This window comes from Pseudoalteromonas sp. 78C3 (assembly GCF_002836695.1).
Classification (GTDB): Bacteria; Pseudomonadota; Gammaproteobacteria; order Enterobacterales; family Alteromonadaceae; genus Pseudoalteromonas; species Pseudoalteromonas arctica.
The window spans coordinates 1-52,671 of sequence record NZ_PJAV01000123.1 but is presented as its reverse complement, the minus strand read 5'-3'; the positions used below and the strand labels follow the sequence as shown (position 1 = coordinate 52,671).

The following is a 52,671-nucleotide window of genomic DNA, read 5'->3' as shown; positions in this document are numbered from 1 at the left end:
TGAGCTTAGTGATTGGCTGGTGGGCGTTTAAAAAGGCAGTTCAGTTAAAAAGTTGAAGGGTATTAAAAGTGATTGCATATAAAAAATTAGACATACTCTATCTTGACGGTATTGCAGGTCTACTTGCTGGTTTAACTTTGTTTAGTTTTCAATCTTGGTTCTACGAAATTTATTCTTTACCTTTACATGCACTTCAATTTATTACAGTGGCTAATATACTTTATGGTATATGCGCACTTTTATTAGCATTTAAAAGAACAAGAAGCCTATTAGCCATTAAAGTATTAGCTATAGCTAACTGCTTTTGGGTAATAGTTTGTATTTTCTTTATTTTTGAATATGTTAATTCTGCAAGTTGGGTGGGTATTAGTCTATTAATTTTTGAGTCAATTTTTGTAGGCTATCTCGCTTATTTTGAGTGGATAAATAGCGCTAGCTTAATTTATGGGCCTACTTATAAACAACGTGTAAAAAATACCTACTTTTAAAATAATTACCTTCTCAAATATTACCTTTCATAAAACCTAACCTCAAACTGCATTCAGTGTAAATTACAGCGTTGTTTTTAAATGTATTTTTTAAAGTTAATTCAAATTTTAAGGGATGTTTTTTGGCACGTAAGTTGATACAACTCCTAATAAACTTTAAAAAGGAATTACCATGACTGCTGAATACTTTATGGTACTAGGGTTACTCGGTGTCGCATTTTTTGCTGTTGCAGGGGCATTGCTTGGGTATGAAAAAAACATTAGTGGCTTTGGCGTAGTAGTGGTGGCAACCGTTACAGCATTAGGGGGCGGTACCCTCAGAGATATACTTTTAAACAAACCGGTATTTTGGATTGCTACCCCGGAGTATTTATATTCAACCTATGGGGCCGTTATAGCAACAATTGCATTTATTCGATATTTACCGCGCGTTAATAATTACTACTTTTTATTAGTAGACGCTGTTGGTATGGCGTTATTTAATATTATGGGGATAGAAAAAGCACTCATTAATGGCTCTGGCATGGTGGTCGCAATTACCATGGGCATTACTACAGGTATATTTGGTGGTTTAATACGCGACGTAATTTGCCGTGAGGTGCCAACTGTGATGCGCAGCGAACCATATGCCTCTGCGTGCTTAGCGGGTGGTGCAGTTTATGCCGCTTTATTTAGCCTTAATGTAGATTACATTTGGTGTATTTTAGGCTCATTTTTCACGACTATTTTTTTAAGATTAGGCTCTTTGCATTGGGGTTGGCATTTAACTATTTTCAGAAAAAAAGACTTCAGAGATCAAAGCGACTAATCTTAGCTACGAGTAGCCCGCGTTTGCATGTGGTATTCGTAAATATCCTCATCCGTTATAGTAAAACCCAGCCGCTTATAAAGTTCTAATGCTGGGTTGTTTTTAAGTACTGTGAGTTTAATCGGTTTTGACTGCGCACTTGTAATAACTTGTTCAATAACCGCTTTCCCATACCCTTTATTTTGATGCAGTGGATGTATTTGTAATTGCATTATCTCAACGTGTTGAGCGTGCGTTTGGTATTTTAAAGCACCAATTGGTACCTCATTTATAACTATAAGATGGGAGCAGTCATATTGATCATCAAGCCTTAAAACATGCTGTTGCTCAGTTATACCAATCCGCAATAATACTTAATCATTTTGCGGGGCTAAACGTGTCGCTACCTGCGTTAAAAAATGCTCATTTAGAACAACTAAATAGCGAATTTTTTGCCTAGCTATCAACACGTTTTTCCAGCCTCAAAATAGATCACTAAATTAAGCGAATTGGTATTAAAAATAACCCGGCACTTTCTAAGTGTTCAACCATAGTCAGTTTTCTGAGGCTTAATAAGTAGTCTCGGTCTGAATATGCTGCCTTTATGAATTTAAAAACCATAGTGCTCCCTTGCAACAGTCCCAATGTTTATATTTGTAGAACGAACCAAAATAAGTACGCAGTATTAAATGTGCAAGCCAAACTAACAAAGGCAATACTACCAATACCCAAGTGCTTTCCACCAAAGCCCGCCAATAATTCCCCATACACTTAAATTAATAACGCTCATTATAAGGCCCATTACCCACCAGTCTTTTAAAGATACATAGCCTGAGCCAAACACTATGGGAGATGTGCCTGTTGCGTAATGCGTTAACGACATCATGAGTGATGAAGCGCCAGCTAACAGTAAACCTAAAAATAAAGGCGGAGCGCCAAGCGCTAAACCTGCGGCGTAAAATGCGGCAAACATAGCAGTGATATGTGCTGTAGTACTGGCAAAAAAGTAATGAGCATAAAAATACACAGCTACCAATATAATGGCTGATACAATCCAGTCAAAACCTAGTTGCGCAATATTGCTCTCAACAAGTGTTGAAAACCACGTTACCAAACCTAGTTTATTTAAAAAAGTGGCCATCATTACTAATGCTGAAAACCAAACAACGGTATCCCACGCAGACTTTTCTTTAAGTACATCGTCCCAACTTAATACACCAGTCACTAATAAAACCGATAAACCTAAAAAGGCCACTGCGGTTGTGTTAACTGCGTAGTCAGCCCCTAAAATCATTGCAGGCACGCCGGCCCATAAAATAAGCAGCATGGCAAAAACACCCACCATTATTTTTTCGCCGTAACTCATTGGGCCCATTTCAGTTAATTTAGATTCTGCGTAGGTTTTAGCGTCGGGCGTACTTTTAACTTCAGGTGGGTAAATGGCATAAACAACCAAAGGCACAAGGGCAATACATAGCAAACCAGGAACAAGCGCTGCGAGCGCCCACGTACCCCATGTAATACTAATATTTGCACCGGTAGCATCAGCAATCAGCTTTACAATTAGAGGGTTTGGCGCAGTTGCCGTAATAAACATAGCTGATGTAATAGGGTTTATATGGTAGCTCACTAAAGCAAGGTAGTGCCCAATTTTACGAGAGGTGCCTTCCTCAGGGGACGAGCCAAAACTTGTTGCTATCGACTTCATTATTGGGTGAATAATAGCGCCGCCTCGTGCGGTATTACTTGGCGTTACAGGCGCTATAACAAGTTCAGAAAGTGCGAGTGCGTAACCAATACCAATTGTTTTTTTACCAAAAAGAGAAATAAAATTATAGCCAATACGATTTCCCAAACCAGTTTTAGCTAAACCCCGAGAAATAATAATAGCAATACCAATCAACCAAATTAATGAATTAGAAAAGCCACTTAATGCATCTTTAATAGCGCCAGATGGGCTGTCATTAGTTACGCCGGTTAACGCAACAGAAGTAATAGCTAAAATAGCAATGGCGCCGATAGGCATTGCTTTACCAATAATGGCAACTACAGTACCAATAAATAAAGCGAGCAAATGCCATGCGTTTTCGGTAACACCTTGCGGGGGCGGTACAGCAAACCAAAGTAGTAAAACAATGGCTATAGAAATCAGTCCAGAGGTAACTCGAATATCAGTACCCTTCATTAAAAATGTCCCTAAGTTTTAGAAATGCATGCATTCTGTGTATTGAAAAGGCAACGTTATTCTACTTCATTTTATAATAAAAAAAATGACGCACATCATATGGATAGCTATGAATATTAGACTTATTTAATTTTATTAATAAAGAGGTAATAAACTATAAACTAAAGTGATTGATTACATTACCCTATGAGAGCTTACGTTGTGCTTAATCAACTCTTATATTTTTAAGAGTTAGCTTGAATTGTTTTATCGACTAGCAAGGTCTTTGTAAGTCTTAACGAATACTTGGAAATACAATGAACTTAAAATTAACCAACAACGTGATTACTTTTTTATTAGCGAGTAGCTTTTTGTTACTTGGCTTGTCGTTTGCGTTAGGATCAAACCCTAATACGTTAACGGCTACGTTTAGTTTTTACGGCGTTGATTCGCTAATATCTGTATCTGCGTTAGGTTTAATTAGTGGCTCATTTATGATTGCCTTAGCGTTTGCCACCGTGCTCGCTCGCCTTAAACTAATGAAACCTACACCAGCACTTTTACTTGCAGCAATTATAAGTTTAGTTGCATTACTTACCTTGTTTGCCAGTAACCGTTGGATGGCTCAACTTGGCGGCTTTCCAATCATTGGTAGCGGGCAGGGCATAATTAAATACTTCGCAGTAGTGCCTTTGTATTTGTTTTTGTTTTATAAAGACAAACTTACCGACAAACAACACGTACTTTTAAACTTTATACCGGTTGCTATGGTTTTACTATGGATTGGCGGCATGAAGTTTTATGAATTTGAAGCAAAAGGCATTGTAAGTTTAGTAGAAACCTCACCGTTTATGTCGTGGTTATACACGGTATTTAGCGTACAAGGTGCATCTAACGTGATTGGCGGGTTTGATGTATTATTTGCTGTGTTATTGGGCTTAGGGCTGTTTTTAAATAATAAAAAGCTAATTATTGTAAGTGGCTTAGCGTGTTTAAGCGTATTTATGATGACCCAAACATTCTTAATTACCGCAACCGGTGCATTTAGTTCTTCCACTTTACTGGAACGCTTAGGGCAGTTTGTAATTAAAGATCTTTGGTATATAGCCAACCTTGTTGTTATTGCTTTTTTAATGATTTTTAAACCGGCTAAATAAAGAGGACGTCATGATCAGTTGCAACCAATACGACTATATCGAAATTGCCTGTATGCACCGTTTAAGTATTGAGCTTATATTAAAAAATGGTGATGGTGTATGTGGCGTAGCAACTGACACAAAACACAATGCTAATAGAGACGAATGCATAGTTGTTAGCGTAAATAGCGAGTTGCAAATCATTGTGCTCACTACAATTAGTATACTTAAAGCGCGTGAGAAAAACCCATACTTTGACCACGTGAACTTTGATGTAAAGTAAGCACCTCACTCATTCGTTTTATTATAAACACCCCAGCGAGCCTGTATCATTAATATGTTAAGGCTCGCTTATCTCACCAATGCTTTAGCTAATTACGCGCTAAATACATAAAGCCAAAATTCCCTACTACTTTCCTCTGTTTTTTATCGAGTTTTTTCACCGAATATGGCTAAACGCCAGCTATTAAAGCGTATAAAAATGCTAAACCAGTATAAGTAAGCCGCAATAAGCTTTTGTGTAGCGTTTGGTATTCGTACGTATGTTATTTATGGTTGTAAAGGTAGCTACATAAATAAAGCTCTATTTTTGTTTTGTCCAATAGCATTATTAAACACCGTTTTGGTGAAAAATAACAAAGGTATTTTTATAACATTATTAATAACTTGTTTACATTAAGGTCGTTTAGTGGAATTATTGAACACTGTAATATACGCCGTTTTGGAGTGTTATAACCTCCCAAAGTGGTGTTCGATAAGTTGTTATATGCCAAGGGAGTTTTTAAATGGAATTTGAAATTTGGTACTTAGTCGTAGGTATTGCGATGCTACTCAATATAGTTGTTTCTATATTTTTGGTGCGCCGTGATGATTTGGAAACCTTTCAAAAAGGTGCGCAAATATTTATTGTATGGCTCATACCATTTGTAGGGGCGCTAGCTTTATGGATCTTTCATCGGAGTCAAGATGATCCGTTTACTAAGAGTAAAGGTCCAAATATTAGGTCATCACATGATTATACAACTGGCGGTGATTAATATGGCATATAGCAAGCCAAGCCAGCGGGAATTTTACTCGCTGAAAAGCGCTCACAAAACCCCCTGCTTGGGGCGTTATATTTTTTAAGTTTAGAGTTTAATTTAATAAGGAAGTTGTTCATGTCGAATTCAGAACGTTCAAAAATGGCTATCAATTTAGATAAGGTTTACTGTCCAAAGTGCGATGAGAAAATGCCAGCTTTATGTATACCCGAAAATATTCAGCAATTAATGTGGGGTGGCTGGACTTGCCCAAAATGTGATTGCAAAATGGATAAGTTCGGTAAAGAAATAGTTGAGTAAATAAACATATAACAAGTCTAAACTCGCTTCTTAATGAAGCGTTATGTAACTACGTGAGGAGAGATGATGAACAAGGAAACTATAGGGAAATACGTCGCAGTTTTGGGATTATTGCTTTTCTGGGCACCACTTTGGGGAATTGTTGATTCGTATTTAATTATGTCCTCTTCATTTCAAGAGATAACGCTGTTTGGAAATAATGAACCTAAAATATCACAAGAAGAAATGTCATCAACAGCTTTGTCTACAGTAACAGGGTTCATCTTATTTTTAGTTGCACTTTGCTTTTTAACATTTTCCGTTGTGGGCTTAAACTATCGAACTGAGTGGCTTTTTTGGGTACTAATAATATATTCAACATTGTTACTCTTCATGTTCCCTGTTGGTACAGTGCTAGGAGTAACTGTGCTGGCAGCGCTAGTTTTAAACAAGAAAAAATTTGGACTTGACGGTGACGCTATATAACAAAACCATTAACCGGATTAGTACAAGAGCGCCACAAATCGGTTATGGCAGGCGTTAGCTTTCTAAGAAGGTTTCGAGTTGAGAACAATATTTAGCTTTATTTTAGCCTCTTTAGTTGTTGCATTTTTAGCGCCAATGGCAATTGAAATGAAATTTACTATTATTCCTTTTGGTATATTTATTTGTACGTTAATAGTTGTTCTAATTTTGGTTCCAGTAACAGCATTTCCCATTTATAAATTTATCACTAAAAGTTGTGATTATTCGCTAAATACAGTGCTCAAATCTTCAGTTATATCTACTTGCTTAGTTTCTTTTTTTTTGTTTTCCCTTCAGGTTTAGATAGCTCAATTATTAATGGTAAGGTATTGGTCGAAAATGGTTCAATTACGTTAATAGGTTATGGATATAGCTTTTTACAATTGTTTTTATTTTCTATAGTAGGTCTTGTTGCTGGTATTGTATTTTACGTTTCAAAAATAGAGTTAAAAAAAAGCTAAAGAGTTAGGATGAGATTCATTCTAGCTTTTACATAAATAATAAATTAAAGCAGCGGGTTAAGTGAGTTTTATAAAAATGAATCACGCAAAAATCTGAGCAACAATGAAAGAAAGAGTAAAAAGCCAACCACACTAAACTTTCTCGTAATACCTTCCAAAACACCAATTAAAACAACAGCTAACAATTTTTATACTCCACGTGAAATACAGTAAAAGATTGAACCAAAATAGGAACTCAGCTATGGTTTGTTTATCAATAAAAACAAATAAAAAACGAGTTAATCTACAGGCTCGTTATAATTCAAATCTGATAGGTGTTTATGCGTTATATATATTTTTTCTTACTATTATTTTTAAGTGGTTGTGCTTCAGCCCCAAGAGATGCTTTAACTTTTGACCAGGTACAGCTACCTCAACCAAATGAAGAGCTAAGTGTTTTAGTATTCCATAGGTTGCTTACCCCACCAGCAGCATCAGATATGCGTGTAAGTATAAATGATAAAAAAATTGTAGCACTACCAAACAATACTTTCTCTTACATAAAATTACCGGCGGGTAATTATGATTTAAAAATTAGCTGGAGCCCACTCACAGGAGTGTGGAGTAATACAAAACAGCTAATAATTGCACCTAATCAAACTAAATATTTACAATTAAATAGCAGTGTTTATACGGCAATGGGTGTTGAACTTGGTTCGAGTAAACACGATCCATCTAACAAAGAGGCCGCAGAGACCTTGTTAAGAGAATGCTGTAAATATATACAAGCTACTGAACTCTAATAGTTGCTTAAATGGACTTCTAATAGTTAGCTTTTTTGTTCGTACCTAGCTTATTTTAACTAGCTATTTGTCGCCGTTAAATTGAGGCGTTGAGATTTTAGAATTACTTCTTTTAATTAAATCTGGCTGTTAGAGCTATTCTACAGCCTCGTTGTATTACTAAAGGATTATCGTGAAATACTCTAGGATTATACTCTTTTCAGTAGGGTTGTATTTATTGCTAGTTGCTTTATCAACAATAGCAACAAAGATTGTTGGCTTTGATGAGATGACTCAAAGTACCTCATTAGCTTTTACTTATTACGTCCTCGGATTTGTAACCCCTTTAATCGTGTATTGTTACTTAGGCTATAAGCAAACAGTGGGTCCCTATAAACAAGCCTTTTTAGTTTCGGCGGTTTATTGGTTTATTAATCTAAGTGTCGGTGCCTTACTATACATTTTGTTAGAGATATCAATGGAGGCTTTAGTATATTTGGTTTCGGCTTTGCTGCATGTTATTGCTGTTTTATTAGGGACATTACTTGGTATTCAATTACGTCGTAAAATAGTTTAGCGTAAATAAACAAATCGTAAAGCAGAGCAAAAACAGCTGGTTTTTGCTTTTTCACCCTAACCTTAGATAACAACCTTACGGCCTATTTATTGGGCATAAGTAAAAAAGGAATTTGAATTTGCTATTCGATTGGTTTAGCTCTGAAAAACCCAATGTTTATTTAGGGTCGTTAGCTGTGGCTAATAACAGCCATTTTTCTAAAATAGAGTCGTTTTTTTATATAACGGGCGATTCCCTACAAGATCATATGCACAAGAAGCTTGAAGATATTTTTTGTCTTCACAGTATTTCGTCTATTAAAGAGCCTAAAAAATCAGATATTGGTTTAGATGTTGTTATAGTTACTTTGCATGGTGGTGATGCATTCACTATAGATTTTGATACAGCTGTTATTCCGCTATTTTGGCGACCAAAAGTTAAATTAGTGTCGCGCTTGTATAACATTAAACACAACAAGACGATTAAAACGTTCAGCGTTTCTAAATCTGTTACGTGGCGTCAATTTATTGCTAAAAAATTTGGCTTAAGAGGTTTTTTTCGTTGGGGTCCTTTGTATCATAACGAAGACATGGAAATACTGTTGTATAAAGCATGCTACGAGTTATTAAATAAAATGCGGAAGGCTATTTAACCAGTAGCCAATAAGAATAATTAAAATAAGATAAAAATACATTTTGCTCTTGGTGGACATCATTACAAACAAAATTACTAATCATAAAAGGATTTAAGAATGAAAAAATTTATATACGCAGCTGCAGCTATTTTATTGCCTACCATTCTTGGGGTTTTATTTGGTGGCATTATAAGCGAGAAAAGTGGTTTTTTAGAAAGCTTTAAAGCATACGGTTTTATTTGCTTACCTATAGCTGCGATAACCTATTTTGCAGGTTTACGTGCAAATCAAGGTAAAGCTAAGTATGAAGTTAGCAATAAATTAACCAAGAACAAAAAGCAGTTCGCTTTGCTGCCACAATACTTATTTTTACAAATATATTTTGCCTATTTAAGGCAGCACTAGATATAAAAATACAAGGATGCATAATTGAATTATTTAAATTGGTTACAAAATACATACCCAGAGCTAAATGAGATATCAAATGAAACTATTAACTCTCATATCGACAAAGCAAAGTCTGATACAGAGCTTTTTAGGGAATTCATTAAAGTATTAGGTAGCTTATTTTTTATTATCCCGTTCAACTTATACCTTTATATTTCGGGTATTCAGGCATCTAACAGCCCTTTATATTGGTTTTTGGTTGTGGCTTCAATTGCTGTTGGTGGTTTTATCGGGCTTTATTGCGAGCAAAAGGTCATTAAAAAACGTCTTAAAAAAATAATACAGTTAAAGGCGTTTTAAATGACTAATGATGAAGGGCAGTTAGGGTGACCTTATTCTAACCGTTACGGAAATTATCAATTATAGAATGGTAAACAACTTGGCTTTATTAAGCCTGATTCTCTTTAAAATAAAAAGCGGAATATTACGGTCAATAAATGCATGGGTAAATTGATTTTAAGTTGATAGGAACTCAGCTATGGTTTGTTTATCAATAAAAAATAAAAAACGAGTTAATCTACAGGCTAATTATACGTATCTCAGATTATGGAGAATCTTTTGAATCTTAAAATTAAAACATCTAAAGCCGACTATGACGCTTTTTACGCTCACACAGCATCTAAGGTGTTGAAATCCTATACATGGATACCCATGCTTAAAAATGTGTGTCTTTGGTTGGTGCTAACTTTTAGTTTTATGTCCTTCTTTCAGTTTCAGTCTGGCGGAATAGAAAATAAGTTGTTCTTTTCTGTTTTCACATTATCCATTTTATTTTTTATTTACGTCGCTCTCAGTAAATTTATGGAAGTGAAAATTGCACAATGTTTTACACCAAATGAAAATGGAATAATGATTGGTCCTAAAGAGTTTGAAATAAGCGCTGATGGTATAAAAGAAATCCACCAATATGGTTATAACTTTTATGACTGGGATGTTGTAGAGCATATCGAAGAAGTTAATGGTTCAATCTATATATATGTTGATAAAGTACTTGCCATAATTTTCAACCCTGAGTCGTTGAAACCTGATAAATGTAAAGAAGATCTTTTAGCTACGATGAACAAACACGTAACAACACGCCCTGAGGTGGACGACTAGTCAAATTTAGCTATTAATTGCAAATTTTAAAAGTGGTGAGCCTATTTGTTTTTCAACACCTAAATGTAATCCTTATCGATTTAAATACCAGAGTTCTATATAGGCTTACCCTTCACTTTTTACTGCTTATAATACGCTTTAGCCCAAATCAACTATGTAACTACAACGAATAGAAAAACCAGCCACTCTACAAATATTTGCCTTGGAATAGTGGGCAACTAAAACCTAAATATATCCATACCTCTTGACGGCTTCGTCCAATAAACAGCGCAATCTCCGTTTATTTTCACTTCAGCGATATCATTAAACGCGCGCAATTTCCCTTAAAACCAATTCCCGTAAAAACAAATTAATTATGGGAGGACCTGTAGTCAAATAACAATACTTTAGTAAACGCTAGTTCATATTACGTCACGTAATATCTATACAGAACTTTAAGTTAAACATACGTTCGTGCAGCGTTCCTATTTTTATTTGACTCAATTTATTGGACATTCTTTTTATGAAATTAAAGTTATTTATCGCAATTATTTTTAGCACTTCGATGTCGTCTTACGCGACAGAAGCAGTAGATAAAACGGAGTTTTCATTCGAAGACTTAAAAGCCCTAGCAAAAGCTTCAGCCGAAAAGCCCTATGCGCCAACTAAGGTGCCAGCGCCGGAGTTAATCGATAAAATTACGTATGACGAACATTGGAAAATACGCTTTAAAGAAGATGAAACCTTATACCCAAGTGGAAAAAAGGCACCTGTACAATTATTTTACCCTGGCAGATATTTCCCTGAGCCAGTAAGTATTTACATCAGAGACGATAAAAATCAGGTTCAAAACGTACCTTTTAGTAATGACGTTTTTGATATGCCAGCTGATAGCCCAGCTCACGATCTCCCAGAAGGGTTTGGATTTGCAGGCTTTAGAATAATGCGCCCAGATATGAAACCAGATTGGATATCTTTTTTAGGTGCGTCTTATTTTCGTACTGATGGGCCAGAGGGGCAATATGGACTGTCGGCTCGAGGTATCGCGATTAATACGGGTATGAATCAACCAGAAGAGTTTCCGCGCTTTTCTGCATTTTGGATTGGTCCTGCAGAGAAAAAAGGTGAAAGTGTGTCTGTTTGGGCATTGCTTGAAGGGCCTTCTATTACTGGTGCTTATCGATTTGGTTTAAGCAAAGATAACAAAGAAGCCAAAGGCCATATTACCTCTGTAACGGCTAATTTGTATATGCGCGCCGATGTTGAACGCTTAGGTGTAGCACCGCTAACTAGTATGTATTGGTACTCACAAAAAGATAAAACAGAAGCTAAAGACTGGCGCCCTGAAATTCACGATAGCGATGGCTTAGCTATTCACACAGGATCGGGTCAATACGTTTGGCGCCCATTAAATAATCCTCAGTCGGTGTCGACCAATAGCTTTATTGATGAGAACCCAAAAGGGTTTGGTTTAATCCAAAGAGATCGTGACTTTAATAACTACCAAGACGACGGCGTATTTTACAATAAGCGTTCATCAGCGTGGATTAAACCTACTGACGATTGGGGCAAAGGCGCAGTACAGTTAATCGAAATTCCTACAAAAGATGAAACGTTCGACAATATTGTTGCCTACTGGGTGCCCGAAAAAGAGGCGCGCAAAGGCGACGAGTTTACCTTTTCTTATGATATTGAATGGCGTCCACTCGATCCAAAATCAAAAAACCTTGCAAGCGTTGTAAATACTCGCCAAGGCTTAGGCGGGATCCCCGGCCAGCCTATTCCTGAAGGCGTTAACAAAATGGTGATTGATTTTGAAGGTCCAGTATTTAAAGGCTTAGATAACAAAAGTGGTATAAAGCCGATTGTTGAAGCCAGCAACGGTGAAATACTAGAACCTATTGGAGTTTATCCGGTAGTTGGTACAAACCAATGGCGATTAGCGTTTGACTACAAACAAGCTAACAACAATCCGGTGAACATACGCGCGTATTTAGTTGATAAAAATGATGAAGCTATAACTGAAACATGGGTAAGTGATGCAAAGGTAACTATTAAATAAGCTTTAAATAAGCATTAAAGTAAAACGGGTGGCTATATTTTGATTTGCTTCGTAATTATAGCCATCATAATATTTACTTAATCGAGCGTTACGAGTAAATATTAGTTAAAGTCACTGTTTAGCATATTGTTCTTAAATGAACTCAGGCGCTTTTTATCCTTATTGACCTAAAGCATTAAATAATTGTTTAGTTACTTTTTTAATGCTTGGCTTTATGTATGCTTTAATTAAATTTATAATTAAAGCATACAAATTACGTGCATAAAAAGTAATGGATACAAATTTTAGTGGAACTTAATATGACATTTTTAAAAAATGTAAAGCAACAAGCTGCGACTAGAACGCCCTCTGAATTAGAGCGTTTATGGCAGCGAATTGAAAAACATACTAAGCGTAACGCAAACTTTGATATTAAAAAGCAGACCCTGTTTTCTCAATTTCAAGAACAAGTAGAGCACCATGAGCAACTCCAAGCTCAAATGATTGCAGAACAAATTATTCATTTTAGTAAGTTTATCCAACGTAAAAGTTTAACTATTGAACAGCGTAATGAACTTGTGGATTGGATAAATGAAGATTTAGATTATTTGTCAGAACATCCATTCATTGGCGAATTGAATGTTGAGGAAGTGTCTCAAATTTTTCAATCTTACCTAAATAAATATAACCAAGATACGGTTAGTACAATCCCTTCTTCAGAGTTAAATATATTACGTAAGATGTTACAACAAGATTTCCCCGGTTTAGAATTAACAGATGACGAACTGAGAGAAATAACAGCTGAGCCTTCATTGCTTTATAAGCACCTTGACGAGCAAGGTTTTGGTGAGGAGAAAGATGATGAAGCGTTTAGTGCAGATAATATGCACTATGAACAAGATGAAGATTGGGATGACTTTTTTGACCAACACGAACGATTTGATCGCGATGAAATTAAACAACAAAAAAACAACTCAAAATTAGAAAAGTTATTTAAAGGCTCGCAACTAAACAAAATGTATAAACGTTTAGCATCTAAGTTGCATCCAGATAAAGAATCTGATCTTGCAAAAAAAGCAGAAAAACACGAACTAATGCAACAGTTAGTACAAGCTCGAAAAGAGAAAGACGGTTTTACTTTATTACAGCTTTACATAAGCCATTTTGACGACGATGTCGATTTTGATGAAGAAACCAAAGCAAACTTAATACCGTTACTGCAAAATAAAATAATCGAGCTAAATGAACAGCATCGCCAACAAAAAGAAAGTAATGACCAATATACAATTGTGTGGCGTAAGTTTAATGGTCGTAGTAAAGCGCAAATTAAAGATAATTTTGTAAACCATTTAGCGGCGCTAAATAATGAATGTGATGAAATTGCTAAACGTTTAGAGTATTGCACTACGGTTAAATCACTTAAAGAAGAGCTTAACAACCGAATTATGAATAAACGTCATATGCCCATGTCTTTAGAGGCGGCTCTCGAAAACATGTTCAATTTTTGATGAATTAACAGTGACGCCAGCCTAAGTTTTTTCATTAAGTTAGAATGGCTGTCCTGTTTAGCTGTTTCTTTACGCTGCGGCAACTGTATTGTCTTGTTCATAATGTAGAAAAACTGCAAAACGCGATGTATTAAGAAAGATAAGCCCTTAGTTCCTCAATAAAGTCACTCAAACGCCCTTTTATATCCCACGTAAAATACAGTAAAGGATTGAACCAAAATATGAACTCGGCTATGGTTTGTTTATCAATAAAAATAAAAAAACGAGTTAACTTACTGTTTGTTAGCTGTTTTGAGGGATTGTATGTTTTTTTTGAGTAAATTATTTTGTTGGGAGCGAGGCAGGCAAAAGTCAGGCTACGATAAAATGTTGATTTGTGGTGCTACGTGGCCAATTAAATTTGATACATATTTGCTTAAATTTCCACAAGGAAGTGAAATAGCACCACACACAGACAAAGTTGCATCTGGTAAACACTATAGATTGAATATAGTGCTTAAAAAAGCAGATTTGGGTGGTGAGTTTATTTGCAGTAATCCGATATTTGAAACAAAGCGGGTTAAGCTATTCCGCCCTGATGTAAGTGAGCATCAGGTATCAAAAGTTATAAAAGGTAATAGATATTTACTCAGCATTGGGTGGATAAAAGGGAGCTCTAAATGCTAGATTTAAGACCTAATTGTGAATGTTGTGATAAGAATCTACCTGCAGAGTCCAGTGAGGCTTTTATTTGTTCATTTGAATGCACGTTTTGTTCTAGCTGTGCTCAAACGCTGTTAAATAACGTGTGCCCAAACTGCTCAGGTAATTTGGTTCAGCGGCCAATTCGCCCTTTGGCTGCACTAAAAAATTACCCTGCATCGACTAAGCGGGTATTAAACGAAAGTGTTTGTGCGCAAAACACATAAGAACATAAAGTATAGTAATTACATTTTCTGGGTATGGAGATCTGATGAGAAAATCCTTTGAATTTACTGTTAAGTCAATCAAAGTTAAAATAATTAACGCTTGGTTTAGTGGTGCTAAATTATATGTAAATGGTGACTTACGAGATACTGACAAAACTTTGTTCGCTTTTAGGAATAATACTTTACTATCTGCAAATTTAGGTGAGTTGGGTGTTCTTGAAATCAAGCCATTATCGGGTCTAATTACGACTGAAATGGATGCATATTTAGTTAACGATACGAATATTCAACATGTATATAGCTCACATAAACGCCTTAGCTTGAAAGAGCAAAGGGTAGCTCGATAAAGCTGCTTTAAGTAACATGTATTCCTGCGTTTTCCTGCAATTAGTAACAACCTCCAAATGACTTTGAGGAGGTTTAAGCCCCTAAATATACCAAGTTAATCTATTTGGTTTACTCTATTAATTCAAAACTATTCAAAACTATTCAAACTCTTTTACATAAAGCAAAAGCGCGCTGTACATTACGCTCAGTGCTTTAGGAACATCCTCATTAATAACGGCTTCTGCAGGGTGGTGGCTTATACCGCCAGGGCTGCGTATAAATAACATGCCAACGGGGCAAATTGGAGCGATTGCCATTGCATCGTGCCCAGCGCCTGAAGCAAGTGAAGGCGATGCTTGGTTATTGAGTTTACATGCGCTTGAAAACAAATGCTGAATTTGAGTATCACACGCAACGGCATCGGCGGCATGAGTCCATTGCCAATCAAGCGTTAAATTGCGTTTGCTTGCTATAGATTGAGCGCTGCTTTGTATGGCGCTTAGTAAGTTAGCGAGATCGGTGTCGCTTTGTGCACGTGCATCTAGGCTTATGGTTGTTTTACCTGCAATCACGTTTGTAGCACCGGGGCGAGATTGTATTTGCCCTACGGTGGCAACTTCGCCATTACTCGCGTTTTTTGCTAGCTGCTCTATGGCAATAGTAAGTTCGGCGCAGCCTGCTAGTGAATCCTGCCTCAAGTTCATTGGCGTTGTACCCGCATGACCACTTTGCCCTGTTAGGGTAAGCATGGCGCGTTTAGCACCTGCTATAGCCGTTACTACTCCGAGCGCCTGATTAACCGATTCGAGTACAGGGCCTTGTTCAATATGAGTTTCCCAGTAAGCTAGTAATTCGTTTTTGTTTAGTGCGGCCTTTGCGTAGTCGTTAGGGTTTAGGCCAAAGTCGAGCATGGCTTGGCGCATAGTTATGCCGTTTGTGTCTTCAATGTTTAGCCACTGTGGGTCAAATTCGTTGGCGAGGGCTTTTGAGCCAATTAAAGTTGTGGCAAAGCGCGTGCCTTCTTCATCGCAAAAGCCCACTACATCTAAATGAAAGGGCAGGTCGAGCTTTAACTTATGTGCAAGCGCTGCAATTTCTATCCCCAGCAGTACACCTAAAATACCATCAAACGCACCTGCGTTTGGAACTGTGTCGAGGTGCGATCCTATAATTAAACGTTTAGCATGGGGGTTTGATGATTTAAGCCGCCCCCAAAGGTTGCCCACTTCGTCTTGCCACGATTGCATGCCCGCCTCAACCATCCACGATGCGGTAACAGCGTTACACTCTTTGTGCTCTTTTGATAAGTACACGCGGTGAATACCGCCTTGCATTTGCGATAGTGCGCTGAGAGTTTTACAGCGAGATAAAGCGCGTGTTGCATATTCATCAGCAAGTTCTTTATCTAATAAAGGGCTGTGTTGTGGGCTTACAATCGTCATGCTAAATCCTTGTTTATTTATAGTGAGCAAGGGCTGCAATGGCGGCTTCGCCTTTAGAGCCTTTGTAACCGTTGGCATGCAAGCAAGCGTCTAAGCTTGCAAGTGTTTGTAATACGGTATCTTTTCGGGCGTTGTAGCCCATAGTGCCAATACGCCAAATTTTGCCATGCAGTGGCCCAAACGAAGTGCCAATTTCTATTCCAAAATCGGTTAGCATTTGTCCGCGTACGTGATCGGCATTAATGCCCTCGGGTATATAAACACCCAGTACATTGTTCATTTTATGTGTTAAATCGCCAAATACATTTAAGCCGAGCGCTTGAATGCCTGTTAGCATGGCATCGCCATGTAATTTGTGGCGCGCTACGCAGTTATCCACGCCTTCTTCAATGACTATGCGGGCGCATTCTGAGGCGCAATACAGCATGCTGGTGGCTTCGGTATGATGGTTGAGGCGCTCCTCTCCCCAGTAATTCATGATCATACCTAAATCAAAATAGTTAGAGCGCACAAAGGGCTCTGTGCCGTCGATATGATCGGCTGTGCGAATACCTGCTTCTACCTTTTTACGTTTTTGGATCCACTCGGCGCATTTGTCGCTTAGTGTTAATGGCGCAGACCCAGAAGGACCGCCTAAACATTTTTGCAGGCCAACAGAAAGTGCATCGAGTTTCCATTCATCGGCAGGAAGTTCGTTGCCCACAATAGAGGCGGTGGCATCGCAGTAAAATAGTACATCGTGCTTTTGGCAAATATCGCCAATATGCTCAAGAGGTTGGTTCATGGTGGTGGATGTATCGCCTTGTACCATAGCAAGTACATGGGGTTTTACATCAACAATGGCTTTTTCGATTTGTTCTGGCGTAAACACTTCGCCCCACGGTACTTCTATTGTGTGCACCTTTGCGCCAACGCGTTCTGCTATTTCAGCAAGTAGGTGGCCAAAGCGCCCCATAATTGGCACTAGTACTTTATCGCCTGGGCGTAAAATTGAGCATAATACGGCTTCAATACCCGCGCGCGATGTGCCATCTATTAGCATGGTCCATTCGTTTTTAGTTTTAAAAATTTCGCGGTAACGTGCCATGGTTTCGTTCATAAAACCGGTCATTACTGGGTCGTATTGGCCTATAAGTTGCGCCGACATAGCACGTAAAACACGAGGATCTGCATTAATTGGACCTGGTCCCATTAATAAACGCTGTGGTGGGTTTAAGGTTTGAACTTGCGTGTTATTAAACATATTTTAGGCTCCCAGAGTCTGAATGAGCATGCGAATGCCGGTTATCATTAAGACAACGGCAAAAGCGCGTTTTAGTTGTTTTTGATCCAGCTTGCTACCAATTTTTACGCCAATAGGCGCAAATAAAATAGTCAGCGGAATAATAAGAAAAAAGGCAGGGAGGTTAACTAACCCCCACGTACCTAGGGGAGCATCGGTTGGCGTTGTGCCAATACTTAATAAGGTAATAACACCTGGTAGCGCAATCAATAAACCAAAAACGGCCGCAGTTCCTACTGCAACATGGGCGCGTACATTAAATGCGTTTAGCATAGGTACGCCAATAGTACCGCCGCCTATGCCAATCATTACCGACAAACCACCTACAATACTTGCCATAACGCCTTGACCAAATTTACCTGGCAGTTGTTTTACAAGCGCAGGTGCGCCGGCTCTAAATAACATGTTTAAACTGACTAAAATAGCAATGCAGGCAAACATGAGCACTAATGCGTTACCGCGAACGGTATGAGCAATAATACTACCGACTACCGCCATAACTAATATAAACGGTGCCCAGTATTTTATTAGCGCAAGGTCAATATTTCCTTTGCTATGATGCGAGCGAATAGATGAAAGCGAAGTAGGTACTATGGTTGCAAGTGATGTGGCAGTGGCTATCATCATTGCCGACTCTGGGCTTACGCCAAAACCTTGCAGTAAAAAATACAGCACAGGTACGATAACAATACCGCCGCCTACACCAAAAAGTCCTGCTAAAATTCCGGCAAAAATACCGGTTGCAATTAAGGCCGTAACTATTGGCCATTGGTTTATTATTTCTGACATTGTGTTCCTGCTGTAGTTACTGTTGCACGTCCATCTGAACGAGGATCTGTTGCAGCTTCAAGGCTTGTAGGTGTATCTAAAATAGCCCCAGCGTGCCCCATCATTTCGTTATTATTATCAACGCTTACCCAATCGTGGTCACGTTGATTTAATTCATGTTCTATATGAAAAACTAACTCTTTTTCAATTTTTAAATTTGTACTTGTATCGCCCCATGTACGTCCAAGTAACCAACGAGGGTCGCTAATTGCTTGTTTTATTGATTTATTTCGCCATGCGTAGCCTGCAAAAACAGCGGCTTGGGTTTGTGGTTGCCCTTCACCGCCCATTGTTCCGTAAGCAAGTCGACGACCATCGCTAAACTTTGCCATTGCTGGGTTAAGTGTATGAGCCGGCTTTTTATTTGGCGCAAGGGCGTTAATATTGTTACTCGCATCAATATCTTCATTGTTTAAACTAAAGCTTAAACCTCGGTTATTCCACACAAAGCCGCCTTCGCTCATTAATATTCCGCTGCCAAATTCCCAATAAATACTTTGAATAAAGCTGACTAATTGGCCGTTTTTATCTCTGGCTGCCATCCATACAGTATCACCAGGTTCTGCGTTAAATGGCCATTTTTTGGCTTTACTCATATCAATATTGTTAGCAAGTTCGCTTAAGCGATCATCGGTTAGTGCGTTTTTATAATCGTCTCCTAATACTTCAGGGTCAGCCCAAAGGGTAGGGCGATGCGTAAAGCTTTGTTTAGTTGCTTCAACAATTAAGTGTGTCCAGTCGGCATCGGTTTTAGCTAAATGCTTTAACTTATTTACGGCACCAATTATTTGTAGTGAATGCACGCCCTGTGTTGGCGCAGGTAAGTTGTAGCAATTAATACCACTGAGGTTTGCATTTAGCGCAGTAACTACCTCGGCTTTAGTATTTGTAATGTCATCTGCGGTAATTGAGCTGCCTGCTTTTGCTAAGTCGGCGGAAAATGAGTTGGCAAGTGCGCCTTCATAAAATGCGTTTAAACCATGCTTTGCTAGGTACTCAAACGTTGCTGCAAGTTTAGGGTTTTTAAAATGCTGGCCTGCTTGTAAGGGCTTGCCATTGGGTATGTAAAGGTTTTTAAACGCGTCATTGGTATTGTTCGCAGCGGCTAGCTTTTCACAGCCTGCTTGCAAGCTTTTTGTAACTGTAAAGCCCTCGCGCGCAAGCTCAATAGCGGGTGCTAAAATGTTTAACAGTGGTAGTGCTGCGTGCTCATCTAGTTCAAGCGCTTTTTGCCAACCGCGTATTGTACCCGCTTGAGTTAGTGCGCTTAATCCGCCGCGCTCTGGTATTTGCGTGAGCGTGTTATAAGCACTTGTATTACTTGCAGCTCGGCCGCAGGCGTCAATAGCGATGGGCGTTTTTTGGTTTGGGTTATCGATAAGCCAAAAGCTATCGCCACCAATTGAGTTCATATGTGGATATACAACGCTAATAGCGGCGGCAGCCGCTACCATAGCCTCGGTAGCTGTACCGCCTTGTTTTAGTATATTTATACCCGCCTCAGTGGCCGAAAAATGAGACGCGGTAAATGCAATGTTGTGTGTGGTCATGCCGGTGTGTCCTGTTTAAAGTGTTCAGCTAGGTGCTTAACGCAAGCAAGTAAGCTTTTATCGTTACCGTGGGTCATCATTAATGAAAAACCATACGGATGATCATTTGTTAAATTAGCCAGCGGTAAATGCACTTGCGCTGAGCCACTAAGTCCTGCAATTGCCGAAAGCGTAATAATTTGCATGCGTAAGGCGCTTGTGTCGGCGCCTAATTTAGGTGCGGTTGTGGGTGTGGTGGGTAAAAATAAGCAGCTGTGTTTATTTAGGTTTTTAGCGACGATTGCTTGCCACTCGTGCTGTATTTTTAACGCCTCTTGTTCTTCTTGCTCGGTTAAAGCCAGTGCCATTTTAAAACGAGCCGCAATTGCTGGCGCAAACTGGGGAGGTTGCCCCGGCAATTGAAGCCAATCTTTATGCGTTTTTGCGATTGCTCGCCCTTGCAGTACTCTAAAACTATCCGCAAGTTCGCTTAATAAGCTGCTGTTAGGTAGTTCAAATTCTTTATGGTGCTTAAAATTAGGCTTGGTTTTTTCAAGCAATTGTTTAAGTGGGGCTTGTAAAGCAGGGTCAACGAGTTCAAATAACGGCTCGCAAATAACTAAGGTATTAACGTTATTAATAGCTTGATTTGGTAACAGTACATTACCTACATCGCTTAATAGCTCGGCGCTTTGGGTAAGCCAACCTATGGTATCAAAAGGCGGAGCCAACGGTATTAGACCGTCTTTTTCAATCACATTATGGCTTGGCCTTATGCCATATAAACCACAATAGCTGGCGGGTATTCTAATTGAGCCGCCAGTGTCGGTACCTAAGCCAATATCAGCTAAGTTAGTAGCAACGGCTGCTGCCGAACCCATACTCGAACCACCGCAAGCATGCCCTTTTAATTTAGGATTTTGCGCAGCGCCATAATGTATATTATTACCCTCTAAGCTATAAGCCAGTTCGTCTGTGTGGGTAAAGCCTATAAAGTTACAACCAGCGGTCATGAGCTTATTAACCGAGCTTGCCGTATTTTGAGCCGGTTTAGCTGTTTTAAACCAGTGTGGATTGCCAGCGCTGTTACGCTCGCCTTTTACTGCAAATACATCTTTTACGGCTAAGCGATTGTTTGCAAGTAGACCAGACTGGTTTGTTTGCCACAGGGTAGGACCGTGATTGCAAAATATACCTTTGTTGTTTTTTTTATCACTCATTTGCAGCTCATTATTATAAAACTGACCAAGTACTTACTTATTAAGTTAGAGTGATTAAAAAGCGGGCTGGTTATTATTATTATGAATACCAATTTTATTAAAAACATGATCATTCTATCGGATTAAATAACGCACTTACTTCGTTAAAAATTATTCATAGAGAACAACTATATGTCATAATTTTTGCCTTGTTATTGCGCTATTTTCTTCGCGTTATAATAGATCACTATTTAATGCAATTGGTATAACTCCGCTTTTTAATCGGTAGTTTTGATTTTATAGTGCTTAGACTAAGCAAGAGGAATGCCATAAATAAAAAACCTGTCCAATTGGTCAGGTTTTGTTGGGTTGTATGAGGTTTGTAAATGTGGGCTGTAGAAATAGTGACATTAAAATGAGTTAAAACAAACCAATTTGGTGCGAAGGTGCACCAAGTTGGTCTTTATTTATATGGTTTTAAGTGCTAAATAAGGGACGTTTTACTGATGATTAAACCATTAATATCGGCGTAAACCCAATCGTTAGGTTCTATGGTGATGCTAAGCATGGTAACAGCTTGGTTTTTATCACCAAAGCCGCGCTTTAAGGTACTACGCGGTGTAGAGCCTAGCGCCATTACAGGTAAGTTCATCGTGGCGAGTATTTCTATATCTCGGCAACAGCCATTTATTATTACGCCTTCCCAGCCATTATTTAGGGCACGCTCAGCCATAATATCGCCAATAAACGCAAAGCGTTTGCTCGCAAACCCGTTTATAACTAATACTTTACCTTCACCATTTTCATGCAATATATCGGCAGCAAATGAGTTGTCTTCTGGGCAGGTAACGGTAACTACTTTGCCATAAAACGTAGTTTTTTTACCAAAGTGATAAAGGCCACTGTCGGCTACTTGCACGTTATCGCGATGATCGTCAAATAAATCGGGTGTAGTAAAGGGTGTCATGGGTTAAGTCTCACTTTGCTCAGGTATTTTAAGACCAATACCTTTTAAAATTATGTGGGCAATTGATTGCGTAATTTGTGCCACATCGGTTTTGTCGTACTCTAATTTGTTCATTACGAGTAAAACCTCAGCCTGAAAGTCGGCGTAATACTGCGTGGTAGACCAAATAGTAAAGAGCAAATGGTAGGGGTCAACCTTATCCATTTTATCTGCATCCATCCATGCTTGAAGTACATCAACCTTTTGTTTAACCCAAGGGCGGGTATTGGTTCTAAAGTAGCTTTGTAAATAAGGTGCACCGCGCAGTATTTCACTGGCAAATAAGCGAGATTGCATTGGCTGATTTACGGCGAGTATTACTTTGCTTTTAATGTAGTTATAAAGCACGGTAGCTGGATCGTCGTTAATTGTGACGTTATCGAGCCCTAAGTTCCAATTAGCTATTATGCGGTCAATCACAGACTCGTACAGACCATCTTTACTTTTGAAGTAATACAAAATATTAGCTTTTGGCACCTGCGCTTCTTTAGCAACCATGCTCATACTTGCTCCGTCGTAACCTAATTGCGAAAACAATTGCTCGGCGGCATCTAAAATTAGTTTTTGGTTTTTCTCGCGTGTCACTTCTTTTTTATTTGGCTTTATTTGTGTGGTCATTATAGAGTTTGCGTGTTTAACGTATTGATTGATTGTAGCTTTACTGACCAAAAGGTCAATTACTAAAAAAGGGTGAATGTTAAAAACAGGCGAGAGGTTTAAGCTATTAACTTTAATTGTTTAATTAAATAATTACTGTTAGTTTAGTTTCAAATTTACGAGTAGTACTTTTGGATTGGCAAATGGATTTTATAAGCAAAAATAAATATACACTATATGGAGTCGCTGCAATATTACTGTGGAGTTGCTTAGTTGCATTACTACGGGATATTTCTGAGTTGTTTAGCCCCATTGGTGGTGCTGCGGCTATGTATTCTGTAAGTGCGATATTTTTAATTTTGGTTATGGGAGTGCCCAAGTTTAGTGGTTTTTCGAAACGCTACTTGGTAGTAGGTACTTTATTATTTGTATCGTACGAAATTTGCTTGGCGCTTTCTATTGGTATGGCAAATAGTCGTCATCAGGCAATGGAAATGGCGGTTATTAATTATTTATGGCCCACGCTAACAATATTGCTCTCTATTATTATTGGTCGTAAAAAAGTAAGTTACTGGGTTTACCCAAGCATGATTATTGCTTTTTTAGGCGTTGCTTGGTGTATTACGGGCGATCAAGAAATGTCGGTCGATACGCTTGTTACTAACTTTGCTGATAATCCTGCTACTTATTTAATGGCATTAGCTGCAGCGTTTATATGGGCTATTTATTGCGTAGTTACGCAAAAGCTGAGTAATGGTAAAAATGCCATTACGTTATTTTTTACTGTTACGGCAATGAGTTTGTGGGCGCAATATGGTTTTAGTAATGAAGCGCCATTAACGTTTTCACTGGGCTCAAGCATGACGTTATTATTAGCTGGTGTAGTCGTGGGGAGCGGTTATGCACTGTGGAATCAAGCTATTATTGGCGGTAACTTAATGCTGTTGGGTACGCTTTCGTACTTTACACCGGTGTTTTCTACTATTATTTCAGCGCTGTATTTATCTATTACGCTGAGTGCTTCGTTTTGGCAAGGGGTTGTACTGGTAACAGTGGGCTCGCTAATTTGCTACTTTGTAACGCGAGAAAAGCCTAAACAACCTCAAATAGCGTCTGCAACATAATACTAATTTTATTAAAAATAAGCCCTATTATTTTAGGGCTTTTTGTTGCGTGCAAATTATTTTGCATTATTTACCTGCGCTAGTAACTCTATAACTTTTTGTTGACCAAATGTTTGTGCAAATTGCTCGGCTGTTTGACCGGCTTTGTTTTGATGCGCGTTGTCGCAATCAAGTGATACGAGTGTTTTAGCTATACTAAATTCACCTCTAAAAATAGCGGCCATTAGCGCTGTGTTACCACGGTTATCTTCTAAACAGGCATTAGCGCCTAAGTGCAATAGCGTATTAACTGTGTTTTTATTACCGTGATAAGTGGCAATCATTAACGCGGTGTAACCTTTATTGTTGTAGCTGTCGATAGGGATACCAGCATCTACAAATTGCTCTATTACAGCGGTGTCGTTGGTACGTGCTGCGGCAAAGTAATAAGCAAATAAGCTTTGGTATTGAGTTTTTGCAGAATGTTGGCTTTCAACTTGCGTACTGGGTGTTTGTGTACTTGGGGTATTTTGAGCGTAAACGCTACTGGTAAAGCTCAGTAGTAGAGCGACTATAATTAATAAATTACGCATAACAATTGTCTCTTATAAAAAGAGGAAGGGGGTTATCCCTTCCTCATTATTGTGGTTGTTTGTATAGCTGCTTAGTTGGGACTAATTTTTACAACTGATTACTTACAGCTAGTTAATTACAACTAGCTACTTACAAGTTAGCTGCTAGTTGTTTAACCATTTTAATATCGCCGTTTACAGCTTTAGTTAAGCGTGTACCGTACTCACTGTCTGCTTTGTAAAAGTGGCTAAGCATTTTGTGTTTAACACTGCTGTTTTGCACTTTGCCTAAATCGCCTGCTAGGTTATTAATTAGGTTTGTACGTTCTTGTTTGCTAAAACCACGGTATATAACACCTGCTTGCGCGAAGTTTTGCTGCTTTTTAATCGCGGCTTGTTGTACAAAGCCTTTAAGCTCTGTGTTACTTCTACGTGCAATTGGGTTTTCAGCTACGTTTTCTTGGCTTGGCTGGTAGTTCACATTGCTTGTTGTGTTCCCGTAGTTCATTGCACCGTCTTGGTTGTAGTTAACCACTTCAACTTTTGCACGGTTAATTGGCAATTGCTGGTGGTTAGCACCTAGGCGGTACATTTGTGTATCAGCGTAAGAAAACATACGACCTTGTAATAAACGGTCTTCTGATGGCTCAATACCTGGAATAATGTTTGCCGGTGCCATTGCTACTTGTTCTGTAGATTGGAAGAAGTTAGTTGGCATACGGTTTAAGGTCATTGTTCCTACTTTAGTTTCTTTAATGTCTAACCACATTTTTGTTGCATCTAACGGGTTGTAATCAAAGTCATCAAGCTGCGATGGATCAAGCGTTTTAATGTACAGATCCCATTTAGGGAAATTGCCTCTGTTTATTTCAGTGTATAAATCTTGTGTTAAATGCTGAAAGTTTTGGCTTTGTACTTTTGCCACTTCTTTTGCGTCAAGGTTATCAATACCTTGTTGACTTACCCAATGAAACTTAACGTATTTAACATCACCCGATTTATTAATCATTTTGTATGCATGTACACCCCAACCGTCCATTTTACGAAGACTTGCTGGTGTACCGTAGTCGCTGTAAACCCACGTTAGCATTTGTGTAGAACCTGGTTCGTGCGAGAAAAAGTCAAATACACGGTTAGGATCTTGAATGTTATCAACCGGAGATGGTTTTAAAGAGTGAACCATGTCTGGAAATTTAATCGCATCACGAATAAAGAACACAGGTAAGTTATTACCTACTAAATCCCAGTTACCTTGGTCTGTGTAAAACTTAGTTGCAAAGCCACGTGGGTCACGCAGTGTTTCTGGGCTACCTTTTGAGTGAATTACTGATGAAAAGCGAACAAATACGTCTGTTTCTTTACCAGCTTGTGCAAACGGTGCTGCAATTGTTAAATCGTCTAGCTCTTTTGATGCTACAAACACACCGTGTGCGCCAGTACCACGAGCATGCACAACACGCTCAGGAATACGCTCACGTGCAAAGCGTTGCAGTTTTTGAATTAGTTGCACGTCCTCTAGTAATACACTGCCACGTTCGCCCGCAGTAATTGAATTTTGGTTGTCACCAACAGCTGCGCCGTTATCTTTAGTAAGTGTTGTTGCTGCGCTTGCCGGTAATGCTATTGCAAGTGCCAGTGCAGTGAGTGTTAATTTTGTTTTGTTTATTTGAGTATTCATTGTCGACCTCATCTATTTAAAAGTGCCGGCAGTGGTGCAGGCTGTTAATCTGTTAACGATAGTATTGATTTTATTAACTTCGGTAAAACTGATTAATTAGATTGATGTGATTTGTAAAATAGATGAAATAAATTAACAGGAGCACTTTTTACGTTAACGGAATTTTTTTACTACGACCTTGGTCGCAATATGCTTTTATAAAGTTGATTAAATACAAAGGTTTTTAGTTTTATCTGAGTGTATTTTCACCAAGCTGGTGCGTTTTATACTTACAGTGTGTTGACATATTCGTGCAATAAAGGGAATATGCTCAATCGGTGGGCTTATGCTCATTATTGAGTTGCACTAAAAAGCTGCACAATATTAATCGCGCTTAACTCGTTATACTTAAATTAGCTAAACCAAACAGTTTTAATAAGGTGACAAGATGAATACTAACATTGAGCTAGTAATATTTGATTGTGATGGCGTTGTTATTGATAGCGAAATTTTAAGCGCACAAGTACTCATTAATATGCTTGTTGAAAAAGGCGTTGATATTGATCGTGCTTATGTACAGCAACACTTTTTAGGCTGCAACTTTAAAACAGTAAGCCAAAAAATAGCGGATGCATTTAATGTCACTCTTCCTGAAAGCTTTGAAGGTGACTACCGCAAAGCACTGTTAAACGAATTTGAAACAGGGCTAACCACGACTGACGGTATAAAAGACGTACTTAACAATTTAGCTGTGCCTATTTGTATAGCTACTAGCAGCAGCCCAGCACGCACCGCAAAAGCGTTGAGCATAGTGAGTTTAAGTAAGTACTTTAGCGATACGGTTTTTACCAGCAGCGAAGTTAAGCGTGGCAAACCAGCACCCGATTTATTTTTACATGCAGCTAAAAAAATGGGTGTAAAGCCAGAGCATTGTTTAGTGATTGAAGACAGTAAAGCCGGCGTAAATGCAGGAATTGACGCCAACATGCAAGTACTGCATTACAGCGGTGGGCAACATATGCAAGGCTCTGTTAATCATGTGCACAGTGCTTACCCAAATGTTGATCATTTAACGCATTGGCAAGATTTTTTTAGTGCATACCCTGCACTTAAAAAGCAGTAAACACGCAGCTTTTTAAATACACAAAGTTTTAAACGCGATTTGCTCGCCTTACTCACTGACAGGCAAGCAAACGCAAAATATAAATGTAGATGGTTTTGCTTTACTAAAAATAAAACAAAACATGGCAAAACATCATGCGTTTATAAGCCAAATTATAAAAGGCAAAGTATTTAGGTACTATACCAATCTGCTTGAATATGGGGTTTATTTAACGATAAGAAAATTGCACTGTAACTAGGCAAAAATTTTTATATCTAGTTGTTCTAAATATAAAATTTTTAACGACGTTATGGGGTAATTTAACTCGTTAAATTATTCAAATAGTTATGCAGATTGGTATCAAATGCTTTGCTGTTAACAATAGGAAATACCATGGCAACGAGTCCACACACACAAACATTTAAAGATGTAAACGAAGAGCAACTTCCTGTTGCTAATAATAAGCTTCACGGCTGGAAACATTTTGCAGGGCTATATGCTGGCGAACATGTTGCGGCTACTGAATTTGTTATTGGTGCAACGTTTGTTGCATTAGGCGCTTCAACCATCGACATTCTACTGGGTTTATTAATAGGTAACCTGTTAGCAATGTGTTCTTGGTGGCTGATTACTGCACCCATTGCAGTAGAAACCCGCTTAAGTTTATATAACTACTTAAACAAAATTGCTGGTAACTCAATGACCAAGCTCTATAACTGGGCTAACGTGGTTATTTTTAGTGTTATATCGGCCGCGATGATCACGGTATCTTCCACCGCCGTGCGGTTTTTGTTTGATATACCTGCACAACTTGATTGGTATCCAAATAGCTTTTGGTTTGTAGCCATTGTTTTAGCTGTTGGCTCTATTGTTGTGTTTGTTGCGATGTATGGCTTTTCTACGGTTGCTGACTTTTCGAAACTGTGTGCGCCGTGGCTATTTGTTATATTTATTGCAGGTTCGTTCGCGTTATTCCCTGAGCTTTCAAATCACGTATTAGGTTCTACCTCTTTAACTAGCTTTAGCGACTTTATGACCATAGGCGACTCCTCCATATGGACGGGCACCAATGCCGATGGTGAAAAGGGCATAGGCCTATTAGAAGTGATTGGCTTTGCATGGGCTGCTAACTCAATTACTCACTTTGGTTTAATCGACATGGCTATTTTTAGATTTGCTAAACGCAAAAGCTATGGCTTATTTTCTGGTGTGGGCATGTTTTTTGGTCATTACTTAGCGTGGATCTCTGCCGGTATTATGGGCGCAGGTGTTGCGGTATTACTTAAAACAACTATTTCATCACTTGATCCGGGCGATGTTGCATACCATGCATTAGGTTGGACTGGCTTTGTTATTGTAATTATTGCCGGTTGGACTACAGCTAACGCAAACCTTTACCGTGCAGGCCTTGCAGCACAATCTATATTTGTTAATCAATCACGTGAACGCACAACCGCTATTGTAGGTGTTGTAACCGTGATTATTGCGTGTTTCCCGTTTGTATTTTCTCAAATGCTTCCGCTACTTACCTACGCAGGCTTATTAGTTGTGCCAGTAGGCGGCATTGTATTTGCTGAACATGTGTTATTTCCTAAAATTGGCCTAACACGTTACTGGGCTAAATATAAAAACATTACTCGCAGCGTACCGGCTATAGCATCTTGGGCGTTAGCGCTTGTGTTTGGCTTTGGCTTAAACGCAATTGATGTAATGTCGTTTTACTACTTGTTTATTCCTACGTGGATTTTCACCATTGTTATTTACACGCTTTTAGCTAAAAAATACGGCGCCGGTGAAGATTACACACAAGAGATTGCAGCAGAAGAGCAAGAGCAACGTGATATCAAAGAATATCAAGCTGCTGAAGCTAAAGACATTCCAAAGCCAGTAATTGACAGCTCTGTATTTACCAAAGTACTTAATGCGGTTTCTACGGTTTCACTGGTTATTATTTTTATATTTGCCAGCCAGGTGATGTTTTTCAGTGAAACTATGAGTATGTACAGCGCTAATAAATCGCAATTCGAAATAGCCTGTTTTATTTGTACTGTTATTTATTTTGTTACTGCGTACTGGTCGTTAAAACGCCATAAAGTACTCAATACAGCATCGTAATTACTTATCGTAATACAGTATCGTAATTTATATTTTATTTTTGTTTAGTAAGGTCGCACCATGACGCAACATCAACACACTGACGCTCTAGTTACAGGGCTAAACCAACAAAGCTTGGCTCAATTACCAAGCCATGTTGATACACCAACCTACGACCGTAGCGCAGTTAAAGCCGGTATTGTTCATATTGGCGTGGGCGGTTTTCATCGTGCTCATCAAGCGGTATATGTTAACGAGCTTTTAAAAACCCCAGGCTCTGAGCAATGGGGCATATGTGGTGTTGGCCTTTTAGAGGGTAACCGTGGTCTGCGTGATATTTTAAAGCAGCAAGATTACCTTTATACGCTTACTGTTAGACACCCAGACGGTAAAATAGATAACAAAGTAATTGGCTCAATGATCGACTTTTTGTTTGCTCCAGAGGACAAACAAGCGGTAATTAATAAGTTAGCGCACAGCGATACTAAAATTGTGTCGCTTACTATTACCGAAGGTGGTTACAACTTTAACCCTGCAACGGGCGAGTTTGATTACAGTAATCCAGATATTATTAACGACATTAATAACCCGAACGACCCAATTACAGCGTTTGGTTACATTTCTGCTGCGTTAAAACTGCGTAAAGAGCAAGGCTTAGGCGCGTTTACAGTACAGTCGTGCGATAACATTCAGCACAACGGTAACGTAACACGCAAAATGCTTTTAGCCTTTGCTACAGAGCAAGACAAAGACCTAAGTGAGTGGATTGAGCAAAACGTATCGTTTCCAAATGCGATGGTTGACCGTATTACACCGGTATCTAAAAAGAGTGATATTGATTACGTGGTTGATGCATATGGTGTTAGCGACGAGTGGCCAATTACCTGTGAGTCATTTACACAATGGGTAATAGAGGACACATTTAGTGATGCTCGTCCAAATTGGGATGTTGTTGGTGCACAGTTTGTTACTGATGTAACGCCTTATGAAACCATGAAAATACGTTTACTTAATGCAGGGCATTCTGTGCTTGGTTTATTAGGTTCAATCCATGGCTATGGCACTATTGACGAAACGGTATCTGATGAATTATTTGCCACATACCTGCGTGCTTTTATGGATAAAGAAGTAACCCCAAATCTTGAACCACTTGAAGGCATTGACCTTGAAAGCTACAAAGATACGTTAATAGAGCGTTTTGCTAATCCTAATATTAAAGACAGCCTAGCGCGTATCTGTAGTGAAAGCTCAGCTAAACTGCCTAAGTTTTTAATTGCCACAATTAACGAAAACCTAGTACAAGGTCGAGATGTATCACTGGCAACGCTTGTTATTGCTACTTGGTGCTTATACAGCGATAAAGGTTTAAGTGAAAACGGCGAGCAACTTGAAATTCAAGATGCGATGCACAAAGAGCTTAATTCTTACGCGCAAGAGACTCAAACTAGCCCGTCTGCATTTTTAAAGTTAACGAGCTTGTTTGGTAAGCTTGAGCATAACGAAACGTTTACTGCTGAATATAAAAAGTCGATTGCTGCGCTGTATGCACCTAATAGTAAAATTAAAGCCATTATGCAGGCTGTACTTGATCAAAAGAGTAACTAATTATGAGCATTTTAATTAATCATAAATCAGGCGAAAACGTAAGTGTTAGCTGCTTTGGCGAAGTGCTGTGGGATTGTTTTGATTCAGGTAAACGCCTAGGTGGCGCGCCACTTAATATGTGTGTGCGTATTAACTCACTAGGCATTAAAGCCGATATGATCAGCGCTGTTGGCAACGACGAGTTAGGCGCTGAGCTACTAGGCGAAATTACTAGCAAAGGCGTAAGCTGCGAATACATTGCTATTAATAGTGACAAAAAAACTAGTACGGTTGAGGTAACGCTCGACAGTGGTGGCTCAGCAAGTTATGAAATAGTGGCAGACACTGCGTGGGATAATATAGCGCTTACTGATGAGTTACTTAGTAAAGTTAAAAGTAGCGATGTATTTGTATTTGGCAGCCTAATTGGGCGAAGCGAAGCGTCTTTAGCAACATTAAATCAACTAGTTGATGTAGCAAACTTTAAAGTATTTGATGTGAACCTACGTGCACCGCATTACAAGCTAGAAACACTTGTAGATTTAATGAATAAAGCAGACTTTATTAAATTAAACGATGAAGAGCTATACGAAATAGCAAAAGCGATGGGTTGTAAGTTTCATTCGCTTGAACAAAATTTAGCATTTATAGCACAGCAAACAAATACCGATTACTTATGTGTAACCAAAGGTAGCCACGGTGCTTTATTAACAATCAAAGGCGAGAATTTTTATAATTCAGGTTATTTAATTAGCGTAATTGACACTGTTGGCGCAGGGGATTCATTTTTAGGTTCGTTAATTTATCAGCTTTGTAGCAACGACGACGCGCAATATGCCGTTGACTTTGCATGTGCCGTTGGAGCAATGGTCGCCGAAAGTTCTGGCGCAACACCTACTTTAACGCATCAACAAATTAGTGAGTTTATGAACCCACTTTAAAAAACATTGTGTGTGAAAGCGGTTATAACGTAAAAGTTTAACCGCTTTTTTTGTGCCCAAAATAAGACGTGTGTAATAAACATTCAATGTGGAGCGTTAAGTGTGCAGGTTGCGTAAATAGTGGCTTATATCGATTATTGTATTAGCTAAACGTCTTATTGTTTGAGGGTTGAAGCTTTGTTATTGTTCGTCGATTATTCACGGATTGAAAAGGCGGGGCGACACACAATGCGCTCTATAACTAAAATACAAAAAGAGAAACGTGCTTTATGATCATCTTTTTTATCTGCCTCACTATTTTAATACTGGGCTATAAGTTTTACAGCCCATTTGTTGAAAAACAAGCCGGTTTGGATTCAACTGCTGACACACCACAAAAACGCTTTAGCGAAGGTGTTGATTACGTAGCTATTCACCCTGTACGAGCATTTTTAATTCAGTTTTTAAACATTGCTGGCGTAGGTCCAATATTTGGCCCAATTTTAGGCGCTTTATACGGACCAGTTGCACTAGTATGGATTGTACTTGGTAATGTTTTAGGTGGCGCTGTACACGACTTCTTCTCAGGTGTAATGAGTATAAAAGAAGACGGTAAAAGCCTACCAGAAATCGCAGGCCATTATTACAACGTCGTATTTAAAGGCTTTATGCTTGTATTTACTGCCATGCTACTGTTTTTTGTAGGTGTAGTATTTATTATGAGCCCTGCAGGTTTGCTAAGTAACCTTGATTTCTTTGAAGGTACAATACTGGCAAATAATACCTTTTGGGTACTCGCTATTTTAGCGTATTACTTTTTAGCTACCTTGCTACCAATTGATAAAATCATTACTAAGTTTTACCCAATTTTTGGTGCGCTAATGATTGTAATGACAGTGGCAATTGCTATTTCATTACTTATTAATGCGCCGCACTTACCGGTACCAAGTGACTTTTTAGCTTACTTTGAAGCTGACCACGCACATGACTTTTTAGAGCCAAACCCAGATGGATTACCAACATGGCCATTGTTATTTATAACAATTACCTGTGGTGCTATTAGTGGTTTTCACTCTACTCAAGCGCCAATTATTGCGCGTTGTTTAACTAACGAAAAATACGTACGTCCAGTTTATTACGGCGCTATGATGTGTGAAGGTATTGTAGGTTGTGTATGGGCACTTGCTGGTATTGCAGCGTTCCCAGATGGTTACGCGGGCTTAAAAGCGTTGCTTGACCAAGGTGGTCCAGGTTTAGTTGTTAATCATGTAGCTAACAGTTACTTAGGTGTATTTGGCGGTATAATGGCAATTATTGCAGTAGCCGTTTTCCCAATTACTTCTGGTGATACAGCGTTCCGCTCATTACGTTTAACAGTTGTTGATGCGTTTAATATTCCGCAAAGTTTACGTAACCGTTTATTAGTAGCGGTGCCTATACTTACTATTGCGTACTTTATGACGAAACTCGATTTCTCATTAATTTGGCGCTACTTTGCATTTTCAAACATGCTGCTTTCTACAAGCGTATTATGGCTTGCCACTAAGTACTTGTTTGACCGTGGTACATTCCATTGGATTGCGAGTGTTCCTGCTGTTATAGCAACTGCGGTAACGGTTTCTTATATTGGTACTGCCGCAATTGGTCTTAACTTATCAAGTGATTTAGGTAAACCTATTGGTGCTGTAGTAACAGTGATTGGCTTAATTGTTTTAGCTATTGTGCACTCTAAGCATAAAGTTAAACCAACAGCGGTTTAATAATCACATAAGTTATTTCAAGCATTAAAAAAGCGAGCTATTCATAATGAATAGCTCGCTTTGTTTGTGTACTAAATTTAGGTATTACTGAGTTGCAAGTTCAAAGTAACTGTTATCGTCGAGCGTTTTGCTTATCATCATAGCGCCCTCAAGCAAGCTCACTGTTTGAATAGCCGCTTTAGTAGGGTTGAGTTCACCATTAGCTAAATGCGCAGCGCTAAGCCATGTTAAATTTTGATTAAAAAAGCGTTTTACTTCAAGGCGTACTTTATCTGGAAGGCTATCGCTTTCGGCTCCTAGCAAACCACATAAACACATTTTACGATCGGTTACTAATGCACTTCTAAAAAGCTGAGTGTACACATCAATAGGATTTTTACCGCTTGCTTTAAGCTCGTTTGGCTCGCCTAACGCAGCTAAAAAAGAATTAGTATATTGATGAGCAAGCTCAGCACCTAAATCGGCCTTAGTCGGAAAGTGATAGTGCACACTGGCGCTCTTAATTCCAACTTCGCTTGCGAGCTCTCTAAAACTAAAATTACTGTATCCGCCAAGGCGCACCTTGTTTTCAGCTGCTTTTAATAACGCTTCTTTTTTACTCACTTTTAATATTTTCCTATCTGCAGTAATACCAATTTTATTAAAACATGATCATTGTATCGCATTAAACAACTCACTAACTGCGTTAAAAATTATTCATATAGAATAACTAGATGTCATAATTTTCGCCTTGTTGTTATTGCGCTATTTTCTTAGCGCAATAATAGATCACTTATTTAATGCAATTGGTATAGCAAAATTATCGACCAGTAGGTAGTTATTTACAAGCGTTTTTATTTTTAAGCAACCCCCTAATTTTATTATGAATTAAGTTAAATCCTATAAATCAGAAAAATTTAAACGTTGACTTAAATTTAGTTTAATATTATAAATTACCTATCGGTAGGTAGGTTACTGCCATTAATTCACTTTTAAACAATAAAGATAGAGATTGCTATGAAAATTTATGATGTAGAAAACTTTCCAAACCCACTTCGTGTTCGTATCGCTTTAGCTGAAAAAAATGCCACTGCAAATGTTGAGTTTGTACCTGTTGATTTATTAAATGGTGAGCACAGAACAGAAGCCTTCTTAGCTAAAAATCCATTAGCAGGTGTGCCCATATTAGAGCTAGATGACGGCACGTTTATATCAGAAAGTACCGCTATTACTGAGTATATTGATACCGCATTTGAAGGCCCATCTTTAATGGGTGGAACCGCAAAAGAGCGTGCAGTAATTAACATGATGCAAAAGCGCGCAGAATCTATGGTACTTGACGCTGTGGCAACTTACTTTCATCATGCAACTGATGGCTTAGGTCCAGAGCTTGAAACGTATCAAAATGTGGCTTGGGGTGAAAAACAAGGCGAAAAAGCACGCCAAGGGTTTAGCTATTTTAATGATGTACTAGCGCAATCGGTGTTTGTTGCTGGTGAACAATTTAGTATTGCTGATATTACATTGTATGCTGGGCTGGTATTTGCTGGATTTGCACAAATAGCAATCCCGAATGAGTTAACCCATTTAGTTGCATGGCAAGAAAAAGTAGCAAAACGCCCAAGTGTTGCGGCTTAATTAGGTTATTAGTTTAAAATTTAAGTGGAGTTACGGTTAGGAGCCAAATATGAAAATTGCTGCCGATTTTAGTAAACGAGTTGTTGTACATAGCGAAACGCTACCGTGGGTTGCATCGCCAATGGCGGGTGTTGATAGACGAGCACTGGACCGTGTGGGCGACGAAGTTGCTCGCGCAACGACTATTGTTCGTTATGCACCTGGCAGTGAATTTTCGCCGCATGTTCATACAGGCGGTGAAGAGTTTGTTGTGCTTGAAGGGGTATTTCAAGATGAACATGGTGACTTTGTGGCAGGTTCTTATATCCGTAACCCACCGCAATCAAAGCACAAACCGGGGTCTGAAAATGGCTGCGTTATATTTGTAAAGTTATGGCAGTTTCAGCCAGATGATCGAACCCACGTGCGTTTGCAAACAGACTTGATGCAAAGTACGGCGCACCCTAGTTTTAAAAATGTAGCTGTAACTCCTTTGTACAAAGACGACTTTGAAGACGTAAGCTTGTTGCACTTTAAGCCCAACGCCAGCATGGTTATAAACGCAAAAGGTGGAGCAGAACTGCTAGTACTTGAAGGTTCATTTGATGAGCAAGCCGATACCTTTGTAAAAAACAGTTGGTTAAGAGTGCCTATTAATAGCTCCATTAACGTTAAGGCGGGAAGTAATGGCGCAAAAGTATGGCTTAAAACGGGCCATTTAACTGATGTAGAAAACCAGATATCTCGCGTACAAAATGCGTAAATCAGTCGTTTATTTGAGATTATTTATTGATTTAGTTCAGGACTAATTAATTTTAGAAGGTGTACTTTTACCGCTCAGCCTATTTAAGGAGAGCAGTAATGGTACACACAACACATGGTTTATCGATTGGTCTTGAACGTGCAGGAAGAGAGTTTTTTTTAAAACTTAAAGCCGTTGGTACGCTTACTCACGACGACTACAAAATAATTACCCCAATGATAAACTCAGCTCTAGGCGAAGTTAAGCATCCAGTCGTGAACGCCTTAATAGATGGTAGCGAACTTGAAGGTTGGGAACTACGCGCAGCGTGGGATGACTTAAAGTTAGGTGTTAAGCACTCTAAAGAATTTAAAAAAGTAGCTATTTACGGTAATAAAGAGTGGCAAGCTCGAATGGCAAAAATAGGTAACTGGTTCATATCGGGTGAGGTTCAATACTTTGAAAATGCTACCGCAGCCATAGATTGGCTAGACGAATAGCCTGGTTTAAAAACTTAAATTAAAGCACTCTTATAGAGTGCTTTTTTGCTCTATGGGTAACGTTATTAAGTAGTTACATTCGCTTTATTTCAATTGTTAATACTGCTCTATTAAAATACACTCATTATTATTGAGCAAATTACATATTATAAAAACAATGAAACAAGTACTTACCTTTATTACATTCCTGATATTTTCTACATCAATACATGCAAAAGATAACAACATATTCACGCCGGTGAGCGATCTTTTTTTGGCTGTTTCTAACGTTGACCACACGCAAATGCGTGCAGCCGTTGATGATTCATTTTTACTTTTAGAACACGGTGAAGTGTGGACTATTAATGACTTTATAAATGTTGTTAAGCCTTCTGACTTTATAAGAACTAATTATTTTAGTGTTATAAATTCGCGTGTAGTGGGTGATGTTGCATTTATTAATTACTGGAATAAAGCCAATATTAAAAACACCGAAAGAAGTATTGATATTTATTGGTTAGAAAGTGCCGTTGTATCAAAAGTGGGCGACAAATGGTTGTTATCGCAAATGCACTCTACTCGGTTACCCCAAGATGAAATACCAAAAGGTGTCACTTTTATAAAGCAATAGATATAACTCTAACTTAAAGCCCCGTAATATGGGCTTTAATCATTTAAATTACATCAGCCAGCACAGGTAATGCCGGAAATGCCCCTTTAGCTAAACACGCTTTAGAGCCACATTTAAGAGCAAAGTGCAGGGCGCCTTTTACGCTCGCTTTATCATTTAGTTTATCTGCTAGTGGTAAATCACTTCCTAAGTTATTTAAGTAGTATAAAACCCCCGCTATAAATGCATCACCCGCGCTTGTTGTATCTACGGCGTTTATTTTTGGTGCCGATTCGTTAAGTATAAATGCGCTGTGGTAAACCTTGGCAGGCTCTGGTCCATCGGTTAAAAACACCAGTTTTACTCCGGTATTTAATAGCATTTGAATGTATTTTTCACCGTTTGTATCGCTATGCTGGGCTAAAAAATTAAGCTCATCACGCGAGAGTTTTACTATGTCACAATAGGTGTAACAAGCTTTTACATTGCTTGCTATATCGTTTGTGTTTTCCCACAAGCTGTAGCGTAAATTTACATCAAAACTGACGAGCTTATTATTCGCTTTTGCAAGTTTTAGCGCTTTAACCGTTGTGTTGGCAATTGCTGATTCGGTTAATGTGTTTGAACAAAAGTGTAGTGTGCTTATTTCTTGCCAATTTATATGCGCTAAATGCGCCTGGGTTAATAGTACATCGGCTGTATTATGGCGATAAAAGCCAAAACTACGCTCGCCGGTTTCATCAAGGCTTACTATAACCATGGCGGTTTGTGAGCCTGCAATGGTAAATAAATAGTCTGTATTTACATTGTATTGCGCTAATGCATTACTTAATTGATTGGCAAAATGATCGTCCCCTCTACCACCACAAAATGCAGCTTCACCTCCGAGTTTTGCATAGCCAACAGCTACATTGGCAGGTGCGCCACCTGGTATAGGTAAATAGGCCGAGTTATTAGCATCTTGTGGCAGCATATCAATTAATAGCTCGCCTAAGCACAGAAGTTTGGTCATTTGGAATATCCTAAAAAGCCTAGCAAGGCTAGGCTAAAAACGTGAAGGGTGTTATTTATTCATACTTTAAAAGGCGCTACAGTGATTACTCACCGCAGCGTAATACACACATTTAGTTAAAAGCGTATTTTAAAGTTACCGACGTTGTGCGGCCGTTAATAGTACGGGCACGAATAATATTGTTTTCAGGTACTGAGCCTTCTTCTGCTTCAGTGATACCTACTGTATCAAATAGGTTATTCACATTAAGCGCAATATTAAGGTTTTCAGATAAGTCATAGCTTACAAAGCCATTTACCTGTGTGTAGCCGTCAAATTGTAGATCGTTATTATCTTGAGCGTATGCATCGGTAGTACCAATGAAACTTACCCCTGCAGCGCCTTTTTCATAGCTGTAACGTGCCATTAATGAGTAAATTAAATCGGCTTGACGACGTGGCGTATTACCTACCACATCTGGGTTAAGCGCATCTTTTGCTATTTCTGCATCGGTCCAGGTTAAATTACCGCGAAAATCCCATGCATCAATAAAGTAAGTAGATTCTATTTCAATCCCTTTTGCTTCGTATTCACGGTCAAAAAATGTTTGTGATGTTGCTTCAAAATTTTGCTCTTCAGTTTCGGCAAAAAACGCAGTAGCAAACACTGATAATGAATCAAAGCGCTTTTTAACACCAAACTCAAATTGGTTCACTTCATCAACAGCGTCTTCTTTTGCAACAGAGCCGTCGGCGCGTACTTTACCAAATAAAAGACGGTCAGCATTTGCGCGCCCACCTTTACTTATGCGTGCAAACGTAGCAAGGCTTGGATCAATTTGATAATTAGCACCAATTGAATAAGAAGAATAGTTCCAGTCGTAATTTACTGGACTGGCGTTGGCAATATCAATACCTGCAACGTTTTGCTCAGGGATTGATATTTCACCGTCGCGGTTCATATCTACAGTTGATGTTACAGCACCTGCATAGTTACCGCGAGCTTCGCCACTGTCGTAACGGGCACTTGCATCAATGCTTACGTCGCCTAATTTAGTAGAGAATGCAACGTATGGTGCACGCGTGTCGTACTCTGTGTCGTAATCGCGTTGGCAACAGTTTCCCCAGTAAGGTGTGCCATATGCATATAAACCATTTTCTGAAAATTCAGTACCGTCAGCTGCAGTAACATTTAATAATGCTGCATTGTCGCCTTTAAGCTCCATAAGGTATGAATTCCATAACCACGACATAGCAATGTTTTGAGTTGACGCGTAATAACCAAAGGTAATGCTGGTATCATCATCAAACGATTTAGTTAGTTTAAAGTCGTTAACTAGCGAATCGAAGTCGTTCATTGTTACGTCAAACGTATGAATTCGCATAGCGAGGTCGTCGTTAAATGCAGCGCCCGTGTTTGCGTTACTGAGTGTTGCGCCTACACCACCAATACTCTGTGCAATAGATGATGCGCTGCCAACCTCAGCAGGAATAAGCGAGTTAAAGTTGCCGCTTATTGATGATTTACGAAAACGGTTTTCGATACGCCAATCGTTATCTAAATCAAATACAGCTTCAAAACCAACAGAGTCAACCTTTGGATTCATACCATCGCGGATATCGCCGCTACTGATTTGGTTTTCACCATTTAAACGTACTGTTTTAGTAAATAACGCTGAGTGAGGTGTGTCTGATTGTGCATCAAAGCCAGCAATAGAGTCACCATTTGAGTACATTGGCATAGGAAGGTAGCCAACACTCTTATCGTCTAAGTGTTTGTAATAAAGGCGCACGTAACCGTTGTCGAAATCTTTAGTAAGGTTAGCTTTTATTTGGCCACCTTTATTAGACGTGTAACCTGTTTCGCGCGGGCCTTCGCCTTGTCGAACAAAACCACCAACATGAAAACGCACGCTATCGGTTAAGTAAGTGCCGTATTCGAAGTCTGTACGAACGCTGTCGTAATCTAAGCCAAGTGTTGTAGACACACTGCCAGATTCGTTTTCGCCATTTTTAGAGATAAAGTTAATAATGCCACCAGGTGCATTACTTGCTGCAGTAGATGCTGAGCCACCACGAATCGATTCGATAGTTTGCACAGTGTTATCTAATCGCATAAAAATATCTGAATTACCAAAAGCGATATCACCGTATTGCAGTACAGGTAAACCATCTTCTTGTAATTGTAAAAATTTTGCACCGCCCGAAGCAACTGGCAGGCCACGAACAGCAATATTTGCATTGCCTTCGCCACCTGTAGATTCTGCACGAATACCAGGGATTATTCTAAAAGCCTCGGCTGTTGAGCGAGGAGTAGACACCTGAACTTGTTCAAGTGATACGCTACTAACTGATACGCTTGAAGCCATGATTGTTGTTCGACGTGGTACGCCGGTTACAACTATTGTTTCAAGACCTTTGTTTTGTGATGCTTCAGGTGTTGCTTGGTCTGTTTCTTGTGCGTTAACGCCTTGACTTACGGCAAGTGCTAAAGCGCTGATTAAATATAAAGGTGTATTGTGTGTTGTCATGTGAACGCCTCGTTGTGTTGAACCCAGTAGGATTTGTTGTTTTTACTTAATCGATTAAGTAAAAATAACAAATATTTTACAATAAGCCAATCATTTTGTGTTTAATTTGCTCTTTTATTATTCATGTATTGATTTTAAAAGTGTTTTTTTATTGTATTGAGATACAAGTTTATTAAGCTGTTGGGTTACTTTCTTGTAAAGCACTCATTGATGGGTCGCGTAAATAATTGAACAACATAGCTATAAATAAAATCACGGCAAACCCTGTGGCTAAGTAAAAGCCATAGCGCACATGGCCAAAGTAATCGCTGATCATACCCATAAATAAAGGAGCTAAAGCAGCTGATAATGCGGTAAAAAATAATATAACGCCGGCTACGGCTCCATGGCGCTCTGCAGGAAAACACGAGATACCTTTAGAGTTTAAAGTTGGATAAACCATAGACATAAATAAACCTGAAAGAGGTAGTAACCCTACAGCCCAGTCAACGCCACCAATAAGTGTACCCACATAACAAAGCGCAATGCCTAAGCTTAAATAAGCCATAACACCTTGCCAGCTATAACGATTTAGTAACCATACGGCAATAAAACGACCTGCAGCACGTAGTATAAAAAATATAGTAAGTGCATAAGTGGCAAGGAGCGGCCAAGAGCCTGTGTAGTCCTTTAATAGCGTTGGCATCCATACATAAATAGCCACTTCAGTCGCTACATAAAGTGCAATAGCTAAAGAAAAGCCAAGTGCATAAGGGTTTTTTACCATTTTCAGGGTGGTGGCCAAAGAGGCTGGCTTTTCAGTTGTTTTAACTACGTCAGGGTAGTCTGCGCGCCATGCTAATAAAGCAAGAATTAAACACATTACGCCCGCAATAATATACAGGTATGTCCAACTTACGTTTTGCACTAATAAAACACCAACTAGGGCAGGGCCTACAATAGCGCCAATGCCAAAAAAGCCCTCAACCTTGTTCATGGTTTTAGTATGGTCGTCGTTACTATGTGAAATATCGCCAAGCAATGCCAGTGCGCCGGTTTTAAATAAACCAATGGCCAAGCCTATGCAGCAAAGCAATACTAAAAAGAAGGTAAAACTGGTGCTAAATGCAAATAAAAAACAACTCGCAGAAAATATTAATAGACCTAGCATAATGGTTTTTTTACGGCCAAGGCTGTCAGCTAAAAAGCCTAAAAATAACCCACTAAAGGCTATTAATGCCATGGGAGCGTAATGAAATGCACTAGCTTGAGTCATGCTCAAACCGAAATCTTTTATAAGTTCGGGGATTATCATGCCGACTGCGTCAGAGGTCATGGCAAACATAAAAAACATCATGTATGTAAGCCAACGTATTTGTTGCAGTGGGTCGCTGCTTACGTGTGTGTGTGATTTTGTCATGTGTTTATTCCTCGTTAAATTCTCTATTAACACTTCGTAAGTCAGTCAGTTGCTTACTGTAGTATTACGTGAGCCACGAAATTTGTATGTAAAATTATTAAAAATTACTTGTAAATTCTTACTCGCTAGTTAAAGATATATCTTAATCGATTAAGTTTCAACATGGTAATCACATAATGATGAAGAATAAAGTTCAATTGATCACATATGCTGATCGAATCACTGGCCAAAATATAGGCGCGCTAACCACACTTTTAAACGGCCCTTTAAAAGGCGTATTTGGTGGTGTGCACTTATTGCCATTTTACAATCCTATTGATGGCAGCGATGCTGGCTTTGACCCTATTGATCATAGTGAAGTTGATTCTAGAATAGGCACTTGGGAAGACATACAAGTATTAGGTAAAGATCTCGACTTAATGGCTGACCTAATTGTTAACCATGTATCGGCGCAGTCTTTTCAGTTTCAAGATGTATTAGCTAAAGGTAAGGCATCAGAATTTTGGGATTTGTTTTTAACCAAAGAAGATGTTTTTCCCGGTGGTATGAGCGAAGCTGAGCAAAAAGCAATTTACCGCCCGCGTCCTGGCAGTTGCTTTACCTCAATGAAATGTGGTGATGGTAAAACCTATGATTTTTGGACCACATTTACCGACAATCAAATCGATATAAATGTAAAAGTAGAAGCCGGTGTTGCGTATTTAAGTAACGTACTTACTAAATTTTCGGCTAACAATGTAAATATTATTCGTTTAGATGCGGCGGGTTACGCCATTAAGCAAGCGGGTACTAACTGCTTTATGCTTGATGAAACGTTTGGCTACCTAGATAACTTATCTAAGCAGGCAAACGATTTAGGCATGGAAACCATTGCAGAAATTCATAGTCATTATCAAACTCAGGTAGAAGTGGCAAAACGCGTAAATATGGTTTACGACTTTGCGTTACCACCGCTTATTTTACACAGCTTATTTAACAACGATGTAGATGCACTGCTCAAATGGTTACAAATTTCGCCACGTAATTGCTTAACCGTACTTGATACACACGACGGTATTGGCATTATTGACGCAGGTCCAATGGGCGACAAACCAGGGCTATTAAATGCACAGCAGATTGATAACCTAGTAGAAACAATGCACGCCAACAGCAACAACCAAAGCCGCCAAGCTACGGGCGCTGCGGCGAGTAATGTCGACTTATATCAAGTTAACTGTACCTACTACAACGCATTAGGTGCTAAAGACTTTGATTACTTACTGTCGCGTGCAATTCAATTTTTTGCACCAGGTGTACCACAAGTATATTACGGCGGCTTATTTGCTTGCGAAAACGACATGGAATTACTGACAAATACAAATGTAGGCCGTGATATTAACCGCCCATATTTAGATGCAAATATAATCGACAAGGCCTTAAATAAGCCTGTAGTAAAAGGTTTAATTGAATTAATTAAAATTCGCAATTCACACCCTGCATTTGCAGGTGAATTTAGCGCCCAAGGTGAAGGCAGTATGTGTTGTTTATCGTGGCAACTAGATGAGCAAACTATTTCACTTACTGTTGATTTTAAATTACGCCATGCACTTATTACGCAAGTAAACGGTGATGAAGAAACAACGATTAACTTAAATTCATTTTTAGCTTAATGTTAAAAGAGTAATTTACAAACGTCATGTAAAGCAAAAGCCAAGCTACTTAAGCTTGGCTTTTTAACACATAAAACTATTACAAGGTTTGTAAGCTAACTACTCGCACCAATCTCTAATTCGTAACTGACTTCCTGAGTTTTTTCTTCTTTAGAAATAAATAATTCAGCGGCTATAACGCCTTTTTCTTGGCTGTTTTGATGAATAGTGGTGAGGCGAGGTACAAACCGGGCTGCTTCATCAATACCATCAAAGCCCACAATACGCAGTTCTTCACCTATTTTTATGCCTTGTTTTATTGCTTCTCGCATTGTGGCAAGGGCAATTAAATCACTCATACAAATAATAACGTTAGGGCGAGGGGAGGCACTTAAAACCTCTTTAGCAGCAATAATTGCAAAACGCTCGCTACTTTCAGGAATGTTCCAAATGCGATCGTCAGCCACCGTAATATTTGCCTCGCTTAAAGCGCGTTGATAACCACGTAAACGTTGATGCGAAATAGATTGTCCGGTTTCAAATTCGTGATGCTCATACACGCGGCATAATACGTTTTCATCAAGTAACCTAAGCCCTAATATAGCCACTTTATCGCTTTGATTATGTAGTACGTGTTTAGCAATTTCGTAACTTGCTTGCTCGTTATTAATATTTACAGAGGCATTGCGAGCAATATCAAAATCAATTGTCACTACATGTTTAGACACTGTTTTTAACTGCTCAACTAACGCGTTATTACGAGGGCGGCCATAACAAATAAAGCCATCTACAAAGTCGACCACGTTGTTAAGGTTATCGCTATTACCTGAAAACAATAAAACATTAATGCCATTTTTTTCAAGCACCGAGGTCACACCGCGCATAAAGCTACTAGCCACCGGGTCCGACACCATGTATTCCACACTATCGGGCAGCACTAAAGCGACAATATTAAATGTGCCATTACGCAACGATTGCGCGGCCTTATTAGGCCCGTAATAGCCCAAAGTTTTACACGCTGCGAGAATATCGTCTCGGCGTTTAGCCGATAGCTGATCAGGGCGGTTAAACGCATTAGATACTGTCGCGTTAGAAACACCTAACTCTTTAGCAATACTTTTTAGGGTCCAGCGGGTTTGCTTACTCATACCAATTCTTTACTCAATACTCATGTTAATAAACTAACATATTCAGGGCGTTAGCAAAGGGTAAATTTGCAAAATAGTTTTCATTGTTGGTGATTACACTTAAACTAAAAAGCCGAACTGCTTTAAAGCTATGCTAATACAGTGCTATATGATTTAAATAACATTATTAATTTTTGCGACACTTGGCTGATTGACGATTTTTAATTGGGGCGCTAACTTCTTCTATAATTTGTGTCTTCGCTTCTTTTATTAGGACATTATATAGGCTAAATAAGTAATTGCTAAATTAGGCTATGTATATCCACACACAGCCTAATATCACCTACAAGTCTCTTAAAGCTTGCTGAATAGGGGTTTTAAGTAATTTAACTAAAGGCGACAACGTTGCAGTTACACACAATATTAGTGTGGTTAAAAGTGCGATGAATAATGCAAGTAAGTCAAAGCCAAGTAAAGTTGATCCAATCAATTTATAAAAAATAAAACACGTAATGAGAGCCAATATAAAAGCAAAGAGTATTTGTTTGCAGCGATTAAAAACGATAAAACCGTCAGTAGCCCCTATAGCTAACAATACACAAATAGATTGTTTATCTAGCCTAAGTTGCGCGAGTACTTGATACCATAAGCCACTAAAGATCCCTGCAAGAATGATCAGTGTAATTATTAATCCAAACCAAAGTAAATCAGTTGATTGTTGATCAAATTTGGCCAAAATATCTGCTAATGTTGCTGCTTTATGGATATTAATATTTGAGGCTTGTTCGCTTAACCAACGATTAAAGTCACTGTTGTTACTAAGTGCGTCAATGTTGCTTGATAGAATTGAAAAATTTTTTAACACTTCCTCATCATATATATTCAAGGGTAAGTATAAAGTGGGCATAATGCTTTGCCTGCGCCCCCAATGAGGGATATCCTCACTGATCCCAATAATTGTGAGTTGCTGGTTTTCTAAACCGTAACTAATCGTCGTGCCAATGAGTGAACTCAGCTCTTGCGTACTACTTAAATGCTTAGCAAGGGCGTGGTTGATGATCACACCATTTTGCCAATTAGCTAATTGTTTCCCTTGTACATTCACATCAAGTAAATCAAAAAAATGGCTACTTACATAGCTTGTTTTGATATCCATAGCTTCCTTTGCACCTTGCCCAGCAAGCGTATACTGTTGTAATTTTTCAAAAGGGGATGACAAAATTACTGCTTGCGGGTCTACTTGCTGTACCTTATTTAAGGCTTGGCGCCAAGAAATCGCAAAGTGTCCAGAGTCTACACTTACCTGAGCAACAGATAAGTTAATATTGCTGTGTTTATATTTTTGCCACTGAGAGAGAGCAACATTACTCAGCGCATAGGTGGCTGTTAGAGCAACGCTTAATTGAATGACTAAAATTCCTCCGGCTAACGCCTTTTGAAACAACGACACCCGAGTATTTGCCATACGAGTAAACAATGATCCCTTGAGCAAATTTACAAGGGGTATGAGTGAACATAAAATTACGCTCATAGTTATCATTGCGATTGCACTGATAAAACTTACACTATCTACAGACAAGTATTTATCAGTAAATAATAATTGGTAGCTGGTACTGCTAGTTATTAACTGACTAAGCAAGTATAAACTTAATACACTAAGCAAACTTATTACCACGATTTTCAGACATGAAAAAAGGAGCGCAGGTCGAATAAAGTCGTTCGATTGTGCGCCTAACAACTGTAAGGTTTTATACTCATCGGCAAACACAATTGCTTTACTGCTGGAAATTGAAAATAAACTAAATGTTAAAATAAAAAATAGCGTAACAATTAAACCTAATAATAATTGCCATAGTAGTACCATATGCTGATACGACTTAGGGTCAAAATTTATGCCCGAAAAAATAACTAGCGGCAATGGTGATTTACCAAAAGACATACCTTTAACACTTAAATCTATACTCTCCAATTGTTTTTTTGTTTGTTCAGGATCAAAAGACATTTTTGCAGAGAACACGCCATAATATAAAGGTGCAGCTTGTAAAAATCGGTCTACCATTGAGTCATTGGTAAAAGGAGTGGAATAGCGCAAAATATCTTCTGGTAGCCATACATCGACATGATTAACTCCCACATTATTATATTTTTTATTTAAAACACCAAGAATTTGTATACCTCGCTCAAGGCGTTTATAGGAAAGTATTTTTCCTTTAATATTGGCATCACTTTTGAGTGTTTCTCGCCAAAACTTTTCAGTGATCCACGCACCAGACACTTTGTTATTTTTTAGCACGTCAATCGCTAAATTGTCGGCCATATTGGGTGAAAAAATAGCACTTCTGACGTTGCTTAACTTTGCGTTATCAATCGAAAAGTTGAATTCTTTAAACACGAGCCATGATACATCTTCAACCATTGGTAGTGTTTTTAGCTGATCAAGCGCTTGTTTACTAACTGCACTTAAACGGTTATCTTCGCTCAACCTGCCTAGGGTATACAAAGGCTTATTTGTATTGGTCCAGCTTGGGTTTTCATAAAAAAGCATGCTGCCTAAGCGCAACGCGATACTTAAGAGGGCGGCGGTTAAAGCAAATCCAAGTAATAATATAGCCAGTTTTAAATATTGCCCACGCCAACGTCGCCATTGTGTCAACAGCTCAAAGCCTAGATTACTTACCATCATAATCTATCCGCCCATCTAAAATTCTGATCCGGCGCTTGCAGCGTTGTGCAACGCTTTCATCGTGTGTAACGACTATGAGTGTGCTGCCTTTATCACATAGCGTCTGTAATAACGCAATTACTTCATCACCCGTAGCTTGATCAAGGTTTCCCGTCGGTTCATCCGCTAATATCAGCGCAGGTTTATTTACCAGAGCCCTTGCAATGGCAACACGTTGCTGTTGGCCACCCGAAAGCTTATCTGGCGTGGTGGCGTGTTTGTCTAGTAACCCCACATCATTAAGCGCCTCTTTTGCACGGTCAATGTACTCACTAGATTTTATGGCTTTATTAAAGCGCATAGGCTGCACTACATTCTCCAGCACTGTCATACTGGCTATTAAATTAAAGTTTTGAAATATCCAGCCTATGTGGGCATTGCGCACCAAACTCTTTTGTTTACGGGTCAACGCTGTAATGTTTTCACTACGCAGTAAATAGTCACCAGCCGTTGGTTCATCGAGTAAACCAATAATAGATAATAGAGTTGACTTACCACTACCAGAAGGGCCCAAAATGGCGATTGATTCACCATCATTAATTGTTAAATTAATGTCTTCCAATACAGGCTTGGCATTGGCTGAAAATGACTTTGATACTTGCTCTAACGTAATTAACTGCTCCACTGTGCGCTCCTTAGCTGGGGTTGTTGTTTTTATTGTTATACCTATTTTTATTTTTACATCGCTTTTATAATTCAGTTAAATCATTTGGAAGTGTGCTTAATACTAAATCCCCTTCATTTAACCCAGCTAAAATTTCAATATATTGCTCACCCTGTAAGCCTATTGTTACTTCTTTAGCAAAAATTTCTCCCTCTTCGTATATATATACATTTTGTGTTAGTTGGCGAGGGTTTAAATAAATGGGTTTGGCGATACGTAATGCGTTTGCTTTGTCTGCTACTAATACGTTGGCAGCAATAGATAAGTTACTGATTGCAGATGTAGGTACTTGCTGTATAAATGCAGCTTCTAGTTTTATTTGATTCGCCTCAATACTTGGAAACACCCGCACAACTTTTGCGTTATATAAAGTGCCTTTAATTTCAACCTTCACAGGCATGCCTATTTTTATAGTATCAGCTGCGCTTGCGGGGGCGAGTAATTCGGCATAAAGGCTATTTTTATCTGATAGTTTAGCCAGTACCGTTCCTTTACTCACGGCTTGCCCAACATCAATTTCATCAAGCAACTCTGTTAAAATACCACCTTGTGAGGTTTTTATTTCAAGATTTTGTACATCGCTGTATGTGAGGGCGAGCTGTTGTTTTTCAGATTCAAGGGTTAGGTCTAATGCTTTTTCCTCATACTCACGCGCCGTTAAAAAAGCTTTTTCACTGCGTTTTGTTAAATCTAATTTTAAGCGAATTTGTTCAAGCCGCGTTTTAGCTTTTAAAAAATCAAGCTCACTTAGTAGCTGCTGTTTATGTAATACATCTAAAGTGGCAATTTCTTGCTCTGCAAATTTTAGTTCGCTTTGCGCCATAGCAACGTCGTTAGCCAGTTGCGTTGCTTCGCGCTGTAATTTAGCTAGTGCTGATACATGCATTGCTTGTGCTTTTTGCCAGTTTAATTTTGCTATATCGTATTGGCGTAATAACTGCGGGTTAGATAACGTAAGTACAACGGTATTGCTGGCTAAATGACTACCCGGCAGCACATTTAATTGGCTTACATGGCCATCAATTTGTGCCACTAAACTACTTGACACGCGGGGTTTTAACCGACCAAACACGGCAACTTGCTGCTGTACTGCACCTTTTTCTACCGCTGAATATTTGATTTCGTAAGCTTTATCACTAAATAATACCGTCAGCACAAGCCAAATTGTTGCCACTAATAACAATACACCCAAAGCAAACAGTAAAACAGTTCGCGATTTTATTAAGTTAGAATCTTGCTTTGGAATAGTTAACATTTATTGCCCTTTTAGCTACTAAGCACGCATGGCGCTAAAAAATTAAACACTATTGCGGGTTGAATCCTATTAATGGGATCTCAATTAAATACCACGGGATAGTTGCATGCTTTTTCAGAGTAAGTGCAGCACTTTTTCGTCGTTTGATGGCTTTTATTAATGAGTCTGTAAAAGCCCCTCCTTCGGAATATAAGTAACTGCCATCTTTTGCAGTGGGTGTATCAAAGTATAAATACACATAATGTGTGTTTGTAGGTACTTGTATATTTGTAAAAGCGAGAAACTCTTCACGGGTGATATTAACGTTGAGTTGCTCACTGTTTAAGATACTTTTTAAATCAGGGGCGATTTTAATTGCCTCTTCATAGCTGAGCCAATGCTCGCTTTCAATATCAAAAATATAGCCTGTTTGGTAGTATGCATCGCCGCCTGCGTTTAAAAAAAACTGTTCAAAGGTATCAAAGCGCTTGGTAGTGCCGAGTTGCCACTGTTCTACTTTATTGGCTTTATCAGTAAAGCTTTTCATTTCTTCAGTGATCTGTATCTCGGCAAAGCTACTCATATGGGTAAAAAGTAATGCAGAGAAAGCGTGTTTTAGAAGGTGTTTTATCATTTTAATCTCCATTTAAAATGCAAACCCTAAATTGGGTACTTTCTATACTATCTAATGGTTTTTATTTTGTAAATAAAATGTTTGTTTTTTAAAGTTAAACTAGACACTTATCATAAACCTTGCTTTTTTAGTCTAAATAAAAGCCACTCAAACACCCGTAATCCCTTCCAAAATGCCAATTAAAACAACATTAAACTCTTTTTTATATGCTGAGTAAAAGTACAGCAATAGATTGAACCAAAATAGGAACTCAGCTATGGTTTGTTTATTAATAAAAAATAAAAAACGAGTTAATTTATAGGCTCGTTACGTTCACAGAGAGTATGATGAAAAATCTAACTATTGGCTGGTTAATACTACTTCTTCTAATGAGAGGAGTTAAGTTGACTCAGGAACAAATTGTAGACGGGGAGCTAAATGGTCTAACTATAGTTTCATCAGCGATTTATCTTTGTTTAGTAGCCGTTGCCATTTACGGCATAGTGTCTAGAAAGAATATTGGCTACTTTTCTACTTTGAGCATACTAGGCTTGCTTAGTTTTGGTAGCGTGTTCGGCTTAATCTCATTGATACATACCCTGAACTATCCAGATTTCCTCGAGGAGTCTTTGTTCTGGATTATTTTAATTCAGGGTGTTGTTAGTTTTGTATTTTTTTGTGGTTGGGTTAAACACGGCAGGTTTCAAGTTGCCAAAACATAACAACTCGCCGTGAGGTGGGTAACTAGTAAAATTTAGCTATTGAAAACTTTAAAATGGTGCGCCTTTGAGCGGTATTAAATAAAACACGCATCTTAAATTATATATACCACAACATTTAAACGGATTTTTATGACTATAAAAACAAAAATAACCAATCATGTATTGCTCTGCGCTTTATTACTATCACCAGTTATAAATGCTGCACAAGAACCCATTCTACCTACTACACTTGAGCAGTGGCGCAGCATAACAGAGCGCGATATTAACGCGGCTTATAGTATTACTGCACAAAATCACCCCGGTATGTTTGATGTTAATAACCCAACTTTCCCTGATTTATTAAAACAAGCAAAAGCAGAGGCGCTTACATTGTCGGCTCAAGCGAGTGGGCCGCAGGTTCATGTTGCGGCAATTGCTCGTTTTAGTACTGTTTTACAAGATGGCCATGCTGGCGCGTTTTCAAGCGTAGAGAGACCCGCGCGCCGCTGGCCAGGCTTTAGTGCTGTTTGGCGAGGTGATGCGCTAAAAGTGTATTACAGCGAAACCAAAAGTATTAGCAAAGGTGACGTTGTAAGCCAATGTGATGGGCAAAGCACTGATACCTTAATGCGCAAGAGAATATTTAAGTTTCATGGTGAAGTTGCACAACCTGGGCATTGGTGGCAGCAAGGTTGGCGGTTACTAATTGACGAGGGTAATCCATTTTTAACTCCCCTAAAAGAATGCGAATTTGTTAAAGCCAATGGTGATACCTATACACAAGCACTAAATTGGTCAGTAAAGCCTAAGTCAGCAAGTAAGCATTTAGAAAATGCTTATAACGGTGATGAACTCTCCATTGATTTAACGTGGCCTGAAAAAAACATTGGTTGGATTGCTATGCCTAGCTTTTCATCAACCGATAAACAAACTGCTGCCTACAATAAAGTGTTTGAAAAAATACAACAGCAACGTAGCAAGTTACTTACTGCAAAAGCCGTGGTATTAGATTTGCGCCATAACCAAGGTGGCTCATCTTATTGGAGCTCACAAATAGCAAAAGGATTATGGGGCCAAAAAGTAGTAGAGCAAAAAGCAAATAATACTTCTCAAAACACGCAAGTGTGGTGGAGAGCTTCAAAAGATAATACTGACTATGTAGAGTCTTTATTTAGCGTTGTAAAAGATCAACCCGAAGTACTGAAAACTCTTAAAACCGTCGCTGCTGGCATGGCTCTATCACTTGAAAATGATGCCCCGTTTTATGTAGAAGAAAAGACTAATACGCTAAATAACATACCACATACACCTTTAGTGAGTGACTTTAAAACTAAGGTGTTTGTTATAGTGCCGCCGCAATGTGCGAGTGCTTGTTTAGATGCACTTGATAAGTTTAAGCTTTTTGAAAATACAACGTTATTTGGTGCACCAAGTAGTGCTGATTCTATGTATATGGAGGTACGTTTAGCTGATTTACCTTCAGGCTTAGGCAAAGTTATTGTACCTAACAAAGTATACGTAAACAGAGCGCGAGGGGCAGGGGCTTACTACAAGCCAGATATTGCGTATAACGGCATTGATTGGACAACCAATCGGCTGCTTGAGCAGATTAAAAAATACTAGGGTTTGTAAATAATTACCTACTTTAGAATTAAGTAGCTTAGAAGTTGGAATAACATGAAATCAGATAAATTTTTTAAATGGGTATGGAATCTTAATGGGCTGGTTTTATTTAGTGGACTTATAATTGCTATATTGTTTGTTTTTTATCAACTTGCTTCTGTCATTTTTAAAGATCAAATTCTCGTAAAACAAACAACA

51 protein-coding genes are annotated in these 52,671 nt (G+C 38.7%); 31 read left to right on the top strand and 20 right to left on the bottom strand.

Annotation, left to right across the window (positions count from 1 at the left end):
- The first annotated feature begins 68 nt into the window (after positions 1–68).
- Both CXF76_RS05785 and CXF76_RS05780 read left to right on the top strand, forming a co-directional pair.
- Positions 69–488, top strand: a complete 420-nt coding sequence (locus CXF76_RS05785) for a hypothetical protein (protein WP_101163253.1) — start codon at positions 69–71, stop codon at positions 486–488.
- Positions 489–660: 172 nt separating this feature from the next.
- Positions 661–1,296, top strand: a complete 636-nt coding sequence (locus tag CXF76_RS05780) for a trimeric intracellular cation channel family protein (protein ID WP_004334621.1) — start codon at positions 661–663, stop codon at positions 1,294–1,296.
- 2 nt (positions 1,297–1,298) lie between these two features.
- Here the strand turns inward: CXF76_RS05780 and CXF76_RS05775 are convergent, their stop codons facing one another.
- Together CXF76_RS05775 and CXF76_RS05765 are read right to left on the bottom strand one after the other, a co-directional pair.
- Complete coding sequence (locus tag CXF76_RS05775; protein ID WP_101163252.1) at positions 1,299–1,643, bottom strand: GNAT family N-acetyltransferase; 345 nt, start codon at positions 1,641–1,643, stop codon at positions 1,299–1,301.
- 350 nt (positions 1,644–1,993) lie between these two features.
- A complete protein-coding gene (locus CXF76_RS05765) occupies positions 1,994–3,460 on the bottom strand; it encodes a DASS family sodium-coupled anion symporter (RefSeq protein WP_024607227.1) in 1,467 nt (488 codons plus the stop codon).
- A gap of 296 nt (positions 3,461–3,756) precedes the next feature.
- Between CXF76_RS05765 and CXF76_RS05760 the strand changes: the two genes are divergently transcribed.
- The 16 genes from CXF76_RS05760 (at position 3,757) to CXF76_RS05675 (ending at position 15,159) form a co-directional block, all read left to right on the top strand.
- The gene (locus tag CXF76_RS05760; protein WP_101163251.1) at positions 3,757–4,596 is read left to right on the top strand and encodes a DUF417 family protein; all 840 of its coding nucleotides are present in this window, start codon (positions 3,757–3,759) and stop codon (positions 4,594–4,596) included.
- 10 nt (positions 4,597–4,606) lie between these two features.
- Positions 4,607–4,858 carry a Rho-binding antiterminator gene (locus tag CXF76_RS05755; protein ID WP_101163250.1) on the top strand — a complete coding sequence of 84 codons (252 nt, stop codon included), beginning with the start codon at positions 4,607–4,609 and terminating at the stop codon, positions 4,856–4,858.
- A 502-nt stretch (positions 4,859–5,360) separates the two neighbouring features.
- A complete protein-coding gene (locus CXF76_RS05745; protein ID WP_101163249.1) occupies positions 5,361–5,612 on the top strand; it encodes a hypothetical protein in 252 nt (83 codons plus the stop codon).
- Positions 5,613–5,732: 120 nt separating this feature from the next.
- Positions 5,733–5,915 (top strand): hypothetical protein, encoded by a 183-nt coding sequence (locus CXF76_RS05740; RefSeq protein ID WP_101163248.1) that lies wholly within the window; start codon positions 5,733–5,735, stop codon positions 5,913–5,915.
- A 66-nt stretch (positions 5,916–5,981) separates the two neighbouring features.
- Positions 5,982–6,380 carry a hypothetical protein gene (locus tag CXF76_RS05735; protein WP_101163247.1) on the top strand — a complete coding sequence of 133 codons (399 nt, stop codon included), beginning with the start codon at positions 5,982–5,984 and terminating at the stop codon, positions 6,378–6,380.
- Positions 6,381–7,200: 820 nt separating this feature from the next.
- Positions 7,201–7,662, top strand: a complete 462-nt coding sequence (locus tag CXF76_RS05725) for a hypothetical protein (protein WP_024591962.1) — start codon at positions 7,201–7,203, stop codon at positions 7,660–7,662.
- A 172-nt stretch (positions 7,663–7,834) separates the two neighbouring features.
- Positions 7,835–8,218, top strand: coding sequence for a hypothetical protein (locus CXF76_RS05720; RefSeq protein ID WP_232785101.1), 384 nt, complete (start codon positions 7,835–7,837; stop codon positions 8,216–8,218).
- A 118-nt stretch (positions 8,219–8,336) separates the two neighbouring features.
- Positions 8,337–8,849 (top strand): hypothetical protein, encoded by a 513-nt coding sequence (locus tag CXF76_RS05715; protein ID WP_024591960.1) that lies wholly within the window; start codon positions 8,337–8,339, stop codon positions 8,847–8,849.
- A gap of 99 nt (positions 8,850–8,948) precedes the next feature.
- Complete coding sequence (locus CXF76_RS05710; RefSeq protein WP_024591959.1) at positions 8,949–9,236, top strand: hypothetical protein; 288 nt, start codon at positions 8,949–8,951, stop codon at positions 9,234–9,236.
- A gap of 24 nt (positions 9,237–9,260) precedes the next feature.
- A complete protein-coding gene (locus tag CXF76_RS05705) occupies positions 9,261–9,578 on the top strand; it encodes a hypothetical protein (RefSeq protein WP_101163244.1) in 318 nt (105 codons plus the stop codon).
- 501 nt (positions 9,579–10,079) lie between these two features.
- Positions 10,080–10,376: a YcxB family protein gene (locus CXF76_RS20660; RefSeq protein WP_139016245.1), complete on the top strand. Its 297-nt coding sequence runs from the start codon at positions 10,080–10,082 to the stop codon at positions 10,374–10,376.
- Between the two features lie 502 nt (positions 10,377–10,878).
- Positions 10,879–12,417: a glucan biosynthesis protein gene (locus tag CXF76_RS05695; RefSeq protein ID WP_101163243.1), complete on the top strand. Its 1,539-nt coding sequence runs from the start codon at positions 10,879–10,881 to the stop codon at positions 12,415–12,417.
- Positions 12,418–12,716: 299 nt separating this feature from the next.
- Positions 12,717–13,904 (top strand): hypothetical protein, encoded by a 1,188-nt coding sequence (locus CXF76_RS05690; RefSeq protein ID WP_024591955.1) that lies wholly within the window; start codon positions 12,717–12,719, stop codon positions 13,902–13,904.
- A gap of 303 nt (positions 13,905–14,207) precedes the next feature.
- The gene (locus CXF76_RS05685) at positions 14,208–14,570 is read left to right on the top strand and encodes a 2OG-Fe(II) oxygenase (protein ID WP_024591954.1); all 363 of its coding nucleotides are present in this window, start codon (positions 14,208–14,210) and stop codon (positions 14,568–14,570) included.
- A complete protein-coding gene (locus CXF76_RS05680; protein ID WP_081709180.1) occupies positions 14,564–14,812 on the top strand; it encodes a DUF1272 domain-containing protein in 249 nt (82 codons plus the stop codon). Before CXF76_RS05685 ends, CXF76_RS05680 begins: the two co-directional genes overlap by 7 nt.
- A 44-nt stretch (positions 14,813–14,856) precedes the next feature.
- A complete protein-coding gene (locus CXF76_RS05675; protein WP_024591953.1) occupies positions 14,857–15,159 on the top strand; it encodes a hypothetical protein in 303 nt (100 codons plus the stop codon).
- Between the two features lie 138 nt (positions 15,160–15,297).
- Here CXF76_RS05675 and CXF76_RS05670 read toward each other — a convergent pair whose 3' ends face one another.
- From CXF76_RS05670 to CXF76_RS05640, 7 genes are all read right to left on the bottom strand, one after another.
- Positions 15,298–16,581, bottom strand: a complete 1,284-nt coding sequence (locus CXF76_RS05670; RefSeq protein WP_024591952.1) for an allantoate amidohydrolase — start codon at positions 16,579–16,581, stop codon at positions 15,298–15,300.
- 13 nt (positions 16,582–16,594) lie between these two features.
- Positions 16,595–17,824, bottom strand: a complete 1,230-nt coding sequence (locus CXF76_RS05665; RefSeq protein ID WP_024591951.1) for a pyridoxal-phosphate-dependent aminotransferase family protein — start codon at positions 17,822–17,824, stop codon at positions 16,595–16,597.
- Positions 17,825–17,827: 3 nt separating this feature from the next.
- Positions 17,828–18,652, bottom strand: a complete 825-nt coding sequence (locus CXF76_RS05660; RefSeq protein ID WP_024591950.1) for a sulfite exporter TauE/SafE family protein — start codon at positions 18,650–18,652, stop codon at positions 17,828–17,830.
- On the bottom strand, positions 18,640–20,241 hold the full coding sequence (locus tag CXF76_RS05655; RefSeq protein ID WP_101163242.1) for a gamma-glutamyltransferase family protein: 1,602 nt from the start codon (positions 20,239–20,241) through the stop codon (positions 18,640–18,642). The genes CXF76_RS05660 and CXF76_RS05655 overlap by 13 nt, the downstream gene beginning before the upstream one ends.
- The gene (locus tag CXF76_RS05650; protein WP_024591948.1) at positions 20,238–21,440 is read right to left on the bottom strand and encodes an amidase family protein; all 1,203 of its coding nucleotides are present in this window, start codon (positions 21,438–21,440) and stop codon (positions 20,238–20,240) included. The genes CXF76_RS05655 and CXF76_RS05650 overlap by 4 nt, the downstream gene beginning before the upstream one ends.
- A 463-nt stretch (positions 21,441–21,903) precedes the next feature.
- A complete protein-coding gene (locus CXF76_RS05645; protein WP_101163241.1) occupies positions 21,904–22,386 on the bottom strand; it encodes a putative 4-hydroxy-4-methyl-2-oxoglutarate aldolase in 483 nt (160 codons plus the stop codon).
- A gap of 3 nt (positions 22,387–22,389) precedes the next feature.
- Positions 22,390–23,043, bottom strand: coding sequence for a TetR/AcrR family transcriptional regulator (locus CXF76_RS05640; RefSeq protein ID WP_101163240.1), 654 nt, complete (start codon positions 23,041–23,043; stop codon positions 22,390–22,392).
- A 182-nt stretch (positions 23,044–23,225) separates the two neighbouring features.
- Here CXF76_RS05640 and yddG point away from each other — a divergent pair, with 182 nt between their 5' ends.
- The gene (gene yddG / locus CXF76_RS05635) at positions 23,226–24,146 is read left to right on the top strand and encodes an aromatic amino acid DMT transporter YddG (RefSeq protein ID WP_101163239.1); all 921 of its coding nucleotides are present in this window, start codon (positions 23,226–23,228) and stop codon (positions 24,144–24,146) included.
- Positions 24,147–24,202: 56 nt separating this feature from the next.
- On the opposite strand, the gene CXF76_RS05630 is transcribed toward yddG, so the two are convergent.
- Positions 24,203–24,718, bottom strand: coding sequence for an ankyrin repeat domain-containing protein (locus CXF76_RS05630; RefSeq protein ID WP_024591942.1), 516 nt, complete (start codon positions 24,716–24,718; stop codon positions 24,203–24,205).
- 130 nt (positions 24,719–24,848) lie between these two features.
- Positions 24,849–26,375 (bottom strand): catalase, encoded by a 1,527-nt coding sequence (locus tag CXF76_RS05625; RefSeq protein WP_024591941.1) that lies wholly within the window; start codon positions 26,373–26,375, stop codon positions 24,849–24,851.
- Between the two features lie 427 nt (positions 26,376–26,802).
- Here CXF76_RS05625 and CXF76_RS05620 point away from each other — a divergent pair, with 427 nt between their 5' ends.
- The 5 genes from CXF76_RS05620 (at position 26,803) to CXF76_RS05595 (ending at position 33,814) form a co-directional block, all read left to right on the top strand.
- Positions 26,803–27,477: an HAD family hydrolase gene (locus tag CXF76_RS05620; RefSeq protein WP_101163238.1), complete on the top strand. Its 675-nt coding sequence runs from the start codon at positions 26,803–26,805 to the stop codon at positions 27,475–27,477.
- Between the two features lie 372 nt (positions 27,478–27,849).
- Positions 27,850–29,571, top strand: coding sequence for a purine-cytosine permease family protein (locus CXF76_RS05610; RefSeq protein WP_076924269.1), 1,722 nt, complete (start codon positions 27,850–27,852; stop codon positions 29,569–29,571).
- A 60-nt stretch (positions 29,572–29,631) separates the two neighbouring features.
- Positions 29,632–31,155, top strand: coding sequence for a mannitol dehydrogenase family protein (locus CXF76_RS05605; protein ID WP_101163236.1), 1,524 nt, complete (start codon positions 29,632–29,634; stop codon positions 31,153–31,155).
- A gap of 2 nt (positions 31,156–31,157) precedes the next feature.
- Entirely contained in the window at positions 31,158–32,075 is a 918-nt protein-coding gene (locus tag CXF76_RS05600) for a carbohydrate kinase family protein (RefSeq protein WP_007584308.1), read from the top strand.
- A 269-nt stretch (positions 32,076–32,344) separates the two neighbouring features.
- Positions 32,345–33,814: a carbon starvation CstA family protein gene (locus CXF76_RS05595; RefSeq protein ID WP_010553606.1), complete on the top strand. Its 1,470-nt coding sequence runs from the start codon at positions 32,345–32,347 to the stop codon at positions 33,812–33,814.
- 84 nt (positions 33,815–33,898) lie between these two features.
- Here the strand turns inward: CXF76_RS05595 and CXF76_RS05590 are convergent, their stop codons facing one another.
- Positions 33,899–34,417 (bottom strand): TetR/AcrR family transcriptional regulator, encoded by a 519-nt coding sequence (locus CXF76_RS05590; protein WP_101163235.1) that lies wholly within the window; start codon positions 34,415–34,417, stop codon positions 33,899–33,901.
- Between the two features lie 393 nt (positions 34,418–34,810).
- On the opposite strand from CXF76_RS05590, the gene CXF76_RS05585 reads away from it, so the two are divergent.
- The 4 genes from CXF76_RS05585 (at position 34,811) to CXF76_RS05570 (ending at position 37,262) form a co-directional block, all read left to right on the top strand.
- Positions 34,811–35,431, top strand: coding sequence for a glutathione S-transferase family protein (locus CXF76_RS05585; RefSeq protein ID WP_101163234.1), 621 nt, complete (start codon positions 34,811–34,813; stop codon positions 35,429–35,431).
- Positions 35,432–35,480: 49 nt separating this feature from the next.
- Positions 35,481–36,173 carry a cupin domain-containing protein gene (locus CXF76_RS05580; protein WP_101163233.1) on the top strand — a complete coding sequence of 231 codons (693 nt, stop codon included), beginning with the start codon at positions 35,481–35,483 and terminating at the stop codon, positions 36,171–36,173.
- 98 nt (positions 36,174–36,271) lie between these two features.
- A complete protein-coding gene (locus CXF76_RS05575; RefSeq protein WP_002960091.1) occupies positions 36,272–36,652 on the top strand; it encodes an STAS/SEC14 domain-containing protein in 381 nt (126 codons plus the stop codon).
- 157 nt (positions 36,653–36,809) lie between these two features.
- Positions 36,810–37,262: a nuclear transport factor 2 family protein gene (locus tag CXF76_RS05570; RefSeq protein WP_007584284.1), complete on the top strand. Its 453-nt coding sequence runs from the start codon at positions 36,810–36,812 to the stop codon at positions 37,260–37,262.
- Between the two features lie 43 nt (positions 37,263–37,305).
- Here CXF76_RS05570 and CXF76_RS05565 read toward each other — a convergent pair whose 3' ends face one another.
- From CXF76_RS05565 to CXF76_RS05555, 3 genes are all read right to left on the bottom strand, one after another.
- Positions 37,306–38,253 (bottom strand): carbohydrate kinase family protein, encoded by a 948-nt coding sequence (locus tag CXF76_RS05565; RefSeq protein ID WP_101163232.1) that lies wholly within the window; start codon positions 38,251–38,253, stop codon positions 37,306–37,308.
- A 112-nt stretch (positions 38,254–38,365) separates the two neighbouring features.
- Positions 38,366–40,762: a TonB-dependent siderophore receptor gene (locus CXF76_RS05560; RefSeq protein ID WP_101163231.1), complete on the bottom strand. Its 2,397-nt coding sequence runs from the start codon at positions 40,760–40,762 to the stop codon at positions 38,366–38,368.
- Between the two features lie 172 nt (positions 40,763–40,934).
- Positions 40,935–42,161, bottom strand: coding sequence for an MFS transporter (locus CXF76_RS05555; protein WP_024591931.1), 1,227 nt, complete (start codon positions 42,159–42,161; stop codon positions 40,935–40,937).
- 176 nt (positions 42,162–42,337) lie between these two features.
- On the opposite strand from CXF76_RS05555, the gene gtfA reads away from it, so the two are divergent.
- The gene (gtfA, locus tag CXF76_RS05550) at positions 42,338–43,810 is read left to right on the top strand and encodes a sucrose phosphorylase (RefSeq protein ID WP_101163230.1); all 1,473 of its coding nucleotides are present in this window, start codon (positions 42,338–42,340) and stop codon (positions 43,808–43,810) included.
- A gap of 95 nt (positions 43,811–43,905) precedes the next feature.
- On the opposite strand, the gene CXF76_RS05545 is transcribed toward gtfA, so the two are convergent.
- The 5 genes from CXF76_RS05545 to CXF76_RS05525 all read right to left on the bottom strand — a co-directional run bounded on the left by CXF76_RS05545 (position 43,906) and on the right by CXF76_RS05525 (position 50,170).
- On the bottom strand, positions 43,906–44,937 hold the full coding sequence (locus tag CXF76_RS05545; protein WP_101163229.1) for a LacI family DNA-binding transcriptional regulator: 1,032 nt from the start codon (positions 44,935–44,937) through the stop codon (positions 43,906–43,908).
- Positions 44,938–45,259: 322 nt separating this feature from the next.
- Entirely contained in the window at positions 45,260–47,599 is a 2,340-nt protein-coding gene (locus CXF76_RS05540; protein ID WP_101163228.1) for an ABC transporter permease, read from the bottom strand.
- The gene (locus CXF76_RS05535; RefSeq protein ID WP_024591920.1) at positions 47,586–48,263 is read right to left on the bottom strand and encodes an ABC transporter ATP-binding protein; all 678 of its coding nucleotides are present in this window, start codon (positions 48,261–48,263) and stop codon (positions 47,586–47,588) included. The genes CXF76_RS05540 and CXF76_RS05535 overlap by 14 nt, the downstream gene beginning before the upstream one ends.
- 64 nt (positions 48,264–48,327) lie before the next feature.
- Positions 48,328–49,557, bottom strand: coding sequence for an efflux RND transporter periplasmic adaptor subunit (locus CXF76_RS05530; RefSeq protein ID WP_024591919.1), 1,230 nt, complete (start codon positions 49,555–49,557; stop codon positions 48,328–48,330).
- Positions 49,558–49,606: 49 nt separating this feature from the next.
- The gene (locus tag CXF76_RS05525; protein WP_101163227.1) at positions 49,607–50,170 is read right to left on the bottom strand and encodes a hypothetical protein; all 564 of its coding nucleotides are present in this window, start codon (positions 50,168–50,170) and stop codon (positions 49,607–49,609) included.
- Between the two features lie 383 nt (positions 50,171–50,553).
- On the opposite strand from CXF76_RS05525, the gene CXF76_RS05520 reads away from it, so the two are divergent.
- Together CXF76_RS05520 and CXF76_RS05515 are read left to right on the top strand one after the other, a co-directional pair.
- A complete protein-coding gene (locus CXF76_RS05520) occupies positions 50,554–50,871 on the top strand; it encodes a hypothetical protein (protein WP_157823341.1) in 318 nt (105 codons plus the stop codon).
- Positions 50,872–51,000: 129 nt separating this feature from the next.
- Complete coding sequence (locus tag CXF76_RS05515; RefSeq protein WP_101163225.1) at positions 51,001–52,473, top strand: S41 family peptidase; 1,473 nt, start codon at positions 51,001–51,003, stop codon at positions 52,471–52,473.
- The last annotated feature ends 198 nt before the right edge of the window (positions 52,474–52,671 follow it).

Excerpts from the sequence above, each read along its gene's own strand:
- CXF76_RS05780 (WP_004334621.1), top strand. The coding sequence starts at position 661 with ATGACTGCTGAATACTTTATGGTACTAGGGTTACTCGGTGTCGCATTT.
- CXF76_RS05765 (WP_024607227.1), bottom strand. The coding sequence starts at position 3,460 with ATGAAGGGTACTGATATTCGAGTTACCTCTGGACTGATTTCTATAGCC.
- CXF76_RS05760 (WP_101163251.1), top strand. The coding sequence starts at position 3,757 with ATGAACTTAAAATTAACCAACAACGTGATTACTTTTTTATTAGCGAGT.
- CXF76_RS05755 (WP_101163250.1), top strand. The coding sequence starts at position 4,607 with ATGATCAGTTGCAACCAATACGACTATATCGAAATTGCCTGTATGCAC.
- CXF76_RS05745 (WP_101163249.1), top strand. The coding sequence starts at position 5,361 with ATGGAATTTGAAATTTGGTACTTAGTCGTAGGTATTGCGATGCTACTC.
- CXF76_RS05740 (WP_101163248.1), top strand. The coding sequence starts at position 5,733 with ATGTCGAATTCAGAACGTTCAAAAATGGCTATCAATTTAGATAAGGTT.
- CXF76_RS05735 (WP_101163247.1), top strand. The coding sequence starts at position 5,982 with ATGAACAAGGAAACTATAGGGAAATACGTCGCAGTTTTGGGATTATTG.
- CXF76_RS05725 (WP_024591962.1), top strand. The coding sequence starts at position 7,201 with ATGCGTTATATATATTTTTTCTTACTATTATTTTTAAGTGGTTGTGCT.
- CXF76_RS05710 (WP_024591959.1), top strand. The coding sequence starts at position 8,949 with ATGAAAAAATTTATATACGCAGCTGCAGCTATTTTATTGCCTACCATT.
- CXF76_RS20660 (WP_139016245.1), top strand. The coding sequence starts at position 10,080 with ATGGAAGTGAAAATTGCACAATGTTTTACACCAAATGAAAATGGAATA.
- CXF76_RS05695 (WP_101163243.1), top strand. The coding sequence starts at position 10,879 with ATGAAATTAAAGTTATTTATCGCAATTATTTTTAGCACTTCGATGTCG.
- CXF76_RS05690 (WP_024591955.1), top strand. The coding sequence starts at position 12,717 with ATGACATTTTTAAAAAATGTAAAGCAACAAGCTGCGACTAGAACGCCC.
- CXF76_RS05685 (WP_024591954.1), top strand. The coding sequence starts at position 14,208 with ATGTTTTTTTTGAGTAAATTATTTTGTTGGGAGCGAGGCAGGCAAAAG.
- CXF76_RS05680 (WP_081709180.1), top strand. The coding sequence starts at position 14,564 with ATGCTAGATTTAAGACCTAATTGTGAATGTTGTGATAAGAATCTACCT.
- CXF76_RS05675 (WP_024591953.1), top strand. The coding sequence starts at position 14,857 with ATGAGAAAATCCTTTGAATTTACTGTTAAGTCAATCAAAGTTAAAATA.
- CXF76_RS05670 (WP_024591952.1), bottom strand. The coding sequence starts at position 16,581 with ATGACGATTGTAAGCCCACAACACAGCCCTTTATTAGATAAAGAACTT.
- CXF76_RS05665 (WP_024591951.1), bottom strand. The coding sequence starts at position 17,824 with ATGTTTAATAACACGCAAGTTCAAACCTTAAACCCACCACAGCGTTTA.
- CXF76_RS05660 (WP_024591950.1), bottom strand. The coding sequence starts at position 18,652 with ATGTCAGAAATAATAAACCAATGGCCAATAGTTACGGCCTTAATTGCA.
- CXF76_RS05655 (WP_101163242.1), bottom strand. The coding sequence starts at position 20,241 with ATGACCACACACAACATTGCATTTACCGCGTCTCATTTTTCGGCCACT.
- CXF76_RS05650 (WP_024591948.1), bottom strand. The coding sequence starts at position 21,440 with ATGAGTGATAAAAAAAACAACAAAGGTATATTTTGCAATCACGGTCCT.
- CXF76_RS05645 (WP_101163241.1), bottom strand. The coding sequence starts at position 22,386 with ATGACACCCTTTACTACACCCGATTTATTTGACGATCATCGCGATAAC.
- CXF76_RS05640 (WP_101163240.1), bottom strand. The coding sequence starts at position 23,043 with ATGACCACACAAATAAAGCCAAATAAAAAAGAAGTGACACGCGAGAAA.
- yddG (WP_101163239.1), top strand. The coding sequence starts at position 23,226 with ATGGATTTTATAAGCAAAAATAAATATACACTATATGGAGTCGCTGCA.
- CXF76_RS05630 (WP_024591942.1), bottom strand. The coding sequence starts at position 24,718 with ATGCGTAATTTATTAATTATAGTCGCTCTACTACTGAGCTTTACCAGT.
- CXF76_RS05625 (WP_024591941.1), bottom strand. The coding sequence starts at position 26,375 with ATGAATACTCAAATAAACAAAACAAAATTAACACTCACTGCACTGGCA.
- CXF76_RS05620 (WP_101163238.1), top strand. The coding sequence starts at position 26,803 with ATGAATACTAACATTGAGCTAGTAATATTTGATTGTGATGGCGTTGTT.
- CXF76_RS05610 (WP_076924269.1), top strand. The coding sequence starts at position 27,850 with ATGGCAACGAGTCCACACACACAAACATTTAAAGATGTAAACGAAGAG.
- CXF76_RS05605 (WP_101163236.1), top strand. The coding sequence starts at position 29,632 with ATGACGCAACATCAACACACTGACGCTCTAGTTACAGGGCTAAACCAA.
- CXF76_RS05600 (WP_007584308.1), top strand. The coding sequence starts at position 31,158 with ATGAGCATTTTAATTAATCATAAATCAGGCGAAAACGTAAGTGTTAGC.
- CXF76_RS05595 (WP_010553606.1), top strand. The coding sequence starts at position 32,345 with ATGATCATCTTTTTTATCTGCCTCACTATTTTAATACTGGGCTATAAG.
- CXF76_RS05585 (WP_101163234.1), top strand. The coding sequence starts at position 34,811 with ATGAAAATTTATGATGTAGAAAACTTTCCAAACCCACTTCGTGTTCGT.
- CXF76_RS05580 (WP_101163233.1), top strand. The coding sequence starts at position 35,481 with ATGAAAATTGCTGCCGATTTTAGTAAACGAGTTGTTGTACATAGCGAA.
- CXF76_RS05575 (WP_002960091.1), top strand. The coding sequence starts at position 36,272 with ATGGTACACACAACACATGGTTTATCGATTGGTCTTGAACGTGCAGGA.
- CXF76_RS05570 (WP_007584284.1), top strand. The coding sequence starts at position 36,810 with ATGAAACAAGTACTTACCTTTATTACATTCCTGATATTTTCTACATCA.
- CXF76_RS05565 (WP_101163232.1), bottom strand. The coding sequence starts at position 38,253 with ATGACCAAACTTCTGTGCTTAGGCGAGCTATTAATTGATATGCTGCCA.
- CXF76_RS05560 (WP_101163231.1), bottom strand. The coding sequence starts at position 40,762 with ATGACAACACACAATACACCTTTATATTTAATCAGCGCTTTAGCACTT.
- CXF76_RS05555 (WP_024591931.1), bottom strand. The coding sequence starts at position 42,161 with ATGACAAAATCACACACACACGTAAGCAGCGACCCACTGCAACAAATA.
- gtfA (WP_101163230.1), top strand. The coding sequence starts at position 42,338 with ATGATGAAGAATAAAGTTCAATTGATCACATATGCTGATCGAATCACT.
- CXF76_RS05545 (WP_101163229.1), bottom strand. The coding sequence starts at position 44,937 with ATGAGTAAGCAAACCCGCTGGACCCTAAAAAGTATTGCTAAAGAGTTA.
- CXF76_RS05540 (WP_101163228.1), bottom strand. The coding sequence starts at position 47,599 with ATGATGGTAAGTAATCTAGGCTTTGAGCTGTTGACACAATGGCGACGT.
- CXF76_RS05530 (WP_024591919.1), bottom strand. The coding sequence starts at position 49,557 with ATGTTAACTATTCCAAAGCAAGATTCTAACTTAATAAAATCGCGAACT.
- CXF76_RS05525 (WP_101163227.1), bottom strand. The coding sequence starts at position 50,170 with ATGATAAAACACCTTCTAAAACACGCTTTCTCTGCATTACTTTTTACC.
- CXF76_RS05515 (WP_101163225.1), top strand. The coding sequence starts at position 51,001 with ATGACTATAAAAACAAAAATAACCAATCATGTATTGCTCTGCGCTTTA.